The following is a 57671-nucleotide window of genomic DNA, read 5'->3' on the forward strand; positions in this document are numbered from 1 at the left end:
CTCCATTGTTCAATGGATTTTTACTATTTAATTGGAGTGAAACATTTTCATTTGGGCTAATTTCAATGATTAACAAATTAGGCTCTGCATTTGGATTACTATCTTGATATTGCTGCTTTAATGTATTTTTAAATTCAATTACAATACGAGTAGACTTTTCTTTCATTCTTTTTCCTGTTCGTATATAAAAAGGAACATCAGTCCAAAATGGGTTATCAATCCATAAGCGAGCCGCAACATATGTATCTGTTTGAGAAGAAGGATTTACTCCTGGCTCCTCTCTATACGCTACAACTTCTTGTCCTTTTATCTCCCCTGAAGCATATTGTCCGCGAATGATATGGTTCTGAACGTCTTCTTTTTTCACTTTACGAAGAGTTTCCATTACCTTTCGTTTTTCCTCACGAATTTCACATGCATTTATCTTTTCCGGCAGATTCATAGCAGTCATCATTAATATTTGCAACATATGATTTTGAACCATATCGCGAATGGCTCCTGCATGATCATAATATGCTGCCCTTTCTTCTACCCCAACCGTTTCACTAGCTGTTATTTGTACATTCGCAATATGTTCTTTATTCCAAATCGATTGAAGAACAGGATTTGCAAATTCAAGTGCTTCAATGTTTTGAATCATCGGTTTACCTAAATAATGATCAATACGGTATATTTCGTCTTCTTCAAACGTTCGACTAAGCCTATCATTCAGCTCTCGGGCAGATGTAAGATCATGACCAAACGGTTTCTCAATCATCAGGCGCTTCCATCCATCCGTTCCATCGAGTCCACTTTCTTTAATATTTAAAGCAATTGTCTCAAAGAAGTCAGGAGTAACTGAAAGGTAGAACATTCTATTCCCTTGTATATTTTGTTCTTCTTCCCTTTCACGGACTACTTGTAATAACCTTTTATAATCTTCTGGCTTATTCACATCTAACGGACAATAACGAAAATACTCTAAAAAATCTTCTATTTTCGGAGTACCTTCTTCTCTGCGACGAGAAAAAGTTTCTATGGACTCTTTTATTCTTTTTTGAAAATCTAAATGAGATACTTCACGTCTTCCAAGCCCAATAACGGATATTGGCTTTGGAAGCTTTTGATCTCTATATAAGTTATATAGCGCGGGGTAAATTTTTCTTTTCGCTAAATCCCCTGTCGCTCCAAATAAAACAAAGGTCATCGATTCCAATTTCAGTCCTCCTCGTGATGTATAGTCATTGCCACTATAGTAAGAATGCATTGTACAGAAGCTACTATTATTGTTGATCCAATCTTACTTCTTAACTTCTAATTTTTTATAGTTGTCGCTTTCTAATTGTCCCCAATATTAATAGTGGCAATTCAAAGCATTTTTACCACATGCTACTTACCCACCTTCACTTATATAAAACAACTTAATTACTTTTAGTTATTTAATTACTTTATGTCTACAATATTAACTACATAGATTATAATCGTCAAGAAAAGTGTCTCGAATTAAAGATTTTTATTCCGTAACATCTTATTAGAAATATGTTCATGAACTGAAAATAAATATTCTTGTTCGGTTTTGACTTTTTATTATTGTTTCAAATGATTTTTAACTGCCCTTATAACTAATTCATGATCTTCTTCTGGTGGTAACCCTGAAACTGTTATCATTCCAATAACTCCTACATCTTTTATTTGCACAGGAACGCAACCACCAAACGCAGCATAATCCGACCTATCTAAAAGATACTTTTCATTATATGGAACACCCGTTATTTCACTTTGTATTTGCATATAATACGAGCTATGATTGTGCAAAGAAACAACTCGTTTTTTACGCTCAATCCATTTCGTATTTTCCTCAGTTGTCCCCGTCATCTTGAAATGAAATAGTTGCACACCATTTTTCGCTATATCAACAGCAATCAATTTCCCTTCTTTCCTCGCTGTTTCAACGATAAATAAACCTATTTGCAAAGCATCTTCATTTGTAAAAGAGGCAAATTGAAGTTTTTCCTCCTCTATTAAAATTTGTTTACTAATTTCATTCAAATTTGAAGTACTCATATGTTTATCCCCCTTACTCACTTTATGCCACATTGCTATTTTTAAAATTATGCGCCCCTACCGTACTGACTTTCCATATAACCTAATAACGTAAAGCGTATTCTTTTCTTCTTGGTGCTATTATGAATTATATTTAACGCCTTAAAAATGTATGTCCTTTCGTACTAAACATTTCGTATAGAAGTTTTCTTCCGGATACTTCTTACAATCATAAAAAAACCAGTTGATTGGGCAACCGGTTCGCTAAAATTTTCATCTAGGATATTCATTCAACCAAATGAATGCTAGTTCATAATCATCGAAAAATTTTATAGATTCTTTTGTATTGGATTGTTGTAAATAATTCAGTATCTCCCCTTCTTCAAGGAGAAAAGCAATTGCCTTACTGTGATTCAAAATCGTTTCGTTGAAGAACTTATCTTTCCATGCTTTTTGAACTGAAAAATGATCTGGCGTGTACCCTTTTCTATCTACCAGCAATTTGTATTTCCGTCCCTCGGAAATGAATTGCTGACAAACTTGCTCGAAGCCATTAAACCATTCATAAACATCATCTGTTTTAATCTTGCCTATAAGACGAGTAACAATTATATCTCCGGAAACCATTGTACTAATATTCAGTTTAATCAATCTAAAATCATCTCCCTTAGTTACAATTATGCGTGAATCCCTCATAAAATCAATAAGATCAAACTGTAACGCATTAAAAAGGGACAGACTCTCCAAACGGAGAAGTCTGTCCCAAAATCGTTCTATTTTATTTTACATTAAAACTAACAATCGTGAATTAGAATAATGACTTAATACTTGCTAAAACAGTAAGTACACCTACAATAATAACAAATACGTTACTCATTTTCCCTTTGTATTTAGCTAGTACTGGTACTTTATTGATTGCATACATCGGTAATAGACATAAGATAGCAGCAACTAATGGACCGCTTAGAGAATCAATAAGTCCAAGAATACTTGGATTTGTATAAGCAACAAACCAGCATGATAATACAACAAAAGTAAGAACGATTGTCTTAATTGTTTTTTCTTCAATAACTTTTCCACGTGATTTACCGAACTTAATAATCATGTCACGCATTACTTCAAATGCTCCGATATAATGGCCAAGGAAAGATTTTGTAATAGCCACAAAAGCAATGATTGGAGCTGCAATCGTGATTACAGGTGAATTAAGCTCATTAGCAAGATATGAAAGAATTGATAAGTTTTGCTCTTTTGCCATTTTTAAATCCTCTGGAGTCAAGCTTAATGTACTACTCCAAACGAAGAACATAACTACAGCGAATGTCATGATATAACAAACTTTTTGTATTTGCGCACATTTAGCATCAGTAGCTTCTATTCCATACGTAGCTCTCTGTTTCACAACAAATGATGAAATCATAGGTGAATGATTAAATGAGAATACGATGATTGGTAGAATCAACAGTATCGTTCCAAAATATCCTGTTCCTGTTGAAGCAGTAGAAACAGCTGAAAAGCTAAGCATTGACGTATTCCACTGTGGAATTAAAGATATTGCGATAAACAGTAGAGAAGCTATGAAAGGATACACTAACATACTCATGATCTTTACAGTAATATCTTGACCAAAATTCAGTATAGCGATAAGACCAAGAACTAATACAAGTGATAAAATAGCCCTTGGAGGTTCTGGCATGTGCAATTGATGCACGATAAAACTACTTGCAGTATTTGTAAGCGCAACCGAATACATTAGCACGATTGTATAAATTGAACCGAAATATACGATGTTAAAAATGATACTTGCTTTATTTCCGAAATACTCTCTAATTGTACCTGTGATCCCCTCATCAGCAGAATTAGAAGCGTATATCATTTTAGCAAGTGCCCTATGTGAGTAATACATAACTGGATATGCAAGCAATGTAATTAGTAGTAATGATAATAAACCACCTGAACCTGCATTAATCGGTAAAAAGAGCACCCCTGCTCCAATTGCAGTTCCAAATAGGCTCAATGCCCATGTAGTATCCTGCTTATGCCACTTTTTCGGATCTGCATATTGCTCATTTTCTAGTGCGATATTTTCAGCTTGAACTTCTATTTTCTTTGCAGTATTCCCGTTCATATAATAACTCCCCCTTGTATCCTATTCTTGCGTATCTCTTTATAGCTAACGAACATTCCCTTTTTTCGGAAAATAAATTCCTTACAAGTTGCCCCACATTGTATATCCTTCATCATAATGAATCCAAATTGAAACATTCGCTAGTTAGCGTCCTAACATAAATGTTAGCGTTCACAAAAAAGTTTACTCGTACTATCCGCTCTTTATATACAGACCGCTTAAGAGAACAATATTGAATAGACTTCATAAATACGTTGCAACATTTTTAATAACAGTGTGTTACTTTAATGGTTTCTCTTACTTACTTGTAACAGTAATTTTAGATAAACCGGCCTCTCTTCATTTATGAGGCATTTCTTTCTCAATTCTATACATCACTTTCATAACTTCGGCAGCATTTATGGTATTGATTACACAAGCCACTGAAGCGCCTTACATACATTTCGCCTCTAATCACACGCCTTTCTTTCTATTAATCGCATTTTTTATATTTTCTCCAGAGATCATAAAATTTCTCTCGACGCCCTCATTATAACGTGTATATTTATAAAATTAATATTTTTATATTTTCAGAAATATTTAACGGATATAATTTTATATGGATAATAATTTACAGTTAGCATGCAACCCTTGTTCCTATCGCTTATAACGGCATTAATCAGCAAAAAACACAGTAAAATATTGTTTATTCAAGCTACTCATTTTAAAAATATTTATATTCTTCTTTATCTAAAAATTTTATTTTGATTTAAAAAAGATATTCTAATAAATAATTAACGTGGTTAAAAAGAAATTTCTTTTTAAATGCATAAACCAATTTTTAGGTTATATATTATCAATATTGCATTCATATACATTTTTAGGAAAATACATATTTTAACTTGATGACAATAAGAGAACCGCTAACATTTCACAAAAATCTTCGCTAAACGAAAAAATAAAATAAGCTGCCCATATGGACAGCTTATTTACATCATTATCATTGTTAGGAGTAGGCAAACGTATCACTTCAATGTCATCTTAATTTTAGTTTTTCTAACTCTTCTTCAGGGATATTTCTATGTTTGTATTGAATGAGTTTTATTTCATTTCCTTTTATACGAAAAATAATTGTTTCCTCTCCATAAGGCGGATTGTGTGCCCCTTCAAAAGTTTGAATTTGCACAGTTACATAGAAAATATAATTTGCTTCGTCTTTTGTTATTTCAACAATTTTTTCAGAACCTCGGTACCAAAGCTTCGGTTCCTTATAATATTTTTCAACTTCTTTGCTTATTGGTTCTATTAAAATCCCTCATTAACTAGCTCTTTTATCAAGTTTAATTTTGCAGAGAGCTCAATAAACCATTCTTCATCCCCTGTTAATAATGCAAGGTCTATAAGATAAAGGATTTGCTCCTTATTTATTACCTTTGATTCAGGGAGTTTGTTAACGTGTTTACCAAAGAGTAAAATCGCTTCGTTTATTGTGTACTTGTCGTCACGTTTCACAATGCTAACTGTAACTATATCTTCCACTTCATCAAGTGATACAATGTAACCAACTATAAATTCACCCTCATTTGATATTCCACGAACCCAATCTCCCACTTTTAAAACATGATTATTATTTGACATCATACTTTTTCACCCTCTTATAAATATTTTTTGTAACGATAAAAAAGATATAAAAACTAACTTAAACTGCAATATTTTTCATTACAGTTATTTTTTAAGAACTCACGGCTACATAATAATTAGGCCGCTTAACGTTCTTGATTAATAAGGTCAACAACTTCTTTCATTGTATAATTCTTTAAATATTCACCTAGATGTTCTTCCGCACCTAAGAAAATAGCAAAAAGAACTTTCCGCATGTTCGAACCTACAATACACTGATCATTTGATTCTGGACACTTCGGCTGCAATGCACCTTCAGAGGTTATTTGATACATATTCCAAAGATTAATTTCACTTAAATCTCGGGCAAAAATAAAACCTCCACCCGTTCCCTCTTTTGATTGTATAAACTTATGTTTTTTTAACAAACTTAGCACTTTGCGAATGCGTACTGGATGAACACCTGCACTTTCTGAAATAGCATTACTTGTTGACATCCGATCTGGCTGTAAAGCTAAATAAGTTAAACTGTGAATGGCCAAGGTAAAGTCGCTGTTCATTGTTGTCCTCCTACGATAAAAAATATGATTTCTCGTTTAGTAACATACTGTAGCCATAAATATTACAGATAGGTTAGTCAAACGTTAAAATATATAAGAAGCGTGCTTAGCATGAAAAAATAAATTCCTTTATATTCTATCAGAACTCCCCTATATCTCCTAACTTCATTTAGCTTTTTAAGTTGCAAATAAATTTAAACAGTCCACTGTTTCTTAACTTGTTCTTCTGCCAATTGTTTAATTTTTGTCCAAATCGTATCTTTACTCACAATAACATTTGTGTGATAGTTTCTATCTTTATAATTAACTGTAACACATACTTCAATCACTTCTGTTTCCTCCTTTCAAAATATTACTTATTAATTAGCCATTTTTTGCAATTCAATATTCAAAAATGTTCGAACGCTACGCGGTAAAAATTTACGAATTTCTTCCTCATTAAAACCAACCTGTAATCTTTTTTCATCCAGCATAATTGGACGACGTAACATTTGAGGATACTCAATTATTAATTTATAAAACTCATTAAGCGAAAGCGCCTCAATATTTATATTTAATTCCTGAAAAGTTTTAGATCTAGTTGAAATAATTTCAGTAGCACCATCTTCAGTTAAACGGAGAATGGATTTAAGCTCATCGACTGTAAGAGAATTTGATACGATATTTTTTTCGGTATAATCAATTTGATGTTCTTCAAGCCATGCTTTTGCTTTTCGGCATGAACTACAGCTTGCTGTCGTATATAAAATCACCATATTTTACACACTCCTTTACTTTTTAAATTATTATATAGATTATTGAAATGTATTAAAAAAAATTACAGTTTAGAATGAAATACACGTTATATTATTTATTCAAAATATAATTAATTTATCTGTTTTTTACAAACGATGGCAACTCACTTCTAAAAACTATACTGTAATTTTAAACTTTACAGTTCAATTAATCAACTGTTAAGTCTTGGATGCATTCCATTAGCGAAACAAATTATATTCCACTTTATTCATTTCTTTCCTACATGTTTAGCATAATAAAAGCTACTGCATTGAACACAGCAACATTGTAGGAGGAAATACGCGAACAAAAAAGCAAAGCGCGCACACTTTGCTTCTTACAAAATCCCTTTTAACTTTTTACCAATTAACTCCGCTAAATATTCATAACCTTGTCGGCCAAAATGTAAACCGTCTTTTTCATCATCTTCTACAAATCTTTTATAACTCTGTTCTTGAATCATCTCAGCATATAAATTCAGAAAATAACTTCCTGTTTCCTTCGCCACTTCCTCTACTACGTCTGCATACTGACCAATTACTTTATTGGTTCTATTATGCTGGCGTTTTTCATCAACTGGTGCAGGACTAATAAGTAATACTTTTTCTGGTGAAATCTTACTTACAATCTTCTCTAAATTGTCTTTGTATACTTGTAATGGTACTGGATCAAATAATACCGAATCATTCGTACCAAGAAAAACGGTTACAAAGTCTGGTTTATGGGATAGTACATCATCTTCAACCCTATGTAATGCATCGAACGTATTATCACCCGGAACCCCCGCATTTACCACCTTCCAATTTGGAAACATCTCCTGCAAACACGGTGTTAACCTCGGTGTTCCATCAAAAAAGGTTTCATCAGCTGTAATACTATCACCGAAGCATACTAACGTTTTCATAGAGCTAACTCTCCTTTTACGTACGAAACAACTTTCCTTCTACCGCCTTAATATATCTTTCAGCAGAACGTTCCACTGCCTCATTTGCATTCTCTTTCACTACTCGGTGAAAAGCATTATATAAACGATTAAACTGTAACGGCTTCACTCGATTCGCCATTTCCTCCACTTTTCTTGCTGATAATGGAATTAAGTTCGGATAGCTGTACATGAAGCTCACCCACTGCTGATCCGCTACGACTTGAATAATATCACCTGTTAATAAAATACCTTTCCCATCATTTCCTTCTTCCCAATGTAATACAGAACCGCCGCTAAAATGTCCTCCAAGACGATGAATAGTAATTCCATCCGCTAATTGTAAAGACTCGCCAGACCAGTAAATAATACGACTACTCGCGCGTACTACCCATTCTTTATCGTCTTCATGTATATAAATTGGTACATCCAACGTTTCTGCCCATTCGACTTGCGTTGAATAATAATGAGGATGAGACAGTGCAATCGCATCTAACCCGCCCCACTCTTTTATCTGCTCAATTGTCGTTTCATCTAAATAAGTAATACAATCCCATAATAAACGATAGGCATCCGTTTTTATGACAAATGCCGTTTGACCGATCGCAAATTTCGGTTTTGTCGTAATGCTATAAAGTCCATACTCTTCTTCTATCACTTCATTTTTATATGTATCACTCGTTCGCAATTTTTCTAGAGTCGTCCAAGACTGCCCTTTCGGATTCACATATTGTCTCTCCTCATCACAAATAACACAACTTACCGGTTCTTCCACACTCGCTGCATACTGTACGCCGCACGTTGTACAAACGAAATTTTTCATACTAATTCCCCCTATCCCTATATTTTTATTAAGCTGATTTTTGTTGATAATGATCTATTTTTTTATTTTCAATTAATAAACCTACTAGGGTTAGTAAGTAGACAGCTGTAACTGACAATGGAATTACAGTAAATCCATTGTCGGCAAAAAGAATCCCGCAAACTGACGTTACGAATACGGTCCCTACTGACAGTAAACCATAACTTTTACTTTCATAAATCCATACGTACGGTACAAAATGAACACCTATTAACATCGCTACTACAAAAGGTAACCACTCTGGAAATTGAAAATAGGCAAGTAACACAAACGGAATATTTAATACATTTATCCCGCCAATTACTCCAGCTAAAGTCCCGAGCGGATTTCCTTTCGCAAACATATCAATTTTTAATATGGCAGCTATCATTAGGCCGCAAGGAAACACACAACCCATACCAATTAAATACACCCACACAACTTGCTTTTCTGAAAGAAGAACACCCGTTATACTCGCTACAACCCAAAATAAAATACCAGCTATTATAACTGGAAATCCTTTTTTCGTTCTTTGTGCTAAATCTCGTTTTGCTTCTGCTATGTTCATTTCACTATCTCCCCCAAACTATTTGTACTATAAAGCCGGCTCAATTTCGCCCATCCAATAACGCCAAGCTACTAAGTAATCTTCTAAATCTTTCGGGTGGTGTCTCAAACATGTATCTATACGCAAATATAATCCTATTACTATTTCCTCGTATAAATCTCGTTCTGTTTTATGAAATACACATTGTTTCATCACATAATCAATCGTTTCTTTTGTTATATCTTCAGGAGTTGAACAGAATGCATAAATTAAATCATATATAGGATCTCCTAGCACTGGTAATGGATCAATTACTCCATACAGCTCATTCTCTTGGAATATAAAATTATGAAATCCGAAATCACCATGTAATAAAAATGGCTGATTTACTCCGGCGTCCCTATTTGCTAGTTTAAGAACAATTCTATAATCTTCCTCACTTATGTAACGTCTTACATTTTCATAAGCTTCCATCACATTTGCCGTTAAAAATTCATTCCAACATTGAACCGGACTTTCTTTCCATCCCCAGCCTTCTGCCTCTGGAACAATTTTATACTTATTGATAACTTCTTTTACAAGTGTTCTAAGCGTACTTCGTTTATATCCTTGTTCGCACGAAGTATTACCTTCAAGGAAAGAATACACAATATATGTATGTAAAGCTTCCTTATACAAAAGCTTTGAAAATAAATTATTCCCCTCATAAAATGAGAGAAAATTAGCTTCTTCACGTATTACTTCCGCTTCATTCAGCTTTACTACATATTTTTCGTCCAACAAATATACAGTACTTGTCGTTCCCCCGTTCAACGCTTTTACGCTACTTGGATCATGTGAAGTAACTTTCTCCTTAAATAGTTGTGCAGTAATTATTGAAATGTCCATTCCCTCACCCTTCAATTCCGAAGATTCCCTCAATTCAAAAGACAACTTTACTATTATTTGACAAACGAAGAGGAAACCCCTTCCGAAATCTTAATATAACAAAAATTCATTTACTTTTATATTTCAAAAATAAGGAAATACTAACAACAACTTTACATACATATAGGAGGACATTATGAAACCTGAATTTTTAAAAGCTGTACATGATGCCATTGGAAATGTCGAACACATTCATATAGAAGAAAGCGGTGCTGACAGCTTACTTATCCATCATGATGATGCACAGCAGTTACAACAAGTCGCTAAAACGTTAGAAAACAACAATTTCCGCTCTGCTCTAAGAACAACTGGAGATGCTTCGTATATTGAAGTATTGAACAGATAACGTAAAGCCCTGGCTATATGCCGGGCTTTCTTCTTTTAAATTGAAATTTTAAACTCATTCACATACACAGCTGTTCCAGCAATATCTATTTGTAATCTCTCATTTTCTCCTTCTTTCGTTACATATACCGTTACACGACCATCTTTATTCATTTCCTGTCCTTGTTCAACGATTAACTCCATTTCATGGTCAAAATCTTTCTCGACATACATCGTATAGTACGCTCCCATTACACCTGAAGCTGTTCCTGTCACTGGATCTTCAATCGTTCCAGCATAAGCCGATGAGAAATGTCGCCCATGCATTTGTGCCTGCTCATCATAAGTTTCTAAACAAACTGGATGAATAGAAGCGTTAGGTATTTCTTTTAATATCGATGGAAACACCTCATTATTAGGTTTCATTCTCTCACATACATTTAGATTTTTGACCGGTACAATTACAGTCCAGTTCCCCGTACTTCCATATACAATCGGTAAACTTACATCTAAATCATTTACGCCCAAACCAATGCTATGAGCTAATTCATCTTTTGAACCTGCAAAATCTTTAAACTGAGGTGCTGCCTGCCTCATTTTAATAAAGGCTTCTCCCTTATCATTTACATCTATTTGTATTGGTAAAATTCCTGCCTTCGTTTCAATCGTAAAATTTGTTTTCTCTTCTAATAAACCTCTTTCACGCAATGCATATATTGTCCCAACTGTCCCATGACCACATAAATCCATTTCAAAACGAGGTGTAAAAAAGCGCATTCTTATATCTGCTACTTCTGAAGAAAGAACGAAAGACGTTTCATTAAATCCAACTTTTTCAGCAATACGTTGCATTTCTTCTTCCATTAATCCATCTGCATTTAATACAATACCTGCTGGATTCCCCATACTTGGTTTATTTGTAAATGCATCGTAATGAAATACGTTTATAGTCTTCATTCTCTTTTCCTCTAACCTTCTTTAAAAATTTTATAATAAAGCTCTATCTCCGTTTTCAACGAACAATTATTTCTCCAAAATATCCTCTGCATCTTTTCATTTGAAGTATGTGTGCCTCCGATGTAATAGGTGGCCCCCATTTCCTTTAACATATGCAACGATTGAAGATGCAGCTGGGAAGCAATTCCTTTCCCGCGACAATAAGGCATTACCCCAAAATAAAATAACCGTCCTTCCCCTTCTGTTCCAGTTTCTATATGCGGTATGGACATACCAATCGGCTCATTTTTATCATAAAAAACAATACATGACTTTTCCCAGCCCTTACCTAACTCTGTTTGCACTGAATAAAAATGCTCATCGATAGTTAAAATTGAAGTTTGATTCCCTGAACCCGACATACATCGTTCCCAAATATATTTAAATTCTTTTTCCGATAACGTTCCTTCTGCTATTGATCGATATGTATATTGTCTTTCAAGCTCTTCTATATTGTTCAATTCTCTACATACTTCTATCTTTGCGGCATACAAAGAAAAACCGGCATCAAGTAACACTTTTGCACTTGAGTTATAACTACTAAACCTCTTGTTTAATACAATACTCGCTCTTTTTAGCTCCCAATTAAAACAAACCTCTTCAAATCTACTTATCTTTTCTTTATATGTTTGTACGTTATAAAAAACATCTTCTTCTATCTCTTCAATCGTTACTGCATTTGGTAAACCATTTAATATTTTTTTCGAAGGACCAAATAAATTTTGAACTACTGTAAGATCGTACTTCACCACTTTATTTCCCCCACACCCGGCTCAATAAACTTCCCTGAAGTACCCTCATTTGAATCTATTACCCAATCATATATATTTTGCGCTCCTTCAGCCGGAGTCATATTCGCATCAAAAGCACCAATGTCAGTCTTTAATTTTCCAGGGTGAATAGCAGTTACACGAATTCCTTTATCCTCAAACTCTTGTTGTAAGCAGAGTGTTAACATATTTTGTGCAGCTTTAGCAATTCGATAGGAATATGAGAACTGTCCTTGCGGAAACTCTTTGTTCGCCATTTTATGTAGTGATCCTAACCGAGAGGACACATTTATTATTCTCGGATGATCCGATTTAGCTAAAGCCACATATGTACCTTTTACAGCTCGAATTACGCCTAAGCAGTGAATATTAAATAAGTCGGTTAACTCTTCTGAATTTGTATGTAAAATCTCAGTCTCCTTTCCAGTAATTCCAGCGTTATTTATAACTAGATCAATATGCTCCGTATATTCCTTAAGCTGGTTCTTAATTTGCTCCGTACTCTCATCAATCGATAAGTCTGCCAATATAGGAAAACATCTACAACTAAATATTTGCTTCAATTGCGTTACCGCAACTTCAGTTCTAACTAACGGATAAACGATATGCCCATTTTCATGAAATACTTTGACTAACTGTAACCCTAAACCGCGATTTCCACCTGTAATTAGAACTCTCATATATCCATCTCCTTATTTTTAAAATAAATAAGAAAATCCATCCACTTATCCTTCTCTAAAGAAAAAGCCTCTCTCTTACATTCAAAAGAAAAGCCTGCTCTTTCCGCGAGATGAACGGATGGCTCATTATCAACACGTATATGTAATTCAATTCTATGAAAATGAAGACTATTAAAAAATAACGATAACGCGTTTTTCACACTTTCAACACCATATCCATTTTTCCAGTATTGATTATGTATGGAATACCCCATCATCGCCCATTGATAATCTATACGTAAAATTTTTATTAGCTCTAGCTTTCCAATATTAGCCCCGTCTTCTTTACGAAAAATACCTAATACATACATCTCATCTCGATGTGCTGCTTCATCAAAACCTCTTATCCATTCCGCGAACCATTCTTTTGTTGAAGACGACATGTCATGATAACCATCATCGTATTTATATTGAGATGGCAGCCTCTTATTAAATCCATCTAACCAACTTTCATAATCATCTTTTTGGAACGGACGGATCATAAGTCTCTCTGTTTCTACTTCTAATAATGGTAGCTTCATTTACCTCTCATCCTCGAATTATTAATTGAATATTCTTTATTATCTTACACAAAATACAAAATCTAGTAAATTATTATGTTCCTTACAAACAAAAATCCAGTCATGCTCTCACTGCATAACTGGATTCCTTATCATCTAATCACTTTTTATTCTACAAGTACATCTTCCCTTAATTCCCTCTTCAACACTTTTCCTAAAGCATTTTTCGGTAATTTGTCCATAAATACAACTTCGGGTATTTTATAACTTGCTAGTTTTTCTTTACAGTGCTGCATAATTTCTTCTTCTGTTAAAGACGTTTGCATGTCTTTTACAATGTACGCTGTCGGAATCTCTCCCCAAAAGTCATTTGGAACCCCAACTACTGCAACTTCTAAAACACCATGTATTTCATGAATGACATCTTCTACTTGATCTGGATATACGTTGTCACCACCGCGTATGATAACGTCTTTATATCTTCCCATAATATGCAGGAATCCGTCGTCATCTATCATGCCAGCATCGCCCATGTTAAACCAATTATCTTTTACTACCTTCTTTGTCGCCTTTTCATTATTCCAATATCCTTTAAACATGTATGGACTTCTTACATGAATTTCGCCAACTTCATTTGTTGTTAGTTCATCACCTGTTTCTGGATGAACAATTTTCAGCTCTACATGTTTAAGCGTTTTTCCTACAGAAGACATCTTTTCTTTCCCCATCATTGGATGCCAAGAAGTTACAACCCAACCTTCCGTACTACCATAGCCTTGCACCATATATATTCCTTTTTCCATATATTTTTGAATGAGTGTTTCTGGCACTTTTGTACCACCACTTTGCGCTACTTTAAAAGTCGAAATGTTACGTTCTTTTTTATTTAGCTCATCAAGCATGTAGCTATAAACAGCCGGGAATGCAAGCATTGTCGTAATTTTCTCTTCTTCAATCTTATCCCAAATAAGAGTAGGATTCGGATCAGCTAAGAATATCATCGTAACGCCATGATAAATACAATTTAAAATAGAAAGCACGCCACTCATATGAAACAATGGATGCACGGATAAAAAGCGCTCACCTGCTGGAATTTCTCTTTGTCCTGCAATCTCAGCAAAATAATGATGTAAGTTTTTATGTCCAATAACACATGCTTTCGCCTGTCCAGTCGTTCCTGAAGTAAATAAGTAAATCGCATCATCCTCTTCATGAACTTCTACGTTCGGTTCTGTCATTGGCTGTTCTTGTAATGTTAATTCAAATGAACCAAAACCTTCTTCTGTCGTTTTAATTACATAAGAGATTTCTTTAACAGCATCAATCTTTAATAAAACTTCTTTAAATTCTTCATCAATAACTAACACTTTTAATTTTGCTTCTTTTACAATCGTTTCTAATTCAAAAGCAGTAAGCTGATGATTTAGCGGAATACATACAGCTCCAATTTTTAAACTTGCCATCATAACGCTTGGAAACGGATGATTATTTTTGCATAGTATTCCAATACGATCCCCTCTTTGTACACCGTTATGTAGCAAATAGTGTGCAAGCTGATTTACTCGTTCATTATACTGCTGAAACGAATACCTTTTCTCTCCCCCTACAAGCGCTTCCAAATTTGGTGATTGCATTGCTCTTTTTTGTAATAATTTTTGCATCGTTCTCAAGTAAAACTCCCCTTTATATATGTTAGGTTTTTTATTTTACCAGATTAACTATTAATTTACTAAAGATTACACTTAGTGAATATAAAACTAATAAAAAAACAGCCATTTACTTCACAAGTAAATGACTGTTTCTCCTTATATATTAGAATACTGCTTATTCATCACATATCGTACATACTCAGGTGCACTTTTATCAACCTCTTCATCACTTAATTTATATTCGGCACCATATAAATAAAATGAAGGTATAAATTTCATGTCTGTATATAAGCACGTAGCTTGAAATGGTTTCGTCAACTCATCCATCGTAATTCCGCTATTTTCATAGTCTTTTTCTAATCCACCTATAGAAATAGCTAAACCAAATTCTTTCCCTTTCACTTTATCTCCTTTTGATCCGTACGCAAATCCATATGTTAATACATCGTCAAACCATTTTTTCAATAATGGTGGTGTGCTGTACCAATAAAGCGGGAATTGAAATATATATCGGTCATGTTCTACTAATAGTTTTTGCTCTTCCTCAATATTAAACTCCCAATTCGGTGCCACTTTATATAATTCATGCACCGTTATTTCATCCGAATGTTTTTCAAGTTCTTCAATCCATCTTTTATTAATTTTTGATTTTTCAATATGAGGGTGTGCTACAATTACAAGTGTTCTCATCATTTCCCATCCCCTTTTTAAATTATTCAATCCTTTACGTATTAGTATGAGTGAGTCACATATAATTGAAAAGTACGTACTTTAAAGTGCTATAGGAACCTTAAAGTACCTGTGGAGGTGTTATATGAATCAAAATGAAGACTGCCCAATTGCAACGACACTCGATGTTATCGGTGGAAAATGGAAAGTTCATATTTTATGTGTTTTGATGGATGGAAAAATGCGAACAAATGAAATCCGGCGAGAAATCCCAAACATTACGCAAAAAGTTCTGACACAACAACTTCGGCAACTTGAAGCTGACGGGATTATCCATCGTACTGTATATCAAGAAGTACCACCAAAGGTTGAATACACAATAAGCGAATACGGGAAATCTTTAATGCAAATTATGGATGAACTATGTGAATGGGGAAAAGATCATCAAATCAAAAGATTACATGACTAAAAAAACCTACCCATTTCTTTACATACTAGTGGGAACGGCACATCACTATCAAGCTAACAAAAAGACCTTAATAAGGAAACTTTCATTTTTATAGTCCATTTAAAATTTAGCTTGATAGTGATACGGCAAGACCCAAATAAAGAAATATATTAAACAAATTAAAAACAACAACGCATACGACTAATGTTAATAAGAAAATTTCAGTCGCTGAATTTCTTACTTCATTTTGAAGTCTAAACAATCACCCATTAAGCCAAGCTTAATAATATCGCTTTTGTACGATTATCCGTTACTTCATAATAAATTTCTAACCCTTTCCGAGTGCCTGTAACGACTTTAGTAGCTTTTAGTTTAGATAAATGTTGACTAATTGTACTTTGAGGCATTTGTAATGTTTCATACATTGTCGTTACGTTAATAGGGCCTTTTGCAAGCATTATTTTTACTAATGATAAACGGACAGGATGTGCTAATACCTTCAATACTTCAGTGATTTCTTCATACATTTCTTTCATATTTTTTCTCCCCTTTTATATAAACATTAATGATATCCATATATATAATTCGAAAGGATATACGATTTTATGTCCGTCATTTTAAAAAAATGTTAAAAAATATCTTCAGATGGAAGGAATCCTCCCTATTCTATAGATTTTTCTTTCACTCTATATTATGTGATAGGAACTTTCCTTACTGAGACCCTCTACCATTGTTCTCTTGTTGGTGCCCATTATTTCCTTGCGAGCCTCTTCCGTTGTTCTCTTGCTGGTGTCCATTATTTCCTTGCGAGCCTCTTCCATTGTTCCCTTGTCCATTCCCATTATTTCCTTGTGATTCTCTACCATTGTTTCCTTGCCCATTTCCATTATTCCCTTGTGATTCTCTACCATTGTTTCCTTGCCCATTCCCATTATTCCCTTGCGAGCCTCTTCCGTTATTCTCTTGCCCATTCCCATTATTTCCTTGCGAGCCTCTTCCGTTATTCTCTTGCCCATTCCCATTATTTCCTTGTGATCCTCTGCCGTTGTTTCCTTGCCCATTCCCATTATTCCCTTGCGAGCCTCTTCCGTTATTCTCCTGTTGGTGCCCATTATTTCCTTGGGACCCTCTGCCGTTGTTTCCTTGCCCATTCCCATTATTCCCTTGCGAGCCTCTTCCGCTGTTCTCTTGCTGGTGCCCATTATTTCCTTGCGAGCCTCTTCCGTTGTTCCCTTGCTGATTTCCACTATTCCCTTGTGATCCTCTTCCGCTGTTCTCTTGCTGATTCACATTATTTTCTTTTATTTGCTTCGGTTGTTGTTCCTTAGATTGCTTTTGTTCTATATACTCTTTCTTCTCGTTGCTTTCTTCTTTTACAGGAGATGCGTCCGATGATGCATCAGAAGACGACTTTTGTTGTTCTTGATTAGACGGCGTTTCAGATGGAGCAAGCGATTTTTTCTTCTCATTCTCTTGTTTTATATAAACGCCCGTTCCAACTCCTGCTTTCTCGGCATCTTCCCGTATTTGCATCGTACTGCTTTGATATTCGACTGTAACATGTTTTATCTCATATTCTTTCTTTAATTCCTGCATAGCCTTTTCCAACTGTGGTTCTAGCGACTTGTCCTTTGCAATAGCCGTTAGCATGACTTGCTTATCATTGGTTAAGTACTTATCCTCTTGACTCTGCTTTATAATAATACGTATTACGTCTTGCAGATGTTTATTTTCCCACCTGTTCATTTCTTGTAAAATACGCCTTCCATCATCATTACAAGCCCGCAAATCTATAACACGAAGATCCTCCGTTACGCTCGCCTCTATACTTGGATTTATATCAACTGAGACATAAGCAAATACTTTTTCTTCTGGTTGATTATAGAAAAACAGCAATACGCATAGAAAACCAGCAACAATTACTGTTGTAGGCTTTAAGAAAGGTGGTATGGAAAAACGCGGCGCTCTTTGTTCTTGTTTGTTAAACGAGATTTCCTCCCCTATCATGTATGGGTGCGCTTTTCTTTTAAATGTAATAAACTCTCCATTTGGAGTTAAAACAACTACGTTATGCTTTTTTATATCCATCACAATTCCTTTATTCATCATGCTTTTCCCCTCTTATATAATCAAGAATGTATGTATAGTTGTTTGCAAAAATAATACACATTGCAATAATGTATTTTCTATGTCGTTCCAACGTTTTACGACTTACCCTAACAAGTGGTTCAATATGTTTTAGGGGTAATTTTTTCTTTCGGAACAACTCTTCCATCATTTCCTCTTCTCTTATAATAATCTTCACAATTTCTATTAGATGTTCACGCGTATCACGATGCTTAGGAGATTCTTTAGCAAGCTCTGAAAATGTGATTTTAAACTCAGCTAACACACTTTGAAAATGAAGAATTTCCTCCTTGCGGTTACTATTTTCCATCTCTTTCATATACTCCGTAAGCGACACTTGCATTTCTAACATTTCCTCTTGCTCATCTTCTTTTAAAAAGACAAAGTTATGCTTAGACTCCTTGCGTATATAGTCAATTACATCTCTTTTTATAAGAAGGTCAGCAAACGCTAGAAAAGATTTCCCTTTTTTATATGAATACTGTTCAATTGCTTCGTTAAACGCAAACAGTCCAATACTATATTCATCATCCTGTTCTGTAATATATCGGCGACAGACAGACGATATTGATTTTTTAATAAAAGGCTGATACTGTATGATAAATGCTTCCTTATCTCCTCCATTGTTTTGTATGTCACATACGATATCTTCTATTTTCGGTTTTCTTAGGATCTTCATTACTAAACTCAACACTAGTAATCTCCCAGCCTCCTTCAAATAGCAAAAAGGCCACTAAACAAGTGACCATTCAACCACATTTTGTTAGTACTTTTCTTTTGGTTTGTCCTCTTGCTGTTGCTCATATTTTTCGAGGCCGATTTTTTTATATGACTATTTTTTCCACTTGTACTAAATTGACGTCTGTATTTTGTACTGCTTTCTTATTTTCTTTTGCAATGCCACTTGCTCTTTTCTATTTTAGCTGCAATCTTTGAATAACTCTTCGCTATATTTTTGGTAATTTTAGCTTTTTCTTTCATTTGTTTTCTTCTACTTATATATATTCGAAAGAACAAATGATTTTATGGGGGTCAAAAAATTTTTTTTATACAATAGTTATTTTTTCAAAAATAAAAACCATTAATTGGAAGAAACTTGTTATAACTCCTCCTTATGGTAATTCCTTTGTAAACCTTTTTATTTAAATGTATAATCGTATTAAAAGTCTAAAATTTCAGAATCGGAGGACGGCGTCATGAAAAGTTTTGGTACGTTAGTAATCTCTACCGTCATTTCAGCAGGCTTAGTGTATTATAATATCGATTCCTTTTATAATAAATTTACATCCGGGAATACATATTACTGGGTAAACGGTATCCTAGCTGCTGGATTCCTTATATCCTTAATTATCAACATAAAAGATATCATCAAGAAAAACTACACAACTTCTGAATCAAATTAAGGAGCCTATTATGGTTCCTTTTTCTATGCAAAATAAAAAAACAGCTGTTAAGCTACTTTGAATTCTTCTTATCCCCAAATGAAATGATATATATATTCTCCCGTTACACGTTCATTAATTCCAGCGATCCTAGCGAATCTCATTAAGTCCGCCCCTTGAAGAAAATACACCGAGATCGTAACTGGTACTTGTGACCACATGAATTGATAAAGCTCATTCACTCTCTGATTCGTCGAAACGATTAAATCATTTACAGGTCCATGATTCCATGCAGAGGTTTGAACCGAAGTGAACGGAAGGTCTTTCCCATTAACCACTATTCTTACCACACTTTGAGTTATGTCCATAACAATCCCCTCCACCATTACAGAATTTAGACCTGTTTCTATACTCATATTCTTGATTAATAATAAATGTTTAAGGCAAGCCCCTATTTTCATTTCTACTCAAGAACAATTTATTTGATAAAATAAAAAAGCAGCGCATTCGCTACTTTAAAATGTCCATTTTGTTCCAATTCACGTTTAATGTGTACTAATTTATGTTTTTTCTTCTAAATAGACCAACGATATATTATAATCCTCTATATACCCAAGAAGGTTTACCATGCTTAATTTTCATAAAACATTCCCCATCTTAGGATTCTTTTGGTTTTTATACGGTTTCATTGGCCTCATCTTTTTATTACTATTCCTTAGCGTGTCGTAACAGCGCTTATAAATATATGTTTAATGCATAATTTCTATATAACAAAGAAAAAAGCATCCATGTCCCATTGTTATTCCTCGCTTTCTATTAAAAGGATTATTTTGTTAAAAAATTGATTATTCTTTATAACCTCTATCTTTTTCTTTTATTTCCCATTAAAATTGAGTAAAACTATTTTGAAAACATAGGAGAAAGCTATGAAGCATAACCTCAATCTATGGTCCTTTATATGCTCTTTGATTTGCGTTGGACTATTCCGTTTATATTTTGAAATTCCACTTGAATTATTCAAATTTTTCACGGATTCATTACACATTCACCCTTTATTTATAATACTAGTTTTAACAATAGGAACTTTTTTTGCTGGCATTATAGGATTTTCTAAGATGAATAATTGGATTGCGATGCTTAGGAGTGTAGCAACAGTCTTACTAACATTGTTATTATCAGTGTTTTTAACACTAACTTTGATTGTGGGTTATGCATTAAGTTAAACGTAGTTTTTTATGAGTAAAACTCAATATTCCGTCAATAATATAGATGACATTAGATTTTTCTCCTTGTTCCCCCTTGGAGATGAGCAGTTAGTTTTTGCTAACTGCTCTTATATTTATAACAAAGATAAGATTCTTTAGAATGTTTCTTCTTTATTTCTCAATATAAGGAGCCTTGGATTTTTATTAAAACTCCTGTAGTATATAAACAAAGAGTAAGGTAAGAGTTACTCTTTGCCATTTTAGGAAAGGTTCTGTTGGAAACAACAGGACCTTTTTCGTAAAGAGATGGTTTTGTTTAATTTCTCACCACTAACCACAAAAAATATCTTATAATCGTTATATAATAAATTAAAATAATGGATTAGGAGTAGATCAAATGCCAGTTACACTAGAACTTATTCTTTTCATTCTTCTAGCAATTAGCGCTATTGGCTATTTAGTAAAAGAATTTCAAAAAACTAGGAAAAGAACACTTGGAATTTCACTAGAATTCTTGGTTCTTTTCTGGTCAATATGGAGAATATCGACTATCATAATCTGATTTGTAAAACATGAATTCCTTCGAATAAAAATCAATATTATGTCCATAATGTTGATAGGCTGTATGCCAAAATCCATTTAGTTTTCTCTGTATCTCCTTGTATTGAGCAGTTAGTTTTTGCTAGCTGCTCTTTTATTTATGAAAAAAGATAAAATTTTTTATAATGTTTCTTCTTTATTTCTCAATATAAGGAGCCTTGGATTTTCATTAAAACTCCTGTAGTATATAAACAAAGAGTAAGGTAAGAGTTACTCTTTGCCATTTTAGGAAAGGTTCTGTTGGAAACAACAGGACCTTTTTTTGTGATTTAAAGGTACTAAGACAAAATGAAATATTTACCATGAAGGTAGTTGTTAAATATTTTACGCTTATACAGTATAATGGGATAGTTATTGTGTATTGGCATTAAGAGGAGCGTCCTGATTAAGCGCTTCTCTTTTTTTATAAAATAGCTCCAAATTACTTGGACACATTTACCAGTTTATTCAACACAAATATCATGTTAAAATCCCTTGTGAATACGACATAACTCAACTTGGTGAAGCTCTGTAATATTTCCTGTAGGGCTTCTTTTTTTACAAGCAGTTATTTCATTAAGCTGACTACCTTGTTGTGCAAAATAACGATTTTGTTCACTTTTTTGATACATTTATAAAACATTCATATGTTATCTTCAGTAAGTTCTATTTCCTTTATAATATTGTGTGAAGTATACCAACGAACGAAGCCTAAAAAACTCTAATGAAGTGATGAAAAAAACCTAATTTCTCTACAAAACATTGAGAAATTAGGCTTTTTAATAGAAAAAGTAGCATTCATAAACAATGAATACAGTTTAACTCTTCAATTCTATTTTCACAGATTCATATATTCTTCTAAAGTCAGTTTTTCCTTATATATATTTTCAGCAATATCTCCTACATAGCGAATATGCCAAGGTTCATATGCATAACCCGTAATACTTTCCTTCCCCTTAAGATAACGAATGATAAACCCTGCACGATGCGCGTTTTCTTTCAGCCATTTTCCTTCCTTCGTATTCGCAAAGGATAGCTCTAGTTCATTGTTCGCACTTTTAGAAGAAACATCCATCGTTAACCCTGTTTGATGTTCGCTATGCCCTGGCTTTGCAGAGAAGCGATCCGTATGCTCTTGCCCTTTCTTTTTAACATTATTGGCATACAGACCTTTTTGATACTCATAGGAACGAAATCCTGAAACAGCATTCAACTGGATCCCATCTTGCTTAGCTAAAAGGAATAGTTTTTCTAATGCTTCCGCTGCTTCTTTACGAAGATGACTCTTTTCTACCGTTTCACTAAATGAGAACGGTACATTTGGTACAACTAAATCCTCTGGCATATAGTCTTCGGGTAAACCATATTCCTTATTTACTACAGCCTGTATACTAGCAAAGGAACTTGCTATCTTATTTGAGGTCCCATTTTGCTTACTATTTTTTTCTGTATTTATGGAGTTTTCACTAGTTTCATGGTTTGTCTTATATGGTTCTTTACCAATAGATATATTGGTGTAAATGATAAAGATACCTAACGTTACTACTATACAAGTTAAGGTTCCTACTAATTTAAGTCTCATCATTCATTTCCTTCCTGCAACTCCTACTGTTACTCATTCATCATACTTCAACCATATCAAATCCATATTAATTCCCTGTGAACTTTTCTTCATAACGTATTCCTTAATAGATTGATAGTATATCTTCCCTTTCTTTTGGCACCCTTAAAATATCAGCTCTATGCATACATGTAGAAAAACAATCTAAAAATTTGTACAATAAGATAAGAAGTGTAGCATTCTATTATAGAAAGGTCTTGGTATAATGCTAGGTATTGATGTCAAAAAAACAAAAGAAGAGTTAATTATTTCATGGCAATTTGCGGAGGTCACGATTCCATTACGTGATATGATTGAGGTTACCGAAGATGCTACCTATGCGGGTGTTGAAGAACCAAGTGCAATCCGTATCGGAACAGCATATGGGACAACTGATCGTATATTAATTAGAACTGTAAAACAAAATTATGTATTATTTACTACAAACAAAGTGTCAATTTTAAAAGCTATTCTTGCTTAAATATGGTCATATAAATAGACTCAAACAAAGTTCAAATAAAGCAAAAGAGAGAAGTCATAGAATAGACTCCTCTTTTTTGCTTTATTTGAAATAAATTTTATAATCCATACTCACTTCAGTATAGATTTGACAACATAAGTACGTCTTACTGTTTCGATTCTAATATTACTAATCTTATTAAGACCAAATCCACACATCATCATTATTTTGAGTGCTATTGTTTATCTCATGCACTTTTTCGATATGATCAACTGTGTTGTAATTAATAGAAATGCCGCCCCAACCTACATACTTCATATCAATTTTCACTTTCTCACCTGTTTTAAATACTTGTCCCTTTGTTAAGAACACGTCAATAACATCTTTCTCCCCATTTTGTGATGGATACTCAACTACGACATATGTAGTCGCACTGTCTTCCATCGTACCTACTTCTGATACTTCACCAATCACATAATCAGGTGAGCCATTTTCTTTTAAATGCATACCTAATTTGTTTGTCGTATTCTCAACTTCTGTTGCAACCATATATTCCGTGAAGTTACGCATCATAGATCCAGTTGCTTTTACTTCGTCTCCTACTTTCACATTTGAAAGATTTTCTATATACACACTAACTGGTTCTTCATATTGTTTAGATTTCACAACAATCACACCATGGTCCACTTCTACTGCGCGTCCTTCTAACGTCGAGAAATTCGTTTCAATAGAAGCTGCACTCGCTTTTGTTGCTTCTAATCCTGGTAGATTTGTTCCTGATAATGCTGCGAATCCTAAAGCACCTGCTAAAATTAATTTTTTCATACCCATTCTATAACATCTCCATTCATGATAATTGTATTTGTTTGATTGGTATCGGCCAATCCGTAACTATTATAGTTACAGGTCAGCCGGCATTGCAACCATTTTATTGATGCAATCTTACATACTACATTTTTGCAATATATCTATGTAATTTTCTTATGCCTGCTTCTAACTAACAAAAAATAACTTGATAAGGTAATTAAAAGACCTTCTATTTACAATGTAATCCTCGTTAGAACACAATAATGCAAACAAAAATATGTCCCCCAGATTTGTCCTCAGGTTTTGTTGAGTTTAAATTAAAACCTACTTCTCCCTGATAATTGTTTTTTTGAAGTAATGCAATATCGCCACTTTTTTCAAAACCTCGCGTCTTTTTTCAAAACATCGTGACTTTATTTCAAACCCACAAATACTGTAAATAGGACTAAATTATTAACATAAAAATAAGCACATCTTGTAAAAAAAACAGATGTGCTTATTTTTTAATTTTTATGCATTTTTACGTTTTAGGAAAATCACTCCACCAACAATTAACAATAATGCACCTGCAGCCATAGAGATCCAACTTGTAAGGTCAGCGCCTGTTTGCGGTAACCATCCAATTTTAGATTGAATTTCTTTCTTAGGTTGTGGTTGCTCTTTAGGTTGCTCTGATGTTGGAGTATTTTTATCTGGATTCGGCTGTTCTGGTTTAGGTTGTTCCGGTTTTACTTCTTTAAATTTCACTGTTTGGCCCTTATCTTCCATGTCCACGTGAATAGCTACCAAAACATTATCTTGGTACAATTCTTCAAATACTACCACTTCCTTACCTTGTAATGCAGAAGCATTGAATGTGAAATCGAGTGTGATAAAACCATTTTTTTCTTTTGCAGTAAACTTAGATTCTGCTGTTACTTCTTTACCATCAACTAATAATGGTTTGTTTGTTGCTTTATCCATTAGTTTACCTTTTACAACGTACTCTTTACCCACGATTAAGTCTTTGTATTCCACTTTATCTTGGATTGTTACAGATTTAGAAGCATCTAACTCTTTAGAACCATCAGCTTTGTTTGTAGCTGTTGTTTTAATAGAAGGCTCTACAAATCGAACTGTTTGACCTACATCGTTAATATCAGCGTGAGTTGCAATTACTTGACCTTCATGCAATAAGTCTTCAAACACAACTACTTCTCTTCCTTGCTGTTCAGCACCAACGAAAGTAAAGTCTAATGTTACAAAACCATTCTTTTCTTTTGCAATGAACTTAGTCTCTGCTGTTATTTCTTTACCATCAATTAATAATGGTTTGTTAATAGCTTTGTTCATTAATTTACCTTTTACAGTGTACTCTTTACCAACAACTAAGTTAGTATACTCTACTTTATCTTGAATAGTGATAGAATCCTTTGAATGAATCTCTTTTCCACCATCAGCTTTGTTTGTAGCTGTTGTTTTTACTGATGGCTTAATGAACTTAACTGTTTGACCTTTATCATTGATATCAGCATGTGTAGTAACAACTTTTCCGTCTTTCAGTAACTCTTCGAATACTACTATTTCTTTTTCTTCTAAACCAGTTGCATCAAATGTGAAGCCTAATGTAATAGAACCATTTGCTTCTTTTGGTGTAAACTTAGTTTCAGCTGTTACTTCTTTACCATTTACCACTAATGGGTTATTAGTTTCTTTATCCATTAATTTACCTTTTAAAGTGTACTCTTTACCTACTTGTAGGTCTTTGTATTCCACTTTATCTTGGATTGTTACAGACTTAGAAGTGTGCATTTCTTTTGTACCATCGGCTTTATCAGTAGCTGTTGTTTTTACTGATGGAATCTTTTCATCTTTGACAATATGTTTAATGATTTGACCATTCTCTGTGATCTCAAAAGAGAATATTTCTTCATTCAATACATAACCTTTTGGTGCTACAGTTTCTTTATATGTGTATTTTCCAAATGGTAACTTTTCAAACTTCGCGATACCTTTATCGTCTGTTTTCCCTTTAACTACTTCTTTTCCTGCTTCATTATAAATAGTAAACTCTGCATTCGGAAGCTTATTGTTTCCATCCGTTACATCAACTTTTGTAATTTCTAGATCACCTTTGATAAGATGATTAACTGCTAATAGCTCAATAATTTTTCCATGTTCCTTTATTTCGAACACAATTGGTTCTGTAATAAGAACGTAACCATTTGGAGAAGCCTTTTCTACAAATGAATATTTACCATACGCTAAATCTTTGACGTTAACTTCACCATTTTTATCTGTCTTATATTCCCCAATTACTTTCCCGCTTGCATCTTTTAACTCGAATACTGCACCTTCTAATTTTTTACTGATATCTTCATTATCTACTTTTAGTAATTTCACACTACCTTTCACTTCTGTATTTTCCACTGTAAAAGTAAGTGTTTTATTGTGCTCTTTAATTTCAAAAGGATACTTTGTTTTATTTCCAATATATCCATTAGGTGTTTTTGTCTCTAAGAAATAATATTTACCATACGTAAGACCATCAACATTTGCAATTCCATTTTCTTTTGTTACTACTTTTTTCACTTCTTTTCCATCTTCAGTAAAGACCGTGAATGCAACATTAGGTAACATTTTACCTGAATCACTAAGTTTTTTTATTTCGATGTTACCTTTTACTTTGTTGTTTACTACTTGAACAGCTCCTATTTCCCCTGTCTTAACTTCAATAGTTTGTGGTTTATCACCTGAAACATAACCTGTTGGTGCTTTAATTTCTTTTACTGTGTAGGTACCAATTGGTAGGCTATTTAATTCTGCAGTACCATCAGCACCCGTCGTGATTTTTCCAACTGATTCATTATTTGCATTAAAGACTTCAAATACTGCACCAGCTAATACTTCTCCATTTTCCCCAACCTTTTTAATTTTTAAAGAACCAGCAGCTTCCCAATTTACTGCAAGGTCACTACTAAGCTTTTCCTCATTTCTTTCTAGTAGCACTGTAGCATTCTGAACAGTATCAGTACCGCGATAAGCAATTGCTTGAACTTTAGTTAAATTTGCAGCAACACTTAGATTAAATTCACCTGTTTTTGTATCTTTAGGAATTTGGATACGGAATTTTTCCCCAAGTGAAAGCTGATCTTTCACTTCTCCATTTTCACTAACAATTTTAACTCCATTAGGTGCATTTTTCGCTACTACTTTATAAGAACCACTCTTAGCATTTGTTTGTACTGTGTATAGGTTTGTTTCAAAAAACTCACCCTTTAATTCTGCCTTTTGCTTTTCAGCAGGAATCACATTCATAAAAATATCTTGAGTATCTTCACTTGTATTTGCAGCATTAATAATTGTCTTAGCCGCTTTTTCAACATTTTTATTTTCATGCTTTAATTCATTTACATCAAGTTGACCTAATGCATTCCAAACCGCAAGCTGAGTTGCATAATGTGCTTCATTCTTATTAGCTACTCCCAGTTGTTCTATACTTTTTTGTGGGAAACCATTTAATAAAACCCTATATACTACATTATCTGTTTTCCCCATTTCAGGAAGATCTTCACCATTTGGTGATTTTAAGCCAAGAGTTAAACAATAAGCAATTTGACCGCTTGAATTTTTAATAATTTCAGTTCGGATATCCTTTCCTAAACTGTTGCTATAACTCCAGTTCATTGAATACTTTTCATGCGTCATAACCTCCGCATTTGCCTTCGGTAGAAACACATTAAAGAATAATGCTAGTACTGATAATAATGCAAAAACTCTTTTAACAACTCTTCTCCCCAATTTTAAAACCTCCCTAGATAAAATGAATCTGATGTATTATTCAAATATTTAAAATAATCACAACGAAGATATTTCATATTATAAGACATAAAGTTACAAATATTATATTATTTTTACAAATTATTTATTTTCTCAACATCCACTATAAATTATAATATTTAAATATTTAATTTCACAAAAGTAACAATATTAGGATACCTTAACAAAATAAGAAACTTGGTAAAATACTAGAATAACGGTAGTTGGAGTACGGAAACGATTCTTGGCATGAAGGACCACTACAAAGATATTTTAATATGTAAACAGATATTTTCAGATTGAATATATGTATTAATAATGAAATTTTATTGCATTTACACCTGCAATGTTTATATAAAAGATAGTAAATTATGTTTTTATAGGATTTTTTCTATTAGTTTACTGGAAATTTGCATTATTATGTGACAATAAATATCATTGTATTTAATATAAAATGATATAAAAAAAGGGTACGTAAATAATTATCAGAATTTTATATTAATTAACTATACTAAAATTAGTATTAAGAATATTAGCAAAAAAAGTAACAACGTTATTACTAAATTCGAATATTGGTCTAAGTACCCTAGCATCTCAATGGTAACCTCTTGAATACTTTTACGTTTTTAAATAAATTAAAATAACAAAAAAATAATAATTTTTATTTTTTTCTTTGTAATTTAATAAGTTACATGTTAATATGGCGAAGGTTATAAAATGGATTTCGCCATACACAATGTTTTTTCGGAATATTCACTCCAGAGAAACGTAACTATTTCTGTAATTTGCTTTATCTTTTACCTATACAAGGGCTACTTTCAATTTTTTTGTTCATAAGTAAAAGTAACTTTTTATTTCTATCTTCCTCATCGATTTTAATATAAATGGTAAAAAAGCACTTTTTCAAGTGCCCTTCCTTTTCTTTTTTAAAGATAGAAAATCTAATAAAATCAAACACCTAGATTAAACACATACATAATCCTACTTACAAACTCTCAGAGAGGTATAAACTATGGGAATTCCTACACTATTATTAAATACATTTATTATTATTATTTGTATCCTTAGTTACCAAGTATTTTGGCTAGAACATAAAGAAAAAATGGCATGTAATAATATATTAATTTCTGTACTTTCCTCCATTGCAATTATTTTTTGTATGACTTTTCCTTTTCATTTACACGCTGGGTTCATTTATGATTTACGTTTTATTCCCATTATATTAGTTTTTCTATATGGAAATACAAAGAGCATTATTTGTATTGGAGTTTTATATCTTTCTTATAGATTTTACTTAGGTGGAAGCGGAGTCTTCCCATCATTTATTATCTTTACTATTATTTCTGTTATTACAATCATGTTTCGTTACTTGTCACCTACTTATTTCAAGGAAAAGAAGATATTATTAAGTATTCTACTTATTTTGATATGTACAACTTCCCTTTCTATCTGCGGTATTGTAACACAAATAAATACAGGTGGTAAAATTGACTCTACTCTCATCGAATTTTTATTCAATTATATAATCATAAATGTTTTAACAGTATTATTATCAGTTTATTTAATAGAAGGAATGATCGAGAAATATAAAATAAAAGAAAGAATGCAAAGAGCAGAAAAATTTTATATAGCTAGCGAACTAGCTGCATCGATCGCGCATGAAATTCATAATCCACTGACCACGGTACATGGATTCACTCAATTACTAAATGAAGATGAGAGTGCTAAGATGTCTCAAGATAAGTACTTAGAAATTATGTTACTTGAAATGCAGCAAATACAATCTACTATTAATAACTATTTATCTTTAACCAAACCACAAAACATTATAAAAGAAGAACTAGATATTAATTACATATTAAATCAAGTGAAAGATAATATTTCACCACTCGCTCTTTCATATAATGTTGAAATAAAACAGCATATTACAACAGATTCCCTTTACATAAATGCTAATCCTGAAAAATTAAAAATATGTCTAACCAACATCATACAAAATGGAATTGAGGCTATGAAAAATGGTGGCGTATTACAAATAAATATACAAAAAATAAAAGATAATATTGTAATTGATATTATTGATACAGGAATAGGAATGTCTTCCCAACAAATAAAACGTATTGCCTTGCCATTTTATTCAACAAAAGAAAAAGGTACTGGGCTTGGTACTATGATTGCGTACAGTATTATTAAAGAATTAAACGGAGATATAGAGATAGAAAGTGAACTAGGAAAAGGAACACACTTTTCTATCACTATCCCCTGCTAATATAGTAGAAGATTTATTTAAATGATATTATTTTGTAGCTAATATAACCATATAAAAAGAAGACGTAACTATTCGTCCTCTTTTTATATGGTTCTGGTGCAAAAATGTTAGTTAGAAACATAGAGTAGCAATTTCCTTTTCATTTCTATTTTATGAAGCTAAGCCAAACAATTTATGAATAAATTCTTTCTCGCTTTGTACAGATTTGTCCGGTAAAACAAGTGGTTCTGGTGCAAAAATAAAATACATATGAAAATGAAACCCAATGGCTTTCAGGCGAAAGTATAATCTTGGTTTGGAAATATACAACTGTTTGGACATAAAAAAGACCATCGAAATGATGGTCTTGCAGACTGTAGACAAATGCATAAAATAACGAATGAACCTTTCGCTGAACACTTACTTTACTTCTTTCATAAATAGTCTAACGTTTTCAGCGATTTCTTTGAATTTGGTATGGTGTAAATAATGTGATCCATCCATGGTTACTACTTTTCCATGTAACGAGTCTTTGATCTGCCCTTCATGCAGAGGTATCCATCCTGCTACATCTTCATTATTCGCTTGTACAAAGAGAAGAAGTGGAAGATATTTAGGGAAGATTAAACCTTGAGCCCCTTTAAAATTAGACGAAATGTGGTCCATCTCATTCAAGGTTGTGTCATTATACATGTTTTTATTCGAAATCATTTTCATTTGCTCTACGGTTTTTTCATCAAATGCCAGTCCAGCATAGGGGTCAGCACTGATTTTCATAGCCAATCTTAAGAGGCCTGATTTTTTGAGATATGCAAACGTTTTTAATGGGAAATTGATATCCATACCCGGTTGTGTTGCAACACTGCTATCGATTCCGACAAATGCAGTCACCTCGTTTGGATATTTGTTCACATAATCAATTCCATAAATACCTGTAATGGAGTGGCCCATGAGCATGTATTTGTTAATATTAAGCTGCTGTAGAGCTTCATGAACTTCACTTACCATATTCTCCGTGGTTCGCTCTTTTACAGTTTCATCACTTAATCCATAACCGAAAGGCTCTACCGCAACAACTTTGTAAAATGGAGATAATTCATCGATAAGAAGCTTAAAATCAAGCCCTGGAGTAGCTGTTCCATAACCAGGCAGGAGCACGATCGTTTCCTCGCCCTCGCCTTGAATTAACACATTCATGTTTTTCCCGTCTACAGATACGTGCTGCCCGTAGGGCACTATTCGTTTTTGCTCCGAATGACTACTCATCACATTTACGATATAAACAATACCTAAAAAAAGTACAATGGCTAGAACGATTGCTCCTATGATTTTAAGTAAGATGTTTCGCACTTTCTTTATTTTCATTCCACTCAGCCTTTTCTTTTCCTCTTGTTGTGTCACTGTCATCTTCTCCTGTCCTGATCTGTTTGCCTTCCTTCATGTGCCTGTAATGAAAACTTAACCAATGAAGATGTACTCACCATGACGACAATATGAACTGAATATGAACTGCAAAAAAAATGCTAAGCTTGCATATGAATCGTAGCATAGAGAATGAATCTAACTAATCTGTTGGTGTAGTGATTGGCAAGGTGACAATGAAGGTCGTTCCTTGACCAAGTTCACTTTTCACTCGGATGTCACCTTGATGAAGCGACACGATTTGTTTAACGATAGCGAGTCCCATACCACTTCCGTCATACTTACGACTGTGGGAACGATCGGCCTTAAAAAAACGCTCGAATATACGCTTCTGGTCGTCAAGGTGAATACCAATACCAGTGTCGGATATTAGGATTGTCACGTTTTTGATATCTTGTTTGATGCTTACGTTAATCACGCCGGCATCCTCGGAAAATTTGATGCTATTTCTGAGGATATTCGTCCATACCTGATTTAACAGATCATGATCAGCCGTTACTTTAACTGTCTGTAAATCAAGCTCGAAATGTATATCGCGAGCAGACCATTGTGGCTGGAGCGCCACAATTATCCGTCGGATTTGTTCATCGAGGCTGAGCGTGACGAGCCGCAGTTGCTTTGACTGCGATTCAAGAAAACTCAGCTTTAGCAGGTTATCGCTCATTTTGGACATCCTTTTCGCTTCAGCGATGATAATATCAAGATAACGGCTTCGTTCGTATTCTGAGAGGTCAACTTGCTTAAGCACTAGAGCATAACCGGATATCGAAGTGAGCGGAGACTGAACCTCGTGCGACACGTTCGTTACGAATTCCCTGCGCATCTGCTCAAGTTGCTGCAGATCGTGCATCATTTCTTCGAAGCTGCGAGCCAAAGTACCCAGCTCACTCGTTTGCTTAATATTCAACTTGACGTTGAAATCTCCAGATGCTATCCGCCTGGTCGCTTTTGTCAGCTTTTTTATCGGTCTTACCAGGAATACAGAGGCAACTAGAATCAATAAGCTTCCTGCAATCAACGAACATGTTGCAAAGACCAATGCCCACTTTGTGACAAAAGAGGCTGAAGGAGGGGCGAGCGCTTCCAAAAATATCGCTTTCGTTCCCATCTCCGTTTTCAACGGCAACCCTAAGAGGACCGTGGCAATACCATTAGGAGTGTCCTGAACAACACCTCCATCTAATACTTTCTTTAGTTGCTCCATCGTCACAGGCGCAGGTTTGTGTCCGTGAAGTTTACCGTAAGACTTGAACTGACCCGTTGCTTCGTAAATTCGAATATAATAAGAATCGAGCTGCTTCATTTCACTTACGAACAAGTCCGCTTCACGTAACGGAAAGGTCTTGTAAATCCGGACGATGTCTTGGCCAAAGTTACGTGAGTTGATTTGAGCGTTTTCGTTCAATTTATCTTCGAATATCCAAGTTGACACAAAAAAAGAAATGGTCGTGCCCCCGATGATGGAGACTAAAAATGTCAGGACAACACGTATATATAAGGATCTGATCATTCATAAACCTCAAGCCGATACCCAAGCCCGCGCACCGTTTCGATCCGAAAATCGGGTGTTGTCGCGAACCGTTCACGCAGCCGTTTAATATGTACGTCTACCGTTCGATCATCTCCGGCGTAATCGATACCCCAAATCTGATCGATCAACTGCACGCGCGTATAGACTTGTCCGGGTGTTCCAGCGAGCTTATACAGCAATTCGAACTCCTTTAGCGGCAACGTAAGCGACTCCGTCCCTTTCATCACCTTATAGGTCTGTCGATCAAGGATGACGTTCCCTAAATGAATCGTCTGCGTGGAGCCAATCTTGTATCGTTTGAGTAGTGCCCTAACACGAACCGTCAACTCTAACGGATCGAATGGTTTGGTTAAATAATCGTCCGTCCCAAGTTCGAAACCTTTCACTTTCTCCCATGTTTCTCCTCTCGCAGTCAGCATAAGTAAAGGTAGATCAGGATTGGCTCTTCGGAGCTCCTTGCTTAACGTCCAACCATCCATAATCGGCATCATAATGTCAAGTACGACAAGATCGACATTCGTTGAGATGTAGACGGCCAGTGCTTCCTTGCCATCCGCTGCTTCAGCTGTTGCGAATCCGTCGTTGCGTAGAAATAAACAGACGAGTTCGCGAATGTTCGCATCGTCGTCAGCAACTAGTATAGTAGGCATCGGTTCCCTCTTTTCCCTGTTTTCCACCGCATTATTTCAAGCAATCATTATACTATAAATTAACACGTATGTTGATTAGCCAAAGTAATACAGTTTCTTGATTTATCGACCTGTAGAATTCAAGTGTTTCTTTCAAACTAATTTGCCACTCAATTGACAAGGCTTCACAAAGAAACAGGCGTGTGAAACCTGCAAATGACAAGCATTTATTTTGTCTTTTGGCCTTGTGCACGAAGAAATTTCAGCAAAGCATAGGCAATTATAGCTGTGAATAACTGATTGAACAACGCATTGGATGTTGTGCCAAACAATACGGAAACGTTCAAATTCAGCTAAATCCAGCGGAAAAATGATTCAATTGCCCAGCGCTATTTGTACATGGCGGCGATTCCTTCGGACAGATAGATTGGTAGAACACATATTCCCCAAACTACTCCAGTAATTACAGCATCTAAAATAACACGTCCCATATCCACTAATTATTTTTCATCAAATGCGTAAATGGCGTATCAATTTTGATTGCACATTCGTTCCAAATCATTACTTGTTAATTTAAGTGAATTCCACCATAAAGATTCATATAGGTTTAGTAATTAGTCAAAGTTATTAGGGTGTTCCGTCGTGTAATTTATATATTACTATATAATTACCTCTTGATTTTTTTATATTATAGTTCTACATTAACACATAATATATAACTTTTTCTCATTGCTTCTTGAACTAATCTGCTCCGTTCAAGAAGAACCCTATCAGTTTAAATAACTCAGATTTCGGAAAAATTAAATCAATTCAAATGATACCCACCTTTTAGTAATCTCAGAAAATTTCTTAGTCGCGAATGAGGTTGGTTTTCTTATAGCTAATCCAATAGTTCGATAGCTATCACTTTCAAGTGGAATGGCTGCAAAAGAAATTTTTGATGTCGGTATAATCATTTCTGGCAATATACTAATTCCTAGATTATTCTCCACCATGGAGATCACTGAGTATTCATTCATATTTTCGAATCGAATATTGGGGCTAACTTTATTCTCCCTAAATATTTTTTGAATATCACCATAACACTGATATGTTGGCATAATAAAAGGTATATTTTCTATTTGTTGCATTGATACTTGGTTTTCCTTACATAATGGGGATTGGTTAGATACAACACATAAAAGTCGATCCCTCTTCAATTGTACGATTTCAAAGGATTTTTCAAATGATTCAAAGTAAGTATCATTATTAATAAATCCACAATCTAATCTCCCGTTTTGTAACCAATTCTCAACTTCAGCATAGTTTCCTTCCAGTAATTCGATTTCAATATTTGGAAACTTTTCCTCCATTTTTTTAAGAATACCAGGAATCTAATTTTTAGAAATACTCGAAAAAACCCCCACTCTTACTGTTCCTTTTTGGAACCCATTGATAGCGGCTACTTCCTGCTTCATCATGTTGTTATAGTATAAAATTTTCCGAACGGTAATTAAAAGCTCCTCTGCATTTTTGGTCAATGTTAAAGTAGAGTGATTACGAATAAATAAAGGAAAGGAAAACTCTTTTTCCAAACTGCTAATTGCATGACTTACAGCAGATTGGGTGAAACCTAACACTTCTGCAGCTTTTGTAAAACTATTGAGTTCTGCCACTTTGTTAAATATTTCATATTTTGTTAAAGTCACTATGGTCCTCCTCATGAATTTTATTCATGTCTCCATTATATTTCTTCGTTTTATTTAATGCCATTACCAACATACAATAAGTGCATGCTCTATTATATGACCTTTGACAAGGGATGTATTTTTTATGGAAGGATGAAGTGAAATGCAAAAAATTTTAGTTACAGGTGCTGCAGGTAAGATTGGCCAAGACGTTACAAGGTTCCTAGATAAGCAAGGGAATTACCAGTTACGGCTAGCAGATATTAACTTATCTGCTTTAGAAACTTTTAAAGATATAAATCATGAAATCATATATTTAGATGTTTCTGATTTAGCTGCTTGTCAAGAATTTACGAAAGGTATAGATATATTTATACACTTGGCAGGTAATCCTTCGCCAAATGCTGATTTTTATGGCTCCTTATTAGAAAATCATATAAAGGGAACCTATAATATTTTTAGAGCTGCTAATGATAATAATGTATCCAAAGTAATTGTTGCTTCCAGTGCTCAAACAATTGAAAGCTATCCTTTGGATTACCAACCACATGCTTATTCACCCACGAGACCTAAAAATATGTACGGGGTAAGTAAGTGTTTTGCAGAGGCTGTTGCTTCTTATTTTGCTTATGAAGAAGGGTTACAAAGTCTTGCTATTCGTATAGGTGCATATGATGATTATAATCCATATGGTAAACCACTAACAGCTAGAGATATGAGTGCATACTTAAGCCCAGAAGATTTTATGGACCTTCTCTTAAAGTCGATGACGGCAAAGAACTTACCTCCATTTTCAATTTTACATGGTGTATCTAACAACAGGTTTAAACGAATTGATATTGAAGGAACAAGAAAGTTAGTTGGTTATAGCCCAAGTTCTGATGCTTTTGTACCAAGTGGTATTAAGTTCTTTGATTCTTGATAAAGGCATATCTAGAAAAGAGATTATATTATTGTTATTTAGCTTTTATTTGTTCTATTTTCAATAGATACAGTTTATACAATCGCAATATTAAAATCCCCTTAGATAAGGCACACTATTCTTCTGTCTCATTTGTGGAACAACTCTATTGTCACCACTAGTTCCACAGATGTTCTTTTCCTTTTCAGCATAATGGGGTAGCACCATCAAAATGCGAATTTCGTACGCTAAGCAAAATTTCATAAGAACAAGCCGATTTCCGGTACTCTAAGAGGATAATTAGCTTTTTACTGTTAAGTTGTTTGTAGTGATTTTAGGGAGTCTAATGATGCAATTTCTTTTATACTAAATCGGTATTTTCCTAGAATATTAATGTGTTCCCATTCTAATGGAGAAATATATTTCAATAATTCTTCATTAAGATGGGAATTAAATAACTCAACTTTCGCACCTATAAAATAAGCAGGGAGATTTAGCTATATTGAATTTAGAGTCTATCAATTGTGTACTGTACAACTTGAGTAAAATGAAAAACACCTCGATCCTTGGTATAGTGAGATTACCTAGAAATCACTACCACAGAAGAGGTGCCTTAACTACAATAGCTCAAAATAACCAATATCATCAACTACCAAAAGAACTTAATTCTATTTTTTCCGAGCTTGAAATGAAGATCCAGCTAAGGATGCAGTCTATCGCTTCTTATAAACGGTGCCAATGTTCAATTGGCGCCCTTTCCTGCTGCTGTTTAGTATGAATGCGATTAAAAAAGTAACTCGACTTATGAAAAAAAAACGCTCCAAAGTGTTGATTGTGCTTATCATCGTAACTGCAGTAAAAAAGTTGAATTGCTAGCACACTATTTTGAAACCTTGGTTAACTATTCCACCTTTGAAATATTTCCTGTTTTTAATCAATGAGTAAGGGGCAAAATTTAAAGTATATGGTGGCACTATTTGTACTTCTTTCTGTAATCTCTACTCATCGAATAAATTTAGAGCTATCACTCATGCCTTCAGTTGAACACCCCGATGAATGAACTAAGATAAGTTATGGATGAAGCGCCCGTGCCATCGCATCAAAATAATTCTGACTGGCACGCTGACTCACTTCGGCTTCAGGCACAAGTACTTCAAAGCAATGGAAGCAGCCGGGGTAGAGATGAAATTCAACATCTACTCCTGCTTGTGCAAGTCGTGTTACATATTCAATAATTTCATCTCGGAATAAATCGAGTTGACCTACACATGTATAAGTTGGCGGTAGTCCTGCTAAGTTGTCTGCTCTCGAAGGTACGGCATAGGGAGATGGTTCGTTAGTATCGTTCTTCTTTCCCAAGTACATATTCCAAGCCGTTAAATTGTTTGATCTATTCCATGTTGCATTGTCTTCTATAATCTCATAGCTTGATGGTGTTATGTTGTGGCTATCAAGCATCGGATACAGCGGCATCTGAAAAATAATAGATGGACCTCCTTTATCACGAGTCATTAATGCAAGCGCTGCTGTTAGTCCACCGCCTCCACTTGCACCGGCAATCGCAACTCGATTCACATCAATTCCAAGCGAGTCTGCCTCATTTGTCATCCAAACCAAGCCTGCATAACAATCTTCAATAGCCGCTGGATAAGGATGTTCGGGCGCAAGTCGATAATCGACAGACACAACAACGCATTCAGCAGTCTGAACAAAGCGTTCACACAAAACATCGTCCATATCAGGGTGGCCCATTACGTATCCACCACCGTGAATCCACAGCATAGCTGGAAGGTTATCAAGATTCTTCTCAACGGGTTCGTAAATTTTAACTAACATCTCGCCGGCTGCGCCAGGAATCATTCGCTTGGTCATGTTTACAAGCTCTGATTTTTCCAAATGTGGATTCGACAAGAGACTTCGACTCGCCTCTAAATCCCCCTCTAATTGAAAGCCTGGAAATTGTGAGAAAGCCTGTTTTAATTCTGGTAATACTCGACTGTCAATTTTCATATAAATTCCTCCAGTTAAATAATGAGACTTGATGCAATCCTTATCGAATAATTAGCGGAATAGATGTGTCTCCTGTTCTCCTTCAGCTTCCCATTTGGCAATTTCCTCTCTTACACGAGGGGCAACTTCTGTTCCAAGCAATTCTATGGCACGCATGACTTGATCATGTGGCATGGTACTTAATGGTACATACATCATAAAGCGTGTAATCCCTACATGCTTACGAAGATGGATGATTTTTTCGGCGACTGTATCTGGATCACCAACATACAACGCCCCTTCAAAACTTCGTGCAGTATCAAAGCTGGAACGATCATAATAAGGCCACCCCCGCTCTTTACCAAGTTTATTCATGCCTGCCTGAGTGGAAGGGAAAAATGTATCTGCTGCCAATTCCGTATTCTCTCCAACAAATCCAATCGAATGAGACCCCACCTGAAGTTTTGATACATCATGACCAGCGTGAGCCGCCGCTTTCTTATATAGTTGTACAATTCGTGCAAAGTGCATTGGGCTACCACCAATAATCGCCAGCATAAGTGGTAATCCCAGAAAACCGGCACGGATAGCAGATTCCTGATTCCCACCGCTACCAACCCATATCGGTAAAGGATGTTGAACAGGTCTTGGATACACACCTAAATTATTGATTGCCGGTCGATGTCTGCCTTCCCAAGTCACTTTTTCGGACTGACGTATTTTGAGCAGTAGGTCCAAATGTTCTTCAAACAGTTCATCATAGTCCTTCAATTCATAACCAAACAGTGGAAAAGATTCGATAAAGGAACCACGCCCCGCCATAATCTCTGCACGTCCATTTGAAATGCCATCCAGTGTAGAGAAATCCTGAAAAACACGCACAGGATCAGCTGAAGAAAGCACGGTTACTGCACTCGCAAGCCGTATCTTTTTCGTTTGTGGTGCCGCCGCTGATAGAACCATCGCTGGAGAGGATGCTGCATAATCCTCCCTATGGTGCTCACCAACACCAAACACATCAAGTCCTACTTGATCAGCAAGAACGATTTCTTCAACAACCTCACGCAATCGCTGTGCGTGACTTATCACTTCACCACTATGAACATCTGGTTTCGTTTCTACAAAAGACGTAATACCTATTTCCATTTGTCATCTCTCCTAGTCTAATTAGATTTTAAGTCAAAAAAATTAATCATTTCCTTTATGGAAGTAACATGTTTCTCATATTGGCTAACACACGTTTATTTCATAAAATCTTAACTCGTCTGGTCATAGCCCAAAAAAGAAGAGCGAAAGCACTGACAGAGGATCCGAGTAAGGAAACCCCTCCCCAACCAAAGTGTGCGTATATTTGAGTCGAAGCAATTGAACCACCAGCACTGCCGATAGAATAAAAAACCATATATCCAGCAGTAAGTCGACTCCGTGCTTCTGTATGCAATGGAAGAATCATGGTTTGATTCGTGACATGTATTGCTTGTACGGCCAAATCAAGTAGAATTATCCCTATCACTAATGCGATTAATGACTGCTCCATATAGCTGATGAACAACCATGAAATCAATAATAGAGCTAAAGCAATGCCTGTCGTTCGTTGTCCGTAACCTTGATCGGCCAATTTCCCTGCCCGTGCCGCAGCTAAGGCTCCAGCCACACCTACAAGACCGAATGCACCAATTGCACTATGAGATAGAGCAATTGGCGGTGTACTAAGTGGCAGTACTAGTGAAGTCCACAAAATGCTGAAATCAGCAAAAATCAGCATGGCTAGAACGGAGCGAACGCGTAACGTTCGTTCTTGAATAAACAAAGCAAGCACCGATCTAATCAACTGAGGGTAGGATAGCGATTTTACCTCGCGTTCAACATTGGGCAACATCTTTATAAACATAAAAACCATCAAAAGCATGAGCGCTGCAGAAAATAGATATACAGAACGCCATCCCGTAACATCTGTTAATATACCAGCAAAAGTACGTGCGAGAAGTATGCCAATAACTATCCCACTTGTTACAATGCCAACGACACGTCCTCTTTCTGTAGGGGAAGCGATGGTCGCTGCAAACGCCACGAGAGTCTGTGTCACAACTGCAAGCAGACCCACCAAAGCCATACCTGCGAAAAGTACCATGCTAGAGGAAGCAGTACCAACTATAACCAGAGCTGTTGTAGATAATAGCATCTGGCCGACAATTAGACGTCGCTGGTTTAACAAATCTCCAAGCGGTACGAGTAGCAGTAAGCCCAATCCATAAAAAATTTGTGTAATGGTAATAACAACACCAATAATGGAATGGTTAATACTAAACTCATTAGATAGTTGATCAAGCAACGGCTGTGCAAAATAAATATTGGCAACAGACATTCCACAGGCAGTCGCAAACAATAATACCAAAGCGTGAGACATGGATGGCTGTTGATTCAAACTAGGTTTTGTTATGGAAGATTTATGACTTATCTTAGTGTAGAATGGCTCATCTTCTATATTTGTCTCTGTATTGCACATACCTTAACCTCCAATCACATTAGATTTTTAATAATAACATACCGTTCAGTACGATATGTTATTGGTAAATATAACTTAGCCTCATTCATGATGTCAACGATTTTTTTGCACTAAAGTTAATATTGCATTAAATGAATGGAGCTTGATTTGACAGGAAGAATGGCTAATTATATAATAATTACATACTGTTTGGTAATAAAAACAACAATTGTAATTACCTACACACCTATCCTAAAACAATTAATAAAATCAAAGTTTGAGGAGGAGAATTCTTAATGGCAAGAACCCGTGAATTTGATGAGGATCAAGTTTTAGATGCAGCAATGCAGTTATTTTGGGAGAAGGGATATGAGGCTACCTCATTAAGTGATCTTACTTCTAGAATGGGCATTCAACGCCCTAGTATTTATTCGACTTTTGGAGATAAGAAAGAATTGTTTGAAGCCGCACTTCGCAGGTATACAATGTCTCGGGCCTCTGATATACGAAATAGACTTCAAAGTCACTCCTCTGTAAAAGAGGCATTTTCTATTTTCTTTGCCGATGTCGTCAATGAAGAATACGCAGGGGATCTTAGTAAAGGTTGTTTTTGTATCAATACAATGGTTGAATTAGCACCTCATGATGAGAGATTTGAAATTTTGACCAGAGAACATCAAATGTACCTCGCCGTCATTTTTCAGGAGACGATCGAACGAGGTATCCAATCAGGTGAGCTGGAAGTCAACACAGATGCAAAGTCTTTGGCACAGGCACTGATTGTAGCGTTAATCGGTCTAACGGTTATGATGAAATCTCGTCCCCAACGTTCATTTGTCGACAATGTAATAGCAGCGACGCTCACATTACTTAAGTGATATGAAAGTACGAAAACTATACCTTTATAGGGGTAGCGTCAAATCTCCATCAAATCAAAATCTCATACCACCTCCAGAACGAAAATTTTATGCATGTTGTTCGTATTTATTGTTTGGGGATAGATCGTTCTTTAAGCTTGATGGCGATTCGGTGCTATCCCTTAAACATCTGGACTTTAATATCTAATTAAAAAAATGCAAACAAAACGACCTTTAATCAGTCGTTTTGTTTGCATTTCCTTTTTCTAAAACCACAGAAAAGATAAGTACTATAGTTAACAGCATAATAAACCTTACTTCACTTCCATCACTTACAAAAAATGAATACAAAGTATAAATTAAAATTAATATTCCATAAATAACTTTGTGCAATGAACTCCCCCCTTTTCATCCTACCCCTAAAATAAAAAATTTTAATTTTTTAGATAACATTACTGTCGACGTTCAAAAGCAAGACGTATAGCAAGACCCGTTAAGACACTTGCCATAAGCCAACGTTGCACTCGTAACCACGTTGGGCGTGCGCCAAACCATGTAGCAATTTTACTTGCTGTAAACACAATTAGAAGGTTGACTATAAAACTAACAGTGATTTGCGTAAGGCCTAAAATTGCACCTTGTAGAAGCAACGATCCCTTTTCAGGATTTTCAAATTGAGGTAAAAGTGACACATACAAAATAGCAATCTTTGGATTTAGAAGATTAGTCATAAGTCCCATCAGAAATAATTTTCGTGGTGGCTCATTAGACATAGTACGAGGTTCCATAATAGATGTAGCACCAGGTTTTATCGAATTCCAGGCGAGCCAAAGCAAGTAAGCAGCACCTGCCCACTTGACTGCTTCGTAGACAGCGGGTACTGCAAGGAATAAAACTGTAAGTCCGAACATTGTTGCGATTATATAAATTACAAATCCGAGCATAATGCCCAAGAGAGAAATAAATCCTGCCATACGCCCTTGCGTAATGGAACGAGAAATGAGATAAATCATATTAGGCCCTGGTGAACAAACCATGCTAAGCGAAACAATTGCAAAAGCTAACAAAGTACTAAAGCTAACCATAACCCTTCCCCCTTTATGTTACATAAAATTTCCTATTGTACATTTTATCATGATTAAGGAGAGAAAAGATTAATATAAGCCGATGCAGCTAAGGAATATGATCGGATGGAATGTATGGTAATCACATACTTGTCCTTCTCTTAAAGAGAGATTTAAAAATAACCTATCCATAGCGATACTAAAGCAACTACTAACAAAGCAAAACAAATTGTGATATTTCGAACCCACTTTTGTATATCATCAAAATACCTTTCTATAAATATAGCGTTAATATAAACGATAAGAAATAGAACAACGAAAGTAAGGGAACCCAATTTATCGTTAAATTTTTCATTGGTATATGTGCTTACATGAAGGAATAGAAAAACAAACGCTACTATGAATAGCTCAAATATCCTTTTTTTATTCACCCTGCCACCCCTAACAAAAATTCCCTTTTATTCCATTTTACCAGAACATAATGTGTAGCAGCTTATGAATAATTTATTTATGTCAAAAAGGCTAACAATTTAATATTGTTAGCCTCTACTTTCCATATTCGTACCTTTTATCACTTTACTTCCTAACAACTGGAATCCACATTTCACCAAATACTAAGCCGTCTCTCTGTCCCATCTCAACCGTTGTATTCGGCCCACCAACATAGGCAACATCTTTTGCATCTGGTAAAGCTTGACCGAAGGCGATGCCAGTAAGCTTATTACTTAACTCTTCAGCCGTTTTGTCTTCCCCTTTCACTACTAAGTATTCTCCCTTCGGAAACTGAATCATTCTAGATGCTTCTTCTATTTGTGCTTCTGTCATGACACCAGCATAATACATCATCTTATTATTCACCGCTTCGCTCACAGAAAAAATGTATTCGTTTGTAGCTAGAGCTTTTAAAGTATCTAGCCTTCCATCTTCTTTAACAGCCGACCAAAAGTCTTCCTTTTCTTTATTTATTCCAGCAAAGTCTGTATAGGCACTCTTAATTTCAGTTCCAATACCTAACACAATAAAGCTAGCTTTTTCTTCAATCGTATAATTTTTCATATTCAAAACCTTCCTTTTTTAAAATGGATCAAATGATTTATCTTTTCATCTGATGAGTTTATAATATCTTTAAATCATGTCAAAAAATGATAGTGTTTAGGAGACTCCAATGAAAAAAGTTGAACGGATTAATACAATTATGCGGTATATCAACAATCGCTCCCACTTTACAATTACTGAAATCATACGAGAATTTAACGTATCACGATCGACAGCTATTAGAGACATTAGAGAAATCGAAGCTATGGGGATGCCACTTGTCGCTGAAGTTGGAAGAGCTGGTGGATATTTTGTTATGCATAACTCTATCCTGCCCGTTGTTCGCTTTACTGATAATGAAGTCAAAGCTCTTTTTATCGCCTTTATGGCTACAAGAAATCAACAACTTCCCTATTTAAAAAGTCGCCAGTCTTTAGCTGAAAAACTACTAGGACTCATCTCAGAAACTCAGCAAGATGACCTTGTTCTTTTAAATCAACTTTTTCTTTTTGAAGGGACTAACCCTCATAATCCCGATCTACTTGAGCTTTCTGACCTCCCCCACCCTATGTTAGAAAAACTCATCCAAATCCTTCTTTTGGATAGACATTTATTGATTACCGTCAAAGAAGAAGAGAAAATAGAGTCTTACCCAATTTATCTATTACACCTTTATCAAGAAAAAAGCCATTGGATCATTGAAGGGTTTGACTTAAAAGAAGAAAAGAAACTGCTGTTTCCTGTCGATGACCTCGTCCATATCGAACCGTACACGACGAAAAAGAGGTTAAATAAGAAACAGATTTTAGAAAAACTCAATAAGAAGGACGAAGAAATTAACCTTGTACTTGAACTTGGTCCAAAAGCGATTGCCCAGTACAAAAAATACCATCCTTTAAAAATTTCAATTTCTTATACAAACCCTTACCAATCCACAGCCATTTTAAAAACATTTATCGATGTTAACAATTCCGATAAAGTGACAGATATAACAAATTGGCTACTTTTCCTAGGGAAAGATATTACAATCAAGGAAATGCCTGAAGAAATATTAAACGATTTACAAGAGCGGTTATGTTTATATTCTCCATAAGCAGTGATCGGTTAAACCTCAACATATTGAGGTTTATTCGTTACCAGTTTCCTATATTTTTTACCATGAGAGCACAATAAATAATAAAAGCACGGAAAATCTCCCCGTGCTTTTTCAAAAAAATATATAATTTCGGATGACTTAATTCACTTACCCTAACTGACGTTTAAATGCTTTGCTAGCGAAAAAGTAAGAGATGATCATGATACCCACGCACCAAGCGAGTGCAGTCCAAATGTCGTTGCCAACAGTCCCTTCATATAATAGGGCGCGAATCGCATTCACGATTGAAGTTACAGGCTGATTCTCAGCGAACGCACGAACAATTTTAGGCATCGTTTCAGTAGGTACGAAGGCCGAACTAATAAATGGAAGAAAAATTAGCGGGTACGAGTAAGCTGTCGCCCCTTCCATAGACTTCGCTTTCAGCCCTGGAATGATAGCTAGCCATGTGAGCGCTAACGTAAACATCCCCAGTATTCCCGCTACCGCAAGCCAATCTAGCATATTTGCACTAGAACGAAAGCCCATTAAGAGCGCAACAAGAATAACCACCACGATAGTAAGTACATTAGCAACAAGAGAAGTTAAAACGTGAGCCCACAATATTGATGAGCGCTTAATAGGCATCGTAATGAAACGTGCCATCAGCCCACTCTTTACATCCGTAAATAATCGTACAGAAGTATAAGCTACACCGGATGCGATAGCCATTAACAAAATTCCCGGCAATAAATAATTAACGTAGTTATCCGTTCCAGTCTTTATAGCCCCGCCAAATACGTAAACAAACAATAACATCATCATAATCGGTGTAATTGCTACTGTAATAATTGTATCCGGACTACGCATAATATTACGCATTAAACGCCCTAGTAATACCCCTGTTTTGTTTTTCATTTACATCTCCTCCTTTTTACCGATAATCGCAAGAAAAATTTCTTCCAACGTCGGCTGCTTCTCGATATACTCTACTTTTGCTGGCGGGAACATCTCTTTCAGTTCTGTAAGAGTACCTGTCGTAATGATTTTTCCGCCATGCAAAATAGCGATACGGTCCGCCAGTTGTTCTGCTTCCTCCAAGTACTGAGTCGTGAGCAAGATCGTTGTGCCGCTGCCGGCAAGTTCCTTGACAGTATCCCACACTTCGATCCGCGCTTCCGGATCAAGTCCAGTCGTTGGTTCGTCTAGAAAAATAACTGCTGGCGCCCCGATCAAACTCATCGCGATATCAAGTCGGCGCTTCATCCCGCCTGAATACTGGTCTGCCCTCTGGTTGGCCGCATCAGTCAGGCTAAATCTTGCAAGTAGATTATCAGCAACTTGAGTGGGATTGGAAACACCACGTAACTTAGCAATCATTATCAAGTTTTCCCTTCCAGTAAGCATGCCGTCTAAAGCTGCGAATTGTCCTGTCAAACTGATGCTTTGACGAACATGATCTGGTTGTCGCTGGACGTCAAAACCGCAAATACTTACTTCACCATCATCTTGATTCATTAGCGTTGAAAGGATGTTGACCGTTGTCGTCTTTCCCGCTCCATTTGAGCCTAGCAGCGCGAAAATTTCGCCACGCTGCACATCAAAATCCACTCCCTTTAAGACTTCTTTATCTTTAAAAGATTTTTTTAACCCTTTTATAGAAATCGCTGCATTGCTCATACTTTTTCCCCCTTATTAAAATAGGTTACCTATAACCTCTATTTAGTATCACTGATAATCTGTATTACTTAGTACTGGTTTAAAAATATAACTGAATAGCGATGGCGGCAATTCACATTTGTAACCAGCTAATCAGTCGGTATTACGTATTGCATTTATTTTTTTCTCAATTTCTTCATAATACTTTCATTCAAATCTTCACGATACTTAGAGACATACGTTTTAGCGTTTGCCACTAGTTCATCAGCAAAGGATGCTACGTCTTCCCCAGTAATGTCAAGCACTTGTCTGCCTTCCGCTGCACCAGCTTCAAACAAATCGATTAATTCATACTGTATGTGCAGCATATCCATCCCATTACCCGCTGAGAAATTCCACATGTAGTTTTGAATTTTCTTAAACACAAACTGATAATCCTCTGGCAGTGCTCCAACACGTGCCATCATCATTTTGTACTCTTTTTTATCACCGATTAATTTTTTAAACATTTCCAACATCTTATTTTCCTCCTTTTTTATAAAGCAGAACAAAAAACTCTCCAAATATGAGCCGGAACATTTTATATTATGAGGCTAGTTTGACTTCAAGACGTTAATTTTTGAAGATACAAAATCCCATTTTTTCCAAAACAGTTCAAGCTCCTGACGACCATCCTCATTTAATGAATAAAACTTACGAGGCGGCCCCATATCTGATGGCTTCTTTTCAATATTTACAAGCTTTTTCTTTTCTAATCGTACGAGGATAGTATAAACCGTCCCTTCCACAACTTCGGTAAACCCAAGATCATTCAGGTGGCGGGTAATCTCATAGCCATACGTTTCACGGCGACTAATGATTTCCAGCACACACCCTTCCAGTGAACCTTTTAGCATTTCAGTTAAATTTTCCATGTCCTGATCCTCCTTTACCCCCTATTCTGTCTGACTTATATTCAGTATCACAGAGTACTAAGGCGAATTTTTACTGAATAGCTTTTGAGTAAAACCACACTATTCAGTATTACTTATTACAACTACATTGTATGACTAAGTAGCTATTGATGTCAACTGATTTTTAAATTTTTTCTAAAATCCGCTATTACCTCTTGTTTACTGAAAACATTTTGAAAAACAACACTACTCAGTATCACCTATTACTTCTACATTGTATGACTGAGTAGTTGTAAATGTCAACACGATTTTTATATTTTTCTAAAATCAACTATTACCTATCAGTTACAGCCCATTTTCTTTTTAAAGAAATTTCGCCACATACCTATACCTATCCGGCCAAGAAAAGAAAATACCCCAAAACAAATATTCTACATTTTTGTTTTGGGGTGCTATAGGTTAGCTCTTCTTCTTAATAAGACAAATCATCCTTTTGTTACGATAACATCATTTCCATATCTTCCGCTGCAGTTGTAATTAGTTTTAAACCGAATGTTTCTTGTAATACATCAAGCACGCCAGGTGAAATAAATTCAGGCGCCTTTGGACCGATGCGAATATCTTGAATACCAAGACTAAATAGCCCAAGTAAAATGGCAACCGCTTTTTGTTCAAACCATGATAGAACAATACTAACTGGTAATTCGTTCACTTCACATTGGAAAGCATCTGCTAAAGCAGCCGCTATTTTCACTGTAGAAATTGAATTATTGCATTGTCCTAAATCAATGTAACGCGGAATCTCTGTACCAGGCACAACACCATAACTCACATCATTAAAACGGAATTTCCCGCAAGAAGTTGTTAAAATAACTGTTTCTGGCGGAAGCGACGTTGCTAATTCACGATAATATTCTCCGCCTTTTCCCGGAGCATCACAACCTGCGATGACAAAGAAACGCTTAATCTTTCCTTCCTTTACTGCATTAATAATTTCCGGAGCTAATGATAATACTGTATTTTAATCACCAATCAGATAATAGACGATAAAAAGTTAAAAACGTTTATATAACAAGCCCTGCATTTCATCTACAATTTTTCTTTATCGATAAAAAGCGTTATCAAAAGAAAAGTATGTGGGCGAAATGTGGGCGAAAATAACAAATACAACAAAAGAGCACAGCGTGTATATATCGTGCGCCAACACTTTATATACCGTCCACCTGACACAACCAGGTAAACACTTGCCATACTCTCATGAGTTATTGTACATCATGTAGGGTTTCTTAAGCAACGTTTACCACATTGGTGACGTTGCTTTTTTGTTTTTACAAAGGAGCCGAATAATGAAAATTCGTATCGATGTTATAGCAAGTGAAGAAGCTTATAACAACTTTTCTACGTTTAATGAAGTAGAAGAACTAAATAAAACTGTACGTGCCTACAGAGACACTATTCGTATGTCTATTAAGCGTACTGATGTACAATCTAAACTAATTGCATTACTTGAAATTTTAAAGCGTCACAGCTGTAAATATGTAGGTGTTAGTTTCCTTTGCAAAAATAGAATTGCTGAAAAGATGAAAGTATCCTATAAAACTGTACAACGTTTAATGAAGAAACTTGTGGATCTAAAGATGGTTAAACAAGTAGCAATGAAGCGTACAAAAGATATGCTTCAAACTTCAAATGCTATTATCATTCAACCAATTGTGGAAGAAGTGTCCGACAAGGTAGATACAAAAAGTCCTACAAAGTGTCCTACCATTAAAACAACCCCTATTTCCTTAAAACAAAATATAAAAGATATAAACAAACGTAATAGTTATGAGAATAGTAATACACCAAAAGAAAATATTAAACAAGCTGATTTTGTTGCTCACTGGGTACCACAACGTTTTGTTTCTTTAGTTAGCTCTTTTTACAAAGAATCTAAAACAATTCAAGAACTATGGAAGGTCGTAAGACAGTGTAATAAAGTCACAAACTTCTCTACAGGTAATAAAGCATTTACTAAAGAACAAGAACTTACTATCGGCTTAAATGCTATCAAAGAGTTTGTTATGAAAATTAAATCTGGTGCAAAAATGAATAAAGGTAAATTCGCTTATTTCAACGGGATTGTAAATAACTTAATGGACAAGTTCTACTTTGACCGTAAATTTATGGGGAACTTACACGTATAAAGTTATAAACATAACCTTTATCCCAATCTCTTCCTTAAAATACATTTATTTATCTGCTATACTAAATTCTAGAATATATATTAGGAGGAAGAAATATCGGTAAAGAAATCACTATTTTTTTTAATGTCGATATCCCTTACGGTGATATTAATTTCAGCATGTAGTAATGCTGATAGTACTGCTGATGGAAAAATTTCTAAAGAAGAATTTAAGCAGATTAAAAAAGGAATGAGTATGGAAGAGGTCGAGAAAATTGTAGGCGGAAAAGGAGAAGAAAACGTTAATCAATACAATCCATCACTTGTTGAATATAAATATCCTGCATTGGATGGTGCAACAAAAGATGGATATGTTTTCATACTGTTTAATGACAGTAAAGTAGATACTATTTTAGACTTTGGATTGCTGATGAATAAAGAACAGCTTGAACAAGAACTCGCTGCCGCAAAAGAAAATGTTAAAACAATTTGGGTCAATAAAATTAAAGAAGTAGCATCCAGTGATAAATCTACAACTGAAAAGTTTGATGAAATAAGTAAATATGCTCAAGTTTACACACCATCTAACGATGAAGTTAAACAGTTTGGTAATGACATCATTAAAGAATATAAAGATAAAAATTATATTAAAGATATCTCTAATCATGAGTACATGTTAACGAATATTTTCAAATCACAAGTTGTTGATAGCAACGCATTAGAAAAGCCATTAAAAGATTTCGCTTTCGACTTCTGGCAAAACTCTAAATACAACTATCGTGGCGTAGAGACTGCAACAAGTAGTGCTACACAAGCAAACGAACGCCAAATGGATAAATCTTTAAGTAAAATGAACAAATAGTGGAGGGTTTTTCATGAGTTATGATACAGTCGCATCCTTACAACGTATGCAACAATTACAACAATCTGAAGCCACTGCTGGGGATAGATTAATTTTAAAAAGAGCTGATTCAAAAGCAGAACTTATAATAACTGTTTCTGCAATAGTATTAATTCCTTTCACATTAGGAATATCCCTTGTATTATTCGCAATTTGGTTCTTAATAAAAGAACTTACAGCTAAAACATACTTAGTAAAAAATGTAGCTACTGGCGAGAAATTTAGAGTGGATCGAAAGGACTTTAAACAATATAAAAAGGACTTTAAAGCCAAAGAAAAAGAAGTTAAGAAGATATCTGATTTGTAAGTTCAGTAAAGGAGAATATCACATGAACAAACAACTTTTTATCAAAAACACTCCTTTTAACAGATCGAATTTTGAACCTATAAGCAATTGGTTAAATCGTCCTGAAGGGGGCATTTGGACTGCGGATTACAATGGAAATTATGGCTCCGCTTGGTTAACCTCTGGAAATGTTATTTTTGAACACATAAATCCTCTAGGATTTATTTTCAAGGTAAATCCTAAGGCAAACATATTAACTTTAAATAGCGTAAAGGATGCCCTAGATATACTTCCTGAATATCACATATCTACAATTTTCCCAGCACCTACAAGACCAGATGGAACAGAAGTTGGTGTTGGTACCTACAAGATTGATTTCGAAAAGATGTCTAAAACCTATGATGCTATCAGTGTCTCAAGAGAGGTAGCACGTGCAGATATTCGGCATAACGGAAGATATTCACCATTCGCCGACTGGGGAATCGCTTCAACTTTGTGGTTTAATACAGATCACTTAGAGTTAGAAATGGAATTATCCACAAAAGAACTAAAAGAATTACTTATGAATGCGTGATATAAACGGGAGGCATCTCTATGAAAGTTGTACGTTCTATATTTAAAAGTTTTCGTTTAGTAGGTTTAATTGTAAAGCCAGTACTTAAAGCATTATCTAAAAGTAAATTTTAATTGCATAGAAATAAAAAAAAGCCGACTCCTTAATTGGAATCGGCTATTCTTGTTCAAATGGACGGAACTTCTCTCTTAATGGCGCTAACTCTTTAGCTAATTCATCTACATCTGGTCGATAATAAATTGCAATTCGATTCGATACTTTAAGAGGTGTTATTCGCCCTTCTTTTACAAGCTTGTGTAACCTTTGAGTCGAAACCCCTAAAACTTCTGCAGTTTCAGGAGCTGTTAAAACAGCCTCTTTCGCCAACTTACGCTTGTACTCTTCACTAAAACTCTCCATGTTATTCATCCCTTCCTTTCATATATATAGTAATTAAATTAATAATCAATGCTACACTTAAAACAACCGTAGCTAAAATCCCTAAGTAGGTGGTCATATCTGATGCGCTATAATCTGTCACTGTAACCACTAATATTAAAAATAATACTAGCACTAAAGTATTTCGATCTAATTTCATTTTTACATGGATTGGATTTATTTATTATTTATTACATTTGTAGTATAATCTTTTTAAAGTTAGGGGGAATTTCTCCCCCTGTTGTTTCATTTAGCGTCTAGTCTGGCGGGCTAGACGTTTTTCTATTTCCTCCTGTTTCTTTTTCTCCTTTCTGTCTTTCATATCGTTTATGTTTTTCTTTGTGGTTGTGATTCCTACCATCATACCTACTATGTAAGCTAGATTTTTAAGAATCTTTTCTATTAAGTCCCAATCCATGTTTCTCACCTCCCTTACATATATAATTATACCATACCTGTTTATTCAAATCAACAGGTTAAACTTAAATAATTGCTATAAAATAAAAAAAGCCGCCCAACAGGACGGCTCTTATTTTTGTTAATCAAACTATTCTTTTATAAGAAATCACTTCCCATATATATAATTCCATTTTTGTTGTCAACTTCACAAATTATGACTAAAAGAATATCAAAAATTCTAATATATTTGTTTACTCTGAAAATCGAATAACGTAATATAATGGATGTAACAAACACATAGGGAAAGGGATGGAAAAGATGTTAAAAAAACTTAAAAAAATTATGGTAGTTGTTGCTGCAGCTGTTATGTTATCTGCTGGCTTTGCAACAGTCGCACCAAAGGAAGCTTCTGCACATTGGGCGGATGGAGCTATGGACTGGGGGCTACGAAATGGCTATATCACCGCTGACTTAAGAGATAATTATGCTACCCGACAAGATACTTGGCTGATTATAACACGTGTCGCTAATGACCTTTCAGGTGGATCAAGTTACGCAGCATCACGTAATTACGTAATGAACAGAAAAATATCAGATGGATCAAACCCTCAAGCATATGTTACACGTGAGCAGGTATACACAATGTTGTATAGAGTTGCTTATCCAAACGCATACGGAACTATGGAAGATCATAAAGCATTAGGTTGGGCAGTCAAAAATAGGATTACCACCGACGGGAGACGTGCTGATTTCGCTACAAGAGCTGAAGTTATGACGATGATAAGACAAGCTTGGTATATTGGTGCAATCTAATAATTAAATTGTACGAAATCTCAGGTGTTAAAAACATTTAGAGGAAGGAATGGAAAAAATGCTAAAAAAACTTAAAAAGTTCATGTTTGTTGTTGCTGCCGCCGTTATGTTCTCTGCTGGATTTGCAACAATTGCACCGAAGGAAGCTTCTGCACATTGGGCTGACGGAGCTATGGATTGGGGACTACGCAATGGTTACATTACTGCTGATTTACGAGATAATTATGCTACCCGACAAGATACTTGGCTAATCCTAACACGTATTGCTACTGATCATTCCGGAGGCTCCACCTATGATTCCGCGCGTAAGTATGTGATGAAATATAAAATCTCAGATGGTAGCAACCCTCAAAACTATGTTACTCGTTTTCAAGTAGTACAAATGCTACATAGACATACGTATAAATCCATTCATTTCGCAAGTGCGGATTATCAAGCACTCGAGTGGGCAGTTAATAAGGGGATATACGATGGTACACGAAATAGCGATCCTGCTACAAGAGCTGAGGTTATGACTATGATGAGGCAAGCCTGGCTTGTAGGTGCACTCTAATAATTAAATCAATGGAAACAATGAACTAAACAAATGCCGCCCAATTAAGGGTGGCATTTGTTTTATCAAACTATTCTTTTATAAGAAATAACATCATACACAATTCCATTTTCTTGTCAACTTCACAAAATATGACTAAAAGAATATCGTAAATTCAAATATATCTATTTACTTCTAAAACCAAATATTGTAATATAATGTATGTTATAAACACATAGGGAAAGGAATGGAAAAGATGTTAAAAAAAATTAAAAAATTTATGGTCGTTGCTGCTGCAGCTGTTATGTTATCTGCTGGCTTTGCAACAGTAGCACCCAAGGAAGCCTCTGCACATTGGGCAGATACTCAAATGAATTGGGCTTTCAACAAAGGCATTATTACTGCTGATTTAAGAGACGGCCTTGCAACTCGTCAGGATGTTTGGATAATGATTGCACGTTGGGATAAAAATTACGTTGGAAATTATGAGCAAGCGCGTCAGTATGTAGTGCGAAACGGTATTTCTGATGGTACTCGTGGAACTAACTGGGCGACTCGTAATGAAACCGTTGCTATGTTGTATAACTACTTCTACGGTAATGGTGGTTGGACTCCCAATAAAGGCTTTAAAGATGCATTTACTTGGGGACGTACTGTAGGTGTCTATGATGGTAGCCGTGGAAATGATGCTGCTACAAGAGCTGAAGTTGTTACTATGATGTATAACACACATTCGAATCGATAAGAAAATATAAGAAAGAGGAGTTTCCCACAATTGGGTAATCCCTCTTTCACTAACTTCCCATATACATAGGATTCATTTTTTCTATGCATATATAATGAACTAATATAATTTATAGAACCATCTGCTGAATATTAGATTTTATAAACAAAATAAGGGGAGGAATGGAAAAGATGTTAAAAAAAATTAAAAAGTTTATGGTCGTTGCTGCTGCAGCTATTATGCTATCTGTAGGATTTGCAGCAACTGCACCAAATGAAGCTCATGCAGCACATTGGGCTGATAAACAGATGAATTGGGCTATGAACAGAGGTTATATCACGGCAGACCTAAGAGATAATCTAGCTACTAGACAGGACGCATGGTTAATTCTAACGCGCGCAATAAAGGGACAAGGTGGATATGACTATAACTATGCACGCCAATTTTTAGGGTATCGTGATGTTACAGATGGTACAAGAGGCACTAACTGGGTTACTCGTGATGAAATGGCTGGAATGTTGTATCAAAACAGACTAAAAAGTCCAGCATGGAGTCCTGAGACTGGATTCTACAACTCAAATAATTGGGCAAAATCAACTGGTATCTTTGATGGTACTCGCGGAAATGATTTTGCCACAAGAGCTGAAGTTATTAGTATGATATATAATGCATGGTTAACTGGTAGACTAACAAGAGTTTAATAAAAAATATTTTTATTAAAAAGAGAACTATTCTAAATGAGTAGTCCTCTTTTTTGTTCTACTAATGTACACTTACATATTTCTCACTAGATGTAATGTAAAATGTATGTCCTCTCGAATTATGCACTTTGTATTGCAATGAACCATTAACACTTACTTTCGCATCAATAGTAAACCCTAAACCTGCATCTACAGAGCCAGCACCATCTTTATCTTGCCAAGATGGTGCATCATAGAAACGTAGATTGTTAACTTTAGATACAAGGCGTTTCCCTACAATAGATGAATCCACTGTACTCTTCTTACTAAACTTCACATAAGATGGATCGTTCTTAATCCACTGATCTCCACCGAGATTTAACCAACCATCCTTTTCCACCCACACAATATAAGATTCTGGTTTGTTTAACTGACGAATCTTATAATAGCTTGTACCAGGGCCTTTTCGTAAGTTAACGTTGTAACCTTCAATATAAGCGATACCGTCTGTTACAGCTGTTGGTACTTCTTCTGGTTTAGATGACTTCTCTGGAACAGAAACATCCACGCTAGAATTATTGTATGCTTGTTGTACGTCTGCTCTAAATTGAGCTTCTGAAACGCCATGAGACTTTAAGTAATCAATTGGATCTTCATGATCAGTACCGCCGAGATAATGTGTTACATCGCTATGCGTCCATAATCCTTTTTCTACAGATAACCCACGGTCACGTAAGATTTTAGCCAGTAATTTAACATATTTATCATAGCTGCGTTTGAATTTTGTATAGTCCGCTGTTTCGCATAACTCTACATGTACAAATCGTTTATTCGCAGCAGGTCCACCGCCATAAGCAATGTACTTTGTATCAGCAATTTGGATTGTTTCATTCCAATCAACTGCATAATGAACGAATGCTTTTCTCCATGTACGAGCCTCGTATTTTTGGATATTAATAGCTGGAGCTTCTGGAGTTGCTGTAGAATGTGCTACAACTCCCTCATAAGCACCTACACCATTACGGTATGATTGTTTGGGTAAATCTGGAATAATAAGCATTCTATCAGCAAAAGCACTTGTAGCAAAAGAACCAGCAAGTACTAGAATCATAAGGAACGAGGTAATATATTTCATTGTCTTTTTCATTTAGCATCAACATCCTTTTTCATAATTTTTGTGTGGTCAAATAATCCACTTGCTGACAGTCCGATGATGATTCCTTGAAATACATTTGTTTTGATATCTCCGCCCAAAAATAAAACGCCTAGCACAATGCCAAGCGTTACATTTAATAACGGAACATATTTTGTTTGTAATCCAATTGTTTTTACAATCTGCGAAAGACACACTACAATTCCGGTCATTACAGTAATTTCAACCATTACATACCACCTCCTTTCAAGAAGAAAGTGAGAGCTGCCCCTACAATTCCACCGACAATAAGTCGTAAAATCCAGGTAGTATTTGCACTGATTTTATCTAGTTGCTTGTTGATATTATCAATATCTTTCTCGTTACCTGTTGTACGCATTTCCAAACTTTTAATCTCTACCCTTATTTCCTTAATTTCTTGCTTGATTTCTTGAACATCGGTTCTTACCTCTTGTAACCCTTCCATATTGATCACCTCATTTCAAAATAAAAAGAGAGACATCTATTTGTCCCTCTTTTCTTATAAAAGCCGTATTTTATTCAAAAATAAAAGCCTTACTTATTCGTAGACTTCGGCTTCAATTTCTCATTTTCTGCTTTTAATTTTTGGTTTTCCGCTTCTAGTTCGATTACTCGTGCAAAATAAATATTTTTCTCTCGATTGGCTTCGTTTAATTGTTCTTCCACCACTTTTGCGTAAAGTTCTGCGTTTGCTGTTAGTTTCATCAATAATCACCTTTTCTATTTTATTAAATCTTTCACCTGTCTCTATCACATGCTCTTTCAATCCAGCCATAGTAACAGAAGCCAGACCATACACATCAACACCTGTACGGTCGTTGTTAGTCAACTGTATTGGCGCATCATCAGCTATGACGCCATAATGAACTTCAATATCTTTTGTTGTTGGTAATATTTCGCCCTCTTTACGATTAGAACGCATTTTATATAATTCTTCCATATCACCTTTATAGAAATATTCTTTTACTTCTGCTTGCAAAACGACCTCTAAAGGACTAAATTGCAGGTCCTTAATTCCTGTTTTTATTTTCCGCTGTGACGAATTTCGAAATTCAGAAGCTATAATACCGTTATGCCTTGTTTTACCACCATCCATTACTTGCAAGTAATAGTTACCCCATGTACCAGATCGTAACGTTACATAATTAAATCCGATATCAATATCAGCATTACTTGTAGAATACCTGACCATCTGTGTT

General features: G+C 35.1%; 62 protein-coding genes and 4 pseudogenes (2 of these 66 running past the window's edge). 17 read left to right on the forward strand and 49 right to left on the reverse strand.

Annotation, left to right across the window (positions count from 1 at the left end; genetic code table 11):
- The 13 genes and pseudogenes from zwf to DN392_RS12460 all read right to left on the reverse strand — a co-directional run.
- Window positions 1–1195: the 5' portion of a glucose-6-phosphate dehydrogenase gene (zwf, locus tag DN392_RS12400; RefSeq protein WP_000445323.1), read on the reverse strand. Its footprint begins 290 nt before the window's first position; 1195 of the gene's 1485 nt are visible here — the first part of the coding sequence; its start codon is at window positions 1193–1195; the stop codon falls past the left edge of the window.
- Between the two features lie 371 nt (window positions 1196–1566).
- The gene (locus tag DN392_RS12405) at window positions 1567–2076 is read right to left on the reverse strand and encodes a heme-degrading domain-containing protein (protein WP_074650892.1); all 510 of its coding nucleotides are present in this window, start codon (window positions 2074–2076) and stop codon (window positions 1567–1569) included.
- Window positions 2077–2295: 219 nt separating this feature from the next.
- A complete protein-coding gene (locus DN392_RS12410; RefSeq protein WP_081257777.1) occupies window positions 2296–2718 on the reverse strand; it encodes a SpoIIAA family protein in 423 nt (140 codons plus the stop codon).
- A gap of 112 nt (window positions 2719–2830) precedes the next feature.
- Window positions 2831–4150 carry an aromatic amino acid transport family protein gene (locus DN392_RS12415; protein ID WP_001014152.1) on the reverse strand — a complete coding sequence of 440 codons (1320 nt, stop codon included), beginning with the start codon at window positions 4148–4150 and terminating at the stop codon, window positions 2831–2833.
- Between the two features lie 1015 nt (window positions 4151–5165).
- Window positions 5166–5441: pseudogene (locus DN392_RS12420) on the reverse strand (DUF3888 domain-containing protein); the annotation flags it as partial.
- Window positions 5435–5770, reverse strand: a complete 336-nt coding sequence (locus tag DN392_RS12425; protein WP_000987458.1) for an IDEAL domain-containing protein — start codon at window positions 5768–5770, stop codon at window positions 5435–5437. The gene DN392_RS12425 and the pseudogene DN392_RS12420, both read right to left, overlap by 7 nt.
- Window positions 5771–5895: 125 nt before the next feature.
- The gene (gene saiR / locus DN392_RS12430; RefSeq protein ID WP_001083471.1) at window positions 5896–6309 is read right to left on the reverse strand and encodes an Rrf2-family transcriptional regulator SaiR; all 414 of its coding nucleotides are present in this window, start codon (window positions 6307–6309) and stop codon (window positions 5896–5898) included.
- 194 nt (window positions 6310–6503) lie between these two features.
- Window positions 6504–6638 carry a BA3454 family stress response protein gene (locus DN392_RS12435; protein WP_000573513.1) on the reverse strand — a complete coding sequence of 45 codons (135 nt, stop codon included), beginning with the start codon at window positions 6636–6638 and terminating at the stop codon, window positions 6504–6506.
- A 30-nt stretch (window positions 6639–6668) separates the two neighbouring features.
- On the reverse strand, window positions 6669–7064 hold the full coding sequence (gene spxA, locus DN392_RS12440) for a transcriptional regulator SpxA (RefSeq protein WP_000236196.1): 396 nt from the start codon (window positions 7062–7064) through the stop codon (window positions 6669–6671).
- Window positions 7065–7420: 356 nt separating this feature from the next.
- Window positions 7421–7987, reverse strand: coding sequence for an SGNH/GDSL hydrolase family protein (locus DN392_RS12445; protein ID WP_064057418.1), 567 nt, complete (start codon window positions 7985–7987; stop codon window positions 7421–7423).
- A gap of 16 nt (window positions 7988–8003) precedes the next feature.
- Window positions 8004–8828 carry an MBL fold metallo-hydrolase gene (locus DN392_RS12450; protein WP_000788182.1) on the reverse strand — a complete coding sequence of 275 codons (825 nt, stop codon included), beginning with the start codon at window positions 8826–8828 and terminating at the stop codon, window positions 8004–8006.
- Between the two features lie 28 nt (window positions 8829–8856).
- Window positions 8857–9414: a DUF7010 family protein gene (locus DN392_RS12455; protein ID WP_001017283.1), complete on the reverse strand. Its 558-nt coding sequence runs from the start codon at window positions 9412–9414 to the stop codon at window positions 8857–8859.
- 27 nt (window positions 9415–9441) lie between these two features.
- Window positions 9442–10281: a phosphotransferase gene (locus DN392_RS12460; RefSeq protein ID WP_064057417.1), complete on the reverse strand. Its 840-nt coding sequence runs from the start codon at window positions 10279–10281 to the stop codon at window positions 9442–9444.
- Window positions 10282–10456: 175 nt separating this feature from the next.
- Here DN392_RS12460 and DN392_RS12465 point away from each other — a divergent pair, with 175 nt between their 5' ends.
- Window positions 10457–10666, forward strand: coding sequence for a hypothetical protein (locus DN392_RS12465; protein WP_000801653.1), 210 nt, complete (start codon window positions 10457–10459; stop codon window positions 10664–10666).
- Between the two features lie 35 nt (window positions 10667–10701).
- Here DN392_RS12465 and DN392_RS12470 read toward each other — a convergent pair whose 3' ends face one another.
- The 6 genes from DN392_RS12470 to DN392_RS12495 form a co-directional block, all read right to left on the reverse strand.
- Window positions 10702–11601: a PhzF family phenazine biosynthesis isomerase gene (locus tag DN392_RS12470; protein WP_064057416.1), complete on the reverse strand. Its 900-nt coding sequence runs from the start codon at window positions 11599–11601 to the stop codon at window positions 10702–10704.
- 11 nt (window positions 11602–11612) lie between these two features.
- Window positions 11613–12389, reverse strand: coding sequence for a GNAT family N-acetyltransferase (locus DN392_RS12475; protein ID WP_002107996.1), 777 nt, complete (start codon window positions 12387–12389; stop codon window positions 11613–11615).
- On the reverse strand, window positions 12386–13090 hold the full coding sequence (locus DN392_RS12480; RefSeq protein ID WP_001264500.1) for an SDR family NAD(P)-dependent oxidoreductase: 705 nt from the start codon (window positions 13088–13090) through the stop codon (window positions 12386–12388). Before DN392_RS12480 ends, DN392_RS12475 begins: the two co-directional genes overlap by 4 nt.
- Complete coding sequence (locus DN392_RS12485; RefSeq protein WP_061672766.1) at window positions 13087–13650, reverse strand: GNAT family N-acetyltransferase; 564 nt, start codon at window positions 13648–13650, stop codon at window positions 13087–13089. Before DN392_RS12485 ends, DN392_RS12480 begins: the two co-directional genes overlap by 4 nt.
- A gap of 146 nt (window positions 13651–13796) precedes the next feature.
- Entirely contained in the window at window positions 13797–15299 is a 1503-nt protein-coding gene (locus DN392_RS12490; protein ID WP_064057415.1) for a class I adenylate-forming enzyme family protein, read from the reverse strand.
- A 135-nt stretch (window positions 15300–15434) separates the two neighbouring features.
- Entirely contained in the window at window positions 15435–15968 is a 534-nt protein-coding gene (locus DN392_RS12495) for an NAD(P)H-dependent oxidoreductase (RefSeq protein WP_001259767.1), read from the reverse strand.
- Window positions 15969–16092: 124 nt separating this feature from the next.
- On the opposite strand from DN392_RS12495, the gene DN392_RS12500 reads away from it, so the two are divergent.
- Window positions 16093–16416: a winged helix-turn-helix transcriptional regulator gene (locus DN392_RS12500; RefSeq protein ID WP_001072996.1), complete on the forward strand. Its 324-nt coding sequence runs from the start codon at window positions 16093–16095 to the stop codon at window positions 16414–16416.
- Between the two features lie 248 nt (window positions 16417–16664).
- Here the strand turns inward: DN392_RS12500 and DN392_RS12505 are convergent, their stop codons facing one another.
- The 3 genes from DN392_RS12505 to sigI all read right to left on the reverse strand — a co-directional run bounded on the left by DN392_RS12505 (window position 16665) and on the right by sigI (window position 19216).
- Window positions 16665–16931: an ArsR/SmtB family transcription factor gene (locus DN392_RS12505; RefSeq protein WP_000661861.1), complete on the reverse strand. Its 267-nt coding sequence runs from the start codon at window positions 16929–16931 to the stop codon at window positions 16665–16667.
- A gap of 175 nt (window positions 16932–17106) precedes the next feature.
- Window positions 17107–18501: an anti-sigma factor domain-containing protein gene (locus tag DN392_RS12510; protein WP_064472382.1), complete on the reverse strand. Its 1395-nt coding sequence runs from the start codon at window positions 18499–18501 to the stop codon at window positions 17107–17109.
- Window positions 18494–19216 carry an RNA polymerase sigma factor SigI gene (sigI, locus tag DN392_RS12515; protein ID WP_048565961.1) on the reverse strand — a complete coding sequence of 241 codons (723 nt, stop codon included), beginning with the start codon at window positions 19214–19216 and terminating at the stop codon, window positions 18494–18496. The genes DN392_RS12510 and sigI overlap by 8 nt, the downstream gene beginning before the upstream one ends.
- A 502-nt stretch (window positions 19217–19718) precedes the next feature.
- Here sigI and DN392_RS12520 point away from each other — a divergent pair.
- Entirely contained in the window at window positions 19719–19925 is a 207-nt protein-coding gene (locus tag DN392_RS12520; protein WP_000834521.1) for a hypothetical protein, read from the forward strand.
- 68 nt (window positions 19926–19993) lie between these two features.
- Here the strand turns inward: DN392_RS12520 and DN392_RS12525 are convergent, their stop codons facing one another.
- Window positions 19994–20272: a hypothetical protein gene (locus tag DN392_RS12525; protein ID WP_033709650.1), complete on the reverse strand. Its 279-nt coding sequence runs from the start codon at window positions 20270–20272 to the stop codon at window positions 19994–19996.
- A gap of 558 nt (window positions 20273–20830) precedes the next feature.
- On the opposite strand from DN392_RS12525, the gene DN392_RS30770 reads away from it, so the two are divergent.
- Window positions 20831–21127, forward strand: coding sequence for a hypothetical protein (locus DN392_RS30770; RefSeq protein WP_000682247.1), 297 nt, complete (start codon window positions 20831–20833; stop codon window positions 21125–21127).
- A gap of 1399 nt (window positions 21128–22526) precedes the next feature.
- Here DN392_RS30770 and DN392_RS12535 read toward each other — a convergent pair.
- Window positions 22527–23270: a M15 family metallopeptidase gene (locus tag DN392_RS12535; protein ID WP_061672888.1), complete on the reverse strand. Its 744-nt coding sequence runs from the start codon at window positions 23268–23270 to the stop codon at window positions 22527–22529.
- A 244-nt stretch (window positions 23271–23514) separates the two neighbouring features.
- On the opposite strand from DN392_RS12535, the gene DN392_RS12540 reads away from it, so the two are divergent.
- The gene (locus tag DN392_RS12540; RefSeq protein WP_000900583.1) at window positions 23515–23769 is read left to right on the forward strand and encodes a SunI/YnzG family protein; all 255 of its coding nucleotides are present in this window, start codon (window positions 23515–23517) and stop codon (window positions 23767–23769) included.
- 177 nt (window positions 23770–23946) lie between these two features.
- Here DN392_RS12540 and DN392_RS12545 read toward each other — a convergent pair whose 3' ends face one another.
- On the reverse strand, window positions 23947–24579 hold the full coding sequence (locus DN392_RS12545; protein WP_000525508.1) for a F0F1 ATP synthase subunit alpha: 633 nt from the start codon (window positions 24577–24579) through the stop codon (window positions 23947–23949).
- Window positions 24580–25065: 486 nt separating this feature from the next.
- Window positions 25066–28335, reverse strand: a complete 3270-nt coding sequence (locus DN392_RS12550) for a VaFE repeat-containing surface-anchored protein (RefSeq protein WP_088321409.1) — start codon at window positions 28333–28335, stop codon at window positions 25066–25068.
- Between the two features lie 1030 nt (window positions 28336–29365).
- Between DN392_RS12550 and DN392_RS12555 the strand changes: the two genes are divergently transcribed.
- Window positions 29366–30622 carry an ATP-binding protein gene (locus DN392_RS12555; RefSeq protein ID WP_000512663.1) on the forward strand — a complete coding sequence of 419 codons (1257 nt, stop codon included), beginning with the start codon at window positions 29366–29368 and terminating at the stop codon, window positions 30620–30622.
- A gap of 399 nt (window positions 30623–31021) precedes the next feature.
- Here the strand turns inward: DN392_RS12555 and DN392_RS12560 are convergent, their stop codons facing one another.
- The 5 genes and pseudogenes from DN392_RS12560 to DN392_RS12580 form a co-directional block, all read right to left on the reverse strand.
- Complete coding sequence (locus DN392_RS12560; protein WP_000193667.1) at window positions 31022–32002, reverse strand: alpha/beta hydrolase; 981 nt, start codon at window positions 32000–32002, stop codon at window positions 31022–31024.
- Window positions 32003–32165: 163 nt separating this feature from the next.
- The gene (locus tag DN392_RS12565) at window positions 32166–33533 is read right to left on the reverse strand and encodes a sensor histidine kinase (protein WP_000621315.1); all 1368 of its coding nucleotides are present in this window, start codon (window positions 33531–33533) and stop codon (window positions 32166–32168) included.
- Entirely contained in the window at window positions 33530–34204 is a 675-nt protein-coding gene (locus DN392_RS12570; RefSeq protein WP_001142154.1) for a response regulator transcription factor, read from the reverse strand. The genes DN392_RS12565 and DN392_RS12570 overlap by 4 nt, the downstream gene beginning before the upstream one ends.
- 386 nt (window positions 34205–34590) lie before the next feature.
- Window positions 34591–34836, reverse strand: a pseudogene (locus DN392_RS30775) (GNAT family N-acetyltransferase); the annotation flags it as partial.
- 147 nt (window positions 34837–34983) lie between these two features.
- Window positions 34984–35871, reverse strand: a pseudogene (locus DN392_RS12580) (LysR family transcriptional regulator).
- A gap of 142 nt (window positions 35872–36013) precedes the next feature.
- Between DN392_RS12580 and DN392_RS12585 the strand changes: the two are divergent.
- Window positions 36014–36772 carry an NAD-dependent epimerase/dehydratase family protein gene (locus DN392_RS12585; RefSeq protein WP_088321413.1) on the forward strand — a complete coding sequence of 253 codons (759 nt, stop codon included), beginning with the start codon at window positions 36014–36016 and terminating at the stop codon, window positions 36770–36772.
- 1050 nt (window positions 36773–37822) lie between these two features.
- On the opposite strand, the gene DN392_RS12590 is transcribed toward DN392_RS12585, so the two are convergent.
- The 3 genes from DN392_RS12590 to DN392_RS12600 all read right to left on the reverse strand — a co-directional run bounded on the left by DN392_RS12590 (window position 37823) and on the right by DN392_RS12600 (window position 41246).
- Window positions 37823–38761, reverse strand: coding sequence for an alpha/beta hydrolase (locus DN392_RS12590; RefSeq protein WP_000687289.1), 939 nt, complete (start codon window positions 38759–38761; stop codon window positions 37823–37825).
- A gap of 51 nt (window positions 38762–38812) precedes the next feature.
- Entirely contained in the window at window positions 38813–39886 is a 1074-nt protein-coding gene (locus DN392_RS12595) for an LLM class flavin-dependent oxidoreductase (RefSeq protein WP_000402360.1), read from the reverse strand.
- Window positions 39887–39986: 100 nt separating this feature from the next.
- Complete coding sequence (locus tag DN392_RS12600; protein ID WP_000336204.1) at window positions 39987–41246, reverse strand: MFS transporter; 1260 nt, start codon at window positions 41244–41246, stop codon at window positions 39987–39989.
- A gap of 275 nt (window positions 41247–41521) precedes the next feature.
- Between DN392_RS12600 and DN392_RS12605 the strand changes: the two genes are divergently transcribed.
- Window positions 41522–42103 (forward strand): TetR/AcrR family transcriptional regulator, encoded by a 582-nt coding sequence (locus DN392_RS12605; RefSeq protein WP_000124675.1) that lies wholly within the window; start codon window positions 41522–41524, stop codon window positions 42101–42103.
- Between the two features lie 213 nt (window positions 42104–42316).
- Here DN392_RS12605 and DN392_RS30370 read toward each other — a convergent pair whose 3' ends face one another.
- The 4 genes from DN392_RS30370 to DN392_RS12620 form a co-directional block, all read right to left on the reverse strand.
- Window positions 42317–42475: a hypothetical protein gene (locus DN392_RS30370; protein ID WP_000549711.1), complete on the reverse strand. Its 159-nt coding sequence runs from the start codon at window positions 42473–42475 to the stop codon at window positions 42317–42319.
- Between the two features lie 59 nt (window positions 42476–42534).
- The gene (locus DN392_RS12610; RefSeq protein ID WP_064057410.1) at window positions 42535–43167 is read right to left on the reverse strand and encodes a LysE family translocator; all 633 of its coding nucleotides are present in this window, start codon (window positions 43165–43167) and stop codon (window positions 42535–42537) included.
- 152 nt (window positions 43168–43319) lie between these two features.
- A complete protein-coding gene (locus tag DN392_RS12615; RefSeq protein ID WP_001036172.1) occupies window positions 43320–43577 on the reverse strand; it encodes a DUF3963 domain-containing protein in 258 nt (85 codons plus the stop codon).
- A gap of 145 nt (window positions 43578–43722) precedes the next feature.
- Window positions 43723–44202 carry a GyrI-like domain-containing protein gene (locus tag DN392_RS12620; RefSeq protein WP_000801020.1) on the reverse strand — a complete coding sequence of 160 codons (480 nt, stop codon included), beginning with the start codon at window positions 44200–44202 and terminating at the stop codon, window positions 43723–43725.
- A gap of 109 nt (window positions 44203–44311) precedes the next feature.
- Here DN392_RS12620 and DN392_RS12625 point away from each other — a divergent pair, with 109 nt between their 5' ends.
- Window positions 44312–45274 carry a helix-turn-helix transcriptional regulator gene (locus DN392_RS12625; protein WP_048565949.1) on the forward strand — a complete coding sequence of 321 codons (963 nt, stop codon included), beginning with the start codon at window positions 44312–44314 and terminating at the stop codon, window positions 45272–45274.
- A 150-nt stretch (window positions 45275–45424) separates the two neighbouring features.
- On the opposite strand, the gene DN392_RS12630 is transcribed toward DN392_RS12625, so the two are convergent.
- The 5 genes and pseudogenes from DN392_RS12630 to DN392_RS12650 all read right to left on the reverse strand — a co-directional run.
- Window positions 45425–46174, reverse strand: coding sequence for an ABC transporter permease (locus DN392_RS12630; RefSeq protein ID WP_000792378.1), 750 nt, complete (start codon window positions 46172–46174; stop codon window positions 45425–45427).
- Entirely contained in the window at window positions 46175–46936 is a 762-nt protein-coding gene (locus DN392_RS12635) for an ABC transporter ATP-binding protein (protein WP_000063310.1), read from the reverse strand.
- 155 nt (window positions 46937–47091) lie between these two features.
- Entirely contained in the window at window positions 47092–47433 is a 342-nt protein-coding gene (locus tag DN392_RS12640) for a DUF1048 domain-containing protein (RefSeq protein ID WP_000891990.1), read from the reverse strand.
- Window positions 47434–47508: 75 nt separating this feature from the next.
- Window positions 47509–47829 carry a PadR family transcriptional regulator gene (locus tag DN392_RS12645; RefSeq protein ID WP_000429486.1) on the reverse strand — a complete coding sequence of 107 codons (321 nt, stop codon included), beginning with the start codon at window positions 47827–47829 and terminating at the stop codon, window positions 47509–47511.
- 475 nt (window positions 47830–48304) lie between these two features.
- Window positions 48305–48829, reverse strand: a pseudogene (locus DN392_RS12650) (anaerobic carbon-monoxide dehydrogenase catalytic subunit); the annotation flags it as partial.
- Between the two features lie 325 nt (window positions 48830–49154).
- Here DN392_RS12650 and DN392_RS12655 point away from each other — a divergent pair.
- From DN392_RS12655 to DN392_RS12670, 4 genes are all read left to right on the forward strand, one after another.
- On the forward strand, window positions 49155–49994 hold the full coding sequence (locus tag DN392_RS12655; protein WP_149238024.1) for a helix-turn-helix domain-containing protein: 840 nt from the start codon (window positions 49155–49157) through the stop codon (window positions 49992–49994).
- Between the two features lie 123 nt (window positions 49995–50117).
- Complete coding sequence (locus DN392_RS12660; RefSeq protein ID WP_149238025.1) at window positions 50118–50834, forward strand: hypothetical protein; 717 nt, start codon at window positions 50118–50120, stop codon at window positions 50832–50834.
- Between the two features lie 13 nt (window positions 50835–50847).
- Window positions 50848–51180, forward strand: a complete 333-nt coding sequence (locus tag DN392_RS12665) for a hypothetical protein (RefSeq protein ID WP_149238026.1) — start codon at window positions 50848–50850, stop codon at window positions 51178–51180.
- Window positions 51181–51202: 22 nt separating this feature from the next.
- On the forward strand, window positions 51203–51733 hold the full coding sequence (locus tag DN392_RS12670; protein WP_149238027.1) for a hypothetical protein: 531 nt from the start codon (window positions 51203–51205) through the stop codon (window positions 51731–51733).
- A 156-nt stretch (window positions 51734–51889) separates the two neighbouring features.
- Here the strand turns inward: DN392_RS12670 and DN392_RS12675 are convergent, their stop codons facing one another.
- The gene (locus DN392_RS12675; RefSeq protein WP_149238028.1) at window positions 51890–52132 is read right to left on the reverse strand and encodes a helix-turn-helix transcriptional regulator; all 243 of its coding nucleotides are present in this window, start codon (window positions 52130–52132) and stop codon (window positions 51890–51892) included.
- Window positions 52133–52400: 268 nt separating this feature from the next.
- Window positions 52401–52568, reverse strand: coding sequence for a hypothetical protein (locus DN392_RS30375; RefSeq protein WP_179955922.1), 168 nt, complete (start codon window positions 52566–52568; stop codon window positions 52401–52403).
- A gap of 323 nt (window positions 52569–52891) precedes the next feature.
- Between DN392_RS30375 and DN392_RS12680 the strand changes: the two genes are divergently transcribed.
- The 4 genes from DN392_RS12680 (at window position 52892) to DN392_RS12695 (ending at window position 55319) form a co-directional block, all read left to right on the forward strand.
- Window positions 52892–53362 carry a protein phosphatase 2C gene (locus DN392_RS12680; protein WP_223265766.1) on the forward strand — a complete coding sequence of 157 codons (471 nt, stop codon included), beginning with the start codon at window positions 52892–52894 and terminating at the stop codon, window positions 53360–53362.
- 82 nt (window positions 53363–53444) lie between these two features.
- Window positions 53445–53915 carry a protein phosphatase 2C gene (locus DN392_RS12685; RefSeq protein ID WP_255447938.1) on the forward strand — a complete coding sequence of 157 codons (471 nt, stop codon included), beginning with the start codon at window positions 53445–53447 and terminating at the stop codon, window positions 53913–53915.
- Window positions 53916–54264: 349 nt separating this feature from the next.
- Window positions 54265–54639 (forward strand): protein phosphatase 2C, encoded by a 375-nt coding sequence (locus DN392_RS12690; protein WP_317616680.1) that lies wholly within the window; start codon window positions 54265–54267, stop codon window positions 54637–54639.
- Window positions 54640–54809: 170 nt separating this feature from the next.
- Entirely contained in the window at window positions 54810–55319 is a 510-nt protein-coding gene (locus DN392_RS12695) for a hypothetical protein (RefSeq protein WP_064470497.1), read from the forward strand.
- 61 nt (window positions 55320–55380) lie between these two features.
- On the opposite strand, the gene DN392_RS12700 is transcribed toward DN392_RS12695, so the two are convergent.
- The 4 genes from DN392_RS12700 to DN392_RS12715 all read right to left on the reverse strand — a co-directional run.
- Window positions 55381–56445 carry an N-acetylmuramoyl-L-alanine amidase gene (locus DN392_RS12700; protein WP_149238029.1) on the reverse strand — a complete coding sequence of 355 codons (1065 nt, stop codon included), beginning with the start codon at window positions 56443–56445 and terminating at the stop codon, window positions 55381–55383.
- Window positions 56442–56681 carry a holin gene (locus tag DN392_RS12705; protein WP_149238030.1) on the reverse strand — a complete coding sequence of 80 codons (240 nt, stop codon included), beginning with the start codon at window positions 56679–56681 and terminating at the stop codon, window positions 56442–56444. The genes DN392_RS12700 and DN392_RS12705 overlap by 4 nt, the downstream gene beginning before the upstream one ends.
- Entirely contained in the window at window positions 56681–56917 is a 237-nt protein-coding gene (locus DN392_RS12710) for a hemolysin XhlA family protein (protein ID WP_107134832.1), read from the reverse strand. The genes DN392_RS12705 and DN392_RS12710 overlap by 1 nt, the downstream gene beginning before the upstream one ends.
- 120 nt (window positions 56918–57037) lie before the next feature.
- On the reverse strand, window positions 57038–57671 hold the final stretch of the coding sequence (locus DN392_RS12715; protein WP_149238031.1) for a phage tail protein. It continues 4547 nt past the right edge of the window; only the last 634 of its 5181 coding nucleotides appear in the window; its start codon lies off the right edge, out of view; its stop codon occupies window positions 57038–57040.

It is taken from the genome of Bacillus sp. BB51/4, from assembly GCF_008368845.1.
GTDB lineage: Bacteria > Bacillota > Bacilli > Bacillales > Bacillaceae_G > Bacillus_A > Bacillus_A wiedmannii.

Coding starts and splice junctions, on each gene's coding strand:
- DN392_RS12405 (WP_074650892.1), bottom strand. CDS start 2,076: ATGTGGCATAAAGTGAGTAAGGGGGATAAACATATGAGTACTTCAAAT.
- DN392_RS12410 (WP_081257777.1), bottom strand. CDS start 2,718: ATGAGGGATTCACGCATAATTGTAACTAAGGGAGATGATTTTAGATTG.
- DN392_RS12415 (WP_001014152.1), bottom strand. CDS start 4,150: ATGAACGGGAATACTGCAAAGAAAATAGAAGTTCAAGCTGAAAATATC.
- DN392_RS12425 (WP_000987458.1), bottom strand. CDS start 5,770: ATGATGTCAAATAATAATCATGTTTTAAAAGTGGGAGATTGGGTTCGT.
- saiR (WP_001083471.1), bottom strand. CDS start 6,309: ATGAACAGCGACTTTACCTTGGCCATTCACAGTTTAACTTATTTAGCT.
- spxA (WP_000236196.1), bottom strand. CDS start 7,064: ATGGTGATTTTATATACGACAGCAAGCTGTAGTTCATGCCGAAAAGCA.
- DN392_RS12445 (WP_064057418.1), bottom strand. CDS start 7,987: ATGAAAACGTTAGTATGCTTCGGTGATAGTATTACAGCTGATGAAACC.
- DN392_RS12450 (WP_000788182.1), bottom strand. CDS start 8,828: ATGAAAAATTTCGTTTGTACAACGTGCGGCGTACAGTATGCAGCGAGT.
- DN392_RS12455 (WP_001017283.1), bottom strand. CDS start 9,414: ATGAACATAGCAGAAGCAAAACGAGATTTAGCACAAAGAACGAAAAAA.
- DN392_RS12460 (WP_064057417.1), bottom strand. CDS start 10,281: ATGGACATTTCAATAATTACTGCACAACTATTTAAGGAGAAAGTTACT.
- DN392_RS12465 (WP_000801653.1), top strand. CDS start 10,457: ATGAAACCTGAATTTTTAAAAGCTGTACATGATGCCATTGGAAATGTC.
- DN392_RS12470 (WP_064057416.1), bottom strand. CDS start 11,601: ATGAAGACTATAAACGTATTTCATTACGATGCATTTACAAATAAACCA.
- DN392_RS12480 (WP_001264500.1), bottom strand. CDS start 13,090: ATGAGAGTTCTAATTACAGGTGGAAATCGCGGTTTAGGGTTACAGTTA.
- DN392_RS12485 (WP_061672766.1), bottom strand. CDS start 13,650: ATGAAGCTACCATTATTAGAAGTAGAAACAGAGAGACTTATGATCCGT.
- DN392_RS12495 (WP_001259767.1), bottom strand. CDS start 15,968: ATGAGAACACTTGTAATTGTAGCACACCCTCATATTGAAAAATCAAAA.
- DN392_RS12500 (WP_001072996.1), top strand. CDS start 16,093: ATGAATCAAAATGAAGACTGCCCAATTGCAACGACACTCGATGTTATC.
- DN392_RS12505 (WP_000661861.1), bottom strand. CDS start 16,931: ATGAAAGAAATGTATGAAGAAATCACTGAAGTATTGAAGGTATTAGCA.
- DN392_RS12510 (WP_064472382.1), bottom strand. CDS start 18,501: ATGAATAAAGGAATTGTGATGGATATAAAAAAGCATAACGTAGTTGTT.
- DN392_RS12520 (WP_000834521.1), top strand. CDS start 19,719: ATGAAAAGTTTTGGTACGTTAGTAATCTCTACCGTCATTTCAGCAGGC.
- DN392_RS12525 (WP_033709650.1), bottom strand. CDS start 20,272: ATGGACATAACTCAAAGTGTGGTAAGAATAGTGGTTAATGGGAAAGAC.
- DN392_RS30770 (WP_000682247.1), top strand. CDS start 20,831: ATGAAGCATAACCTCAATCTATGGTCCTTTATATGCTCTTTGATTTGC.
- DN392_RS12535 (WP_061672888.1), bottom strand. CDS start 23,270: ATGAGACTTAAATTAGTAGGAACCTTAACTTGTATAGTAGTAACGTTA.
- DN392_RS12540 (WP_000900583.1), top strand. CDS start 23,515: ATGCTAGGTATTGATGTCAAAAAAACAAAAGAAGAGTTAATTATTTCA.
- DN392_RS12545 (WP_000525508.1), bottom strand. CDS start 24,579: ATGGGTATGAAAAAATTAATTTTAGCAGGTGCTTTAGGATTCGCAGCA.
- DN392_RS12555 (WP_000512663.1), top strand. CDS start 29,366: ATGGGAATTCCTACACTATTATTAAATACATTTATTATTATTATTTGT.
- DN392_RS12565 (WP_000621315.1), bottom strand. CDS start 33,533: ATGATCAGATCCTTATATATACGTGTTGTCCTGACATTTTTAGTCTCC.
- DN392_RS12570 (WP_001142154.1), bottom strand. CDS start 34,204: ATGCCTACTATACTAGTTGCTGACGACGATGCGAACATTCGCGAACTC.
- DN392_RS12585 (WP_088321413.1), top strand. CDS start 36,014: ATGCAAAAAATTTTAGTTACAGGTGCTGCAGGTAAGATTGGCCAAGAC.
- DN392_RS12590 (WP_000687289.1), bottom strand. CDS start 38,761: ATGAAAATTGACAGTCGAGTATTACCAGAATTAAAACAGGCTTTCTCA.
- DN392_RS12595 (WP_000402360.1), bottom strand. CDS start 39,886: ATGGAAATAGGTATTACGTCTTTTGTAGAAACGAAACCAGATGTTCAT.
- DN392_RS12600 (WP_000336204.1), bottom strand. CDS start 41,246: ATGTGCAATACAGAGACAAATATAGAAGATGAGCCATTCTACACTAAG.
- DN392_RS12605 (WP_000124675.1), top strand. CDS start 41,522: ATGGCAAGAACCCGTGAATTTGATGAGGATCAAGTTTTAGATGCAGCA.
- DN392_RS12610 (WP_064057410.1), bottom strand. CDS start 43,167: ATGGTTAGCTTTAGTACTTTGTTAGCTTTTGCAATTGTTTCGCTTAGC.
- DN392_RS12620 (WP_000801020.1), bottom strand. CDS start 44,202: ATGAAAAATTATACGATTGAAGAAAAAGCTAGCTTTATTGTGTTAGGT.
- DN392_RS12625 (WP_048565949.1), top strand. CDS start 44,312: ATGAAAAAAGTTGAACGGATTAATACAATTATGCGGTATATCAACAAT.
- DN392_RS12630 (WP_000792378.1), bottom strand. CDS start 46,174: ATGAAAAACAAAACAGGGGTATTACTAGGGCGTTTAATGCGTAATATT.
- DN392_RS12635 (WP_000063310.1), bottom strand. CDS start 46,936: ATGAGCAATGCAGCGATTTCTATAAAAGGGTTAAAAAAATCTTTTAAA.
- DN392_RS12640 (WP_000891990.1), bottom strand. CDS start 47,433: ATGTTGGAAATGTTTAAAAAATTAATCGGTGATAAAAAAGAGTACAAA.
- DN392_RS12645 (WP_000429486.1), bottom strand. CDS start 47,829: ATGGAAAATTTAACTGAAATGCTAAAAGGTTCACTGGAAGGGTGTGTG.
- DN392_RS12655 (WP_149238024.1), top strand. CDS start 49,155: ATGAAAATTCGTATCGATGTTATAGCAAGTGAAGAAGCTTATAACAAC.
- DN392_RS12660 (WP_149238025.1), top strand. CDS start 50,118: ATGTCGATATCCCTTACGGTGATATTAATTTCAGCATGTAGTAATGCT.
- DN392_RS12665 (WP_149238026.1), top strand. CDS start 50,848: ATGAGTTATGATACAGTCGCATCCTTACAACGTATGCAACAATTACAA.
- DN392_RS12670 (WP_149238027.1), top strand. CDS start 51,203: ATGAACAAACAACTTTTTATCAAAAACACTCCTTTTAACAGATCGAAT.
- DN392_RS12675 (WP_149238028.1), bottom strand. CDS start 52,132: ATGGAGAGTTTTAGTGAAGAGTACAAGCGTAAGTTGGCGAAAGAGGCT.
- DN392_RS30375 (WP_179955922.1), bottom strand. CDS start 52,568: ATGGATTGGGACTTAATAGAAAAGATTCTTAAAAATCTAGCTTACATA.
- DN392_RS12680 (WP_223265766.1), top strand. CDS start 52,892: ATGGTAGTTGTTGCTGCAGCTGTTATGTTATCTGCTGGCTTTGCAACA.
- DN392_RS12685 (WP_255447938.1), top strand. CDS start 53,445: ATGTTTGTTGTTGCTGCCGCCGTTATGTTCTCTGCTGGATTTGCAACA.
- DN392_RS12690 (WP_317616680.1), top strand. CDS start 54,265: ATGAATTGGGCTTTCAACAAAGGCATTATTACTGCTGATTTAAGAGAC.
- DN392_RS12695 (WP_064470497.1), top strand. CDS start 54,810: ATGTTAAAAAAAATTAAAAAGTTTATGGTCGTTGCTGCTGCAGCTATT.
- DN392_RS12700 (WP_149238029.1), bottom strand. CDS start 56,445: ATGAAAAAGACAATGAAATATATTACCTCGTTCCTTATGATTCTAGTA.
- DN392_RS12705 (WP_149238030.1), bottom strand. CDS start 56,681: ATGGTTGAAATTACTGTAATGACCGGAATTGTAGTGTGTCTTTCGCAG.
- DN392_RS12710 (WP_107134832.1), bottom strand. CDS start 56,917: ATGGAAGGGTTACAAGAGGTAAGAACCGATGTTCAAGAAATCAAGCAA.